This window comes from Ruegeria sp. ABV3_008, assembly GCF_056161185.1.
Genome location: NZ_JBSWYP010000007.1, coordinates 166,706 through 222,973 on the forward strand (window position 1 = coordinate 166,706; position 56,268 = coordinate 222,973).

Annotated in this window: 54 protein-coding genes (2 of these 54 only partly in view); 22 read left to right on the forward strand and 32 right to left on the reverse strand. The window is 60.3% G+C overall.

The window, feature by feature from the left end; translation table 11 throughout:
• From ACXAH8_RS13925 to ACXAH8_RS13940, 4 genes are all read left to right on the forward strand, one after another.
• On the forward strand, positions 1-91 hold the 3' end of the coding sequence (locus ACXAH8_RS13925) for a helix-turn-helix transcriptional regulator (protein ID WP_475219325.1). It extends 629 nt beyond the left edge of the window; the window shows 91 of its 720 coding nt (coding positions 630-720); its start codon lies off the left edge, out of view; the stop codon is at positions 89-91.
• An 83-nt stretch (positions 92-174) separates the two neighbouring features.
• Positions 175-813, forward strand: a complete 639-nt coding sequence (locus ACXAH8_RS13930; RefSeq protein ID WP_475219327.1) for an acyl-homoserine-lactone synthase — start codon at positions 175-177, stop codon at positions 811-813.
• A gap of 60 nt (positions 814-873) precedes the next feature.
• Positions 874-2,406 (forward strand): ATP-dependent DNA helicase, encoded by a 1,533-nt coding sequence (locus tag ACXAH8_RS13935; RefSeq protein ID WP_475219329.1) that lies wholly within the window; start codon positions 874-876, stop codon positions 2,404-2,406.
• A complete protein-coding gene (locus ACXAH8_RS13940) occupies positions 2,403-3,131 on the forward strand; it encodes an SDR family oxidoreductase (protein WP_475219331.1) in 729 nt (242 codons plus the stop codon). The genes ACXAH8_RS13935 and ACXAH8_RS13940 overlap by 4 nt, the downstream gene beginning before the upstream one ends.
• Positions 3,132-3,134: 3 nt before the next feature.
• On the opposite strand, the gene ACXAH8_RS13945 is transcribed toward ACXAH8_RS13940, so the two are convergent.
• The 13 genes from ACXAH8_RS13945 to trpS all read right to left on the reverse strand — a co-directional run bounded on the left by ACXAH8_RS13945 (position 3,135) and on the right by trpS (position 14,608).
• Positions 3,135-3,902: a TIGR02186 family protein gene (locus ACXAH8_RS13945; protein ID WP_170378931.1), complete on the reverse strand. Its 768-nt coding sequence runs from the start codon at positions 3,900-3,902 to the stop codon at positions 3,135-3,137.
• A 2-nt stretch (positions 3,903-3,904) separates the two neighbouring features.
• A complete protein-coding gene (locus ACXAH8_RS13950; protein WP_170378929.1) occupies positions 3,905-4,825 on the reverse strand; it encodes a sulfite exporter TauE/SafE family protein in 921 nt (306 codons plus the stop codon).
• A gap of 257 nt (positions 4,826-5,082) precedes the next feature.
• Complete coding sequence (locus ACXAH8_RS13955; protein ID WP_170462689.1) at positions 5,083-6,051, reverse strand: ABC transporter permease; 969 nt, start codon at positions 6,049-6,051, stop codon at positions 5,083-5,085.
• Positions 6,051-7,145, reverse strand: a complete 1,095-nt coding sequence (locus tag ACXAH8_RS13960) for an ABC transporter permease (protein WP_170378926.1) — start codon at positions 7,143-7,145, stop codon at positions 6,051-6,053. The genes ACXAH8_RS13955 and ACXAH8_RS13960 overlap by 1 nt, the downstream gene beginning before the upstream one ends.
• 1 nt (position 7,146) lies before the next feature.
• The gene (locus ACXAH8_RS13965; protein ID WP_475219336.1) at positions 7,147-8,676 is read right to left on the reverse strand and encodes an ABC transporter ATP-binding protein; all 1,530 of its coding nucleotides are present in this window, start codon (positions 8,674-8,676) and stop codon (positions 7,147-7,149) included.
• Between the two features lie 84 nt (positions 8,677-8,760).
• The gene (locus ACXAH8_RS13970) at positions 8,761-9,759 is read right to left on the reverse strand and encodes a BMP family lipoprotein (protein ID WP_170553494.1); all 999 of its coding nucleotides are present in this window, start codon (positions 9,757-9,759) and stop codon (positions 8,761-8,763) included.
• A gap of 157 nt (positions 9,760-9,916) precedes the next feature.
• A complete protein-coding gene (locus tag ACXAH8_RS13975; protein ID WP_170468880.1) occupies positions 9,917-10,330 on the reverse strand; it encodes a GNAT family N-acetyltransferase in 414 nt (137 codons plus the stop codon).
• Positions 10,327-10,914, reverse strand: coding sequence for a tRNA (adenosine(37)-N6)-threonylcarbamoyltransferase complex dimerization subunit type 1 TsaB (gene tsaB / locus ACXAH8_RS13980; RefSeq protein WP_475219339.1), 588 nt, complete (start codon positions 10,912-10,914; stop codon positions 10,327-10,329). Before tsaB ends, ACXAH8_RS13975 begins: the two co-directional genes overlap by 4 nt.
• Entirely contained in the window at positions 10,904-11,467 is a 564-nt protein-coding gene (locus ACXAH8_RS13985) for a NifU family protein (protein WP_170462695.1), read from the reverse strand. Before ACXAH8_RS13985 ends, tsaB begins: the two co-directional genes overlap by 11 nt.
• Positions 11,468-11,536: 69 nt before the next feature.
• Entirely contained in the window at positions 11,537-12,130 is a 594-nt protein-coding gene (locus ACXAH8_RS13990; protein ID WP_475219341.1) for a DsbA family protein, read from the reverse strand.
• 5 nt (positions 12,131-12,135) lie between these two features.
• A complete protein-coding gene (locus ACXAH8_RS13995; protein WP_170378913.1) occupies positions 12,136-12,591 on the reverse strand; it encodes a universal stress protein in 456 nt (151 codons plus the stop codon).
• A gap of 65 nt (positions 12,592-12,656) precedes the next feature.
• Positions 12,657-13,520: a branched-chain amino acid aminotransferase gene (locus ACXAH8_RS14000; RefSeq protein WP_425084283.1), complete on the reverse strand. Its 864-nt coding sequence runs from the start codon at positions 13,518-13,520 to the stop codon at positions 12,657-12,659.
• A 59-nt stretch (positions 13,521-13,579) separates the two neighbouring features.
• Positions 13,580-14,608 carry a tryptophan--tRNA ligase gene (gene trpS, locus ACXAH8_RS14005; RefSeq protein ID WP_475219344.1) on the reverse strand — a complete coding sequence of 343 codons (1,029 nt, stop codon included), beginning with the start codon at positions 14,606-14,608 and terminating at the stop codon, positions 13,580-13,582.
• Between the two features lie 86 nt (positions 14,609-14,694).
• Here trpS and ACXAH8_RS14010 point away from each other — a divergent pair, with 86 nt between their 5' ends.
• The gene (locus tag ACXAH8_RS14010) at positions 14,695-15,381 is read left to right on the forward strand and encodes a rhomboid family intramembrane serine protease (protein WP_475219346.1); all 687 of its coding nucleotides are present in this window, start codon (positions 14,695-14,697) and stop codon (positions 15,379-15,381) included.
• On the opposite strand, the gene murJ is transcribed toward ACXAH8_RS14010, so the two are convergent.
• Genes murJ through ACXAH8_RS14025 form a run of 3 tightly spaced genes read right to left on the reverse strand, consistent with a single transcriptional unit; the run spans position 15,382 to position 20,871 of the window.
• Positions 15,382-16,923, reverse strand: coding sequence for a murein biosynthesis integral membrane protein MurJ (gene murJ / locus ACXAH8_RS14015; protein ID WP_475219348.1), 1,542 nt, complete (start codon positions 16,921-16,923; stop codon positions 15,382-15,384).
• Positions 16,920-19,739, reverse strand: a complete 2,820-nt coding sequence (locus ACXAH8_RS14020) for a [protein-PII] uridylyltransferase (protein ID WP_475219350.1) — start codon at positions 19,737-19,739, stop codon at positions 16,920-16,922. The genes murJ and ACXAH8_RS14020 overlap by 4 nt, the downstream gene beginning before the upstream one ends.
• Complete coding sequence (locus ACXAH8_RS14025) at positions 19,699-20,871, reverse strand: penicillin-binding protein activator (protein WP_170678787.1); 1,173 nt, start codon at positions 20,869-20,871, stop codon at positions 19,699-19,701. The genes ACXAH8_RS14020 and ACXAH8_RS14025 overlap by 41 nt, the downstream gene beginning before the upstream one ends.
• Before the next feature lie 88 nt (positions 20,872-20,959).
• Here ACXAH8_RS14025 and rsmI point away from each other — a divergent pair, with 88 nt between their 5' ends.
• From rsmI to gshB, 3 genes are all read left to right on the forward strand, one after another.
• The gene (rsmI, locus tag ACXAH8_RS14030; RefSeq protein WP_475219353.1) at positions 20,960-21,817 is read left to right on the forward strand and encodes a 16S rRNA (cytidine(1402)-2'-O)-methyltransferase; all 858 of its coding nucleotides are present in this window, start codon (positions 20,960-20,962) and stop codon (positions 21,815-21,817) included.
• Between the two features lie 4 nt (positions 21,818-21,821).
• Positions 21,822-22,190 (forward strand): YraN family protein, encoded by a 369-nt coding sequence (locus tag ACXAH8_RS14035; RefSeq protein ID WP_475219468.1) that lies wholly within the window; start codon positions 21,822-21,824, stop codon positions 22,188-22,190.
• Positions 22,191-22,251: 61 nt separating this feature from the next.
• Entirely contained in the window at positions 22,252-23,184 is a 933-nt protein-coding gene (gene gshB / locus ACXAH8_RS14040) for a glutathione synthase (RefSeq protein WP_170468849.1), read from the forward strand.
• A gap of 198 nt (positions 23,185-23,382) precedes the next feature.
• Here gshB and ACXAH8_RS14045 read toward each other — a convergent pair whose 3' ends face one another.
• Genes ACXAH8_RS14045 through cobU form a run of 4 tightly spaced genes read right to left on the reverse strand, consistent with a single transcriptional unit; the run spans position 23,383 to position 26,984 of the window.
• Positions 23,383-24,897, reverse strand: a complete 1,515-nt coding sequence (locus ACXAH8_RS14045; protein WP_475219355.1) for a YifB family Mg chelatase-like AAA ATPase — start codon at positions 24,895-24,897, stop codon at positions 23,383-23,385.
• A gap of 47 nt (positions 24,898-24,944) precedes the next feature.
• The gene (locus tag ACXAH8_RS14050; protein ID WP_475219357.1) at positions 24,945-25,829 is read right to left on the reverse strand and encodes a glutathione S-transferase; all 885 of its coding nucleotides are present in this window, start codon (positions 25,827-25,829) and stop codon (positions 24,945-24,947) included.
• Positions 25,830-25,887: 58 nt separating this feature from the next.
• On the reverse strand, positions 25,888-26,466 hold the full coding sequence (locus tag ACXAH8_RS14055; RefSeq protein ID WP_475219359.1) for a histidine phosphatase family protein: 579 nt from the start codon (positions 26,464-26,466) through the stop codon (positions 25,888-25,890).
• The gene (gene cobU, locus ACXAH8_RS14060) at positions 26,463-26,984 is read right to left on the reverse strand and encodes a bifunctional adenosylcobinamide kinase/adenosylcobinamide-phosphate guanylyltransferase (protein ID WP_475219361.1); all 522 of its coding nucleotides are present in this window, start codon (positions 26,982-26,984) and stop codon (positions 26,463-26,465) included. The genes ACXAH8_RS14055 and cobU overlap by 4 nt, the downstream gene beginning before the upstream one ends.
• Before the next feature lie 99 nt (positions 26,985-27,083).
• Between cobU and ACXAH8_RS14065 the strand changes: the two genes are divergently transcribed.
• From ACXAH8_RS14065 to ACXAH8_RS14090, 6 genes are all read left to right on the forward strand, one after another.
• Positions 27,084-27,962, forward strand: a complete 879-nt coding sequence (locus ACXAH8_RS14065; protein WP_170378887.1) for an RNA polymerase factor sigma-32 — start codon at positions 27,084-27,086, stop codon at positions 27,960-27,962.
• A complete protein-coding gene (locus tag ACXAH8_RS14070; RefSeq protein WP_475219364.1) occupies positions 27,959-28,783 on the forward strand; it encodes a ChaN family lipoprotein in 825 nt (274 codons plus the stop codon). Before ACXAH8_RS14065 ends, ACXAH8_RS14070 begins: the two co-directional genes overlap by 4 nt.
• Before the next feature lie 63 nt (positions 28,784-28,846).
• Entirely contained in the window at positions 28,847-30,043 is a 1,197-nt protein-coding gene (gene coaBC, locus ACXAH8_RS14075) for a bifunctional phosphopantothenoylcysteine decarboxylase/phosphopantothenate--cysteine ligase CoaBC (protein ID WP_475219366.1), read from the forward strand.
• 16 nt (positions 30,044-30,059) lie between these two features.
• A complete protein-coding gene (gene dut, locus ACXAH8_RS14080) occupies positions 30,060-30,515 on the forward strand; it encodes a dUTP diphosphatase (protein WP_475219368.1) in 456 nt (151 codons plus the stop codon).
• Entirely contained in the window at positions 30,515-31,564 is a 1,050-nt protein-coding gene (locus ACXAH8_RS14085; RefSeq protein ID WP_475219370.1) for a HesA/MoeB/ThiF family protein, read from the forward strand. Before dut ends, ACXAH8_RS14085 begins: the two co-directional genes overlap by 1 nt.
• Positions 31,565-31,626: 62 nt before the next feature.
• Positions 31,627-33,642, forward strand: a complete 2,016-nt coding sequence (locus ACXAH8_RS14090) for a M3 family metallopeptidase (protein WP_475219374.1) — start codon at positions 31,627-31,629, stop codon at positions 33,640-33,642.
• A 25-nt stretch (positions 33,643-33,667) separates the two neighbouring features.
• On the opposite strand, the gene ACXAH8_RS14095 is transcribed toward ACXAH8_RS14090, so the two are convergent.
• Genes ACXAH8_RS14095 through ACXAH8_RS14120 form a run of 6 tightly spaced genes read right to left on the reverse strand, consistent with a single transcriptional unit; the run spans position 33,668 to position 40,235 of the window.
• Positions 33,668-34,600, reverse strand: coding sequence for a 2-hydroxyacid dehydrogenase (locus ACXAH8_RS14095; protein ID WP_475219376.1), 933 nt, complete (start codon positions 34,598-34,600; stop codon positions 33,668-33,670).
• Positions 34,601-34,615: 15 nt separating this feature from the next.
• The gene (gene rodA, locus ACXAH8_RS14100) at positions 34,616-35,755 is read right to left on the reverse strand and encodes a rod shape-determining protein RodA (protein ID WP_170462716.1); all 1,140 of its coding nucleotides are present in this window, start codon (positions 35,753-35,755) and stop codon (positions 34,616-34,618) included.
• The gene (mrdA, locus tag ACXAH8_RS14105; protein WP_475219378.1) at positions 35,752-37,701 is read right to left on the reverse strand and encodes a penicillin-binding protein 2; all 1,950 of its coding nucleotides are present in this window, start codon (positions 37,699-37,701) and stop codon (positions 35,752-35,754) included. Before mrdA ends, rodA begins: the two co-directional genes overlap by 4 nt.
• On the reverse strand, positions 37,698-38,234 hold the full coding sequence (locus ACXAH8_RS14110) for a rod shape-determining protein MreD (protein ID WP_475219380.1): 537 nt from the start codon (positions 38,232-38,234) through the stop codon (positions 37,698-37,700). The genes mrdA and ACXAH8_RS14110 overlap by 4 nt, the downstream gene beginning before the upstream one ends.
• Positions 38,227-39,129, reverse strand: a complete 903-nt coding sequence (mreC, locus tag ACXAH8_RS14115; RefSeq protein ID WP_170480731.1) for a rod shape-determining protein MreC — start codon at positions 39,127-39,129, stop codon at positions 38,227-38,229. Before mreC ends, ACXAH8_RS14110 begins: the two co-directional genes overlap by 8 nt.
• A 59-nt stretch (positions 39,130-39,188) precedes the next feature.
• On the reverse strand, positions 39,189-40,235 hold the full coding sequence (locus tag ACXAH8_RS14120; protein WP_039523195.1) for a rod shape-determining protein: 1,047 nt from the start codon (positions 40,233-40,235) through the stop codon (positions 39,189-39,191).
• A gap of 155 nt (positions 40,236-40,390) precedes the next feature.
• On the opposite strand from ACXAH8_RS14120, the gene ACXAH8_RS14125 reads away from it, so the two are divergent.
• Complete coding sequence (locus tag ACXAH8_RS14125; protein WP_475219382.1) at positions 40,391-41,176, forward strand: 23S rRNA (adenine(2030)-N(6))-methyltransferase RlmJ; 786 nt, start codon at positions 40,391-40,393, stop codon at positions 41,174-41,176.
• A 168-nt stretch (positions 41,177-41,344) separates the two neighbouring features.
• Here ACXAH8_RS14125 and ACXAH8_RS14130 read toward each other — a convergent pair whose 3' ends face one another.
• A complete protein-coding gene (locus tag ACXAH8_RS14130; protein WP_170553395.1) occupies positions 41,345-42,913 on the reverse strand; it encodes a 2-isopropylmalate synthase in 1,569 nt (522 codons plus the stop codon).
• Positions 42,914-43,204: 291 nt separating this feature from the next.
• On the opposite strand from ACXAH8_RS14130, the gene ACXAH8_RS14135 reads away from it, so the two are divergent.
• On the forward strand, positions 43,205-43,870 hold the full coding sequence (locus tag ACXAH8_RS14135) for an SDR family NAD(P)-dependent oxidoreductase (RefSeq protein WP_475219385.1): 666 nt from the start codon (positions 43,205-43,207) through the stop codon (positions 43,868-43,870).
• A 4-nt stretch (positions 43,871-43,874) separates the two neighbouring features.
• Here the strand turns inward: ACXAH8_RS14135 and ACXAH8_RS14140 are convergent, their stop codons facing one another.
• The gene (locus ACXAH8_RS14140; protein ID WP_475219471.1) at positions 43,875-45,383 is read right to left on the reverse strand and encodes an MORN repeat-containing protein; all 1,509 of its coding nucleotides are present in this window, start codon (positions 45,381-45,383) and stop codon (positions 43,875-43,877) included.
• Between the two features lie 130 nt (positions 45,384-45,513).
• On the opposite strand from ACXAH8_RS14140, the gene ACXAH8_RS14145 reads away from it, so the two are divergent.
• From ACXAH8_RS14145 to ACXAH8_RS14155, 3 genes are all read left to right on the forward strand, one after another.
• A complete protein-coding gene (locus ACXAH8_RS14145) occupies positions 45,514-47,172 on the forward strand; it encodes an NAD+ synthase (RefSeq protein ID WP_475219387.1) in 1,659 nt (552 codons plus the stop codon).
• Positions 47,173-47,496: 324 nt separating this feature from the next.
• On the forward strand, positions 47,497-47,718 hold the full coding sequence (locus ACXAH8_RS14150; RefSeq protein WP_475219389.1) for a hypothetical protein: 222 nt from the start codon (positions 47,497-47,499) through the stop codon (positions 47,716-47,718).
• A 160-nt stretch (positions 47,719-47,878) separates the two neighbouring features.
• Positions 47,879-49,210 carry an NAD(P)/FAD-dependent oxidoreductase gene (locus ACXAH8_RS14155; RefSeq protein WP_475219473.1) on the forward strand — a complete coding sequence of 444 codons (1,332 nt, stop codon included), beginning with the start codon at positions 47,879-47,881 and terminating at the stop codon, positions 49,208-49,210.
• Between the two features lie 4 nt (positions 49,211-49,214).
• Here the strand turns inward: ACXAH8_RS14155 and ACXAH8_RS14160 are convergent, their stop codons facing one another.
• Positions 49,215-50,147 carry an MBL fold metallo-hydrolase gene (locus ACXAH8_RS14160; RefSeq protein WP_170691424.1) on the reverse strand — a complete coding sequence of 311 codons (933 nt, stop codon included), beginning with the start codon at positions 50,145-50,147 and terminating at the stop codon, positions 49,215-49,217.
• 320 nt (positions 50,148-50,467) lie between these two features.
• Between ACXAH8_RS14160 and gltX the strand changes: the two genes are divergently transcribed.
• Positions 50,468-51,793 (forward strand): glutamate--tRNA ligase, encoded by a 1,326-nt coding sequence (gene gltX, locus ACXAH8_RS14165; protein WP_475219391.1) that lies wholly within the window; start codon positions 50,468-50,470, stop codon positions 51,791-51,793.
• 10 nt (positions 51,794-51,803) lie between these two features.
• Here gltX and ACXAH8_RS14170 read toward each other — a convergent pair whose 3' ends face one another.
• The gene (locus ACXAH8_RS14170; protein WP_475219393.1) at positions 51,804-52,415 is read right to left on the reverse strand and encodes a gamma-glutamylcyclotransferase family protein; all 612 of its coding nucleotides are present in this window, start codon (positions 52,413-52,415) and stop codon (positions 51,804-51,806) included.
• Positions 52,416-52,510: 95 nt separating this feature from the next.
• On the opposite strand from ACXAH8_RS14170, the gene ACXAH8_RS14175 reads away from it, so the two are divergent.
• Positions 52,511-52,957: an RrF2 family transcriptional regulator gene (locus ACXAH8_RS14175; RefSeq protein ID WP_475219395.1), complete on the forward strand. Its 447-nt coding sequence runs from the start codon at positions 52,511-52,513 to the stop codon at positions 52,955-52,957.
• A 4-nt stretch (positions 52,958-52,961) separates the two neighbouring features.
• Here ACXAH8_RS14175 and ACXAH8_RS14180 read toward each other — a convergent pair whose 3' ends face one another.
• Both ACXAH8_RS14180 and ACXAH8_RS14185 read right to left on the reverse strand, forming a co-directional pair.
• The gene (locus tag ACXAH8_RS14180) at positions 52,962-55,490 is read right to left on the reverse strand and encodes an ABC transporter permease (RefSeq protein ID WP_475219398.1); all 2,529 of its coding nucleotides are present in this window, start codon (positions 55,488-55,490) and stop codon (positions 52,962-52,964) included.
• A complete protein-coding gene (locus tag ACXAH8_RS14185) occupies positions 55,487-56,182 on the reverse strand; it encodes an ABC transporter ATP-binding protein (RefSeq protein ID WP_475219400.1) in 696 nt (231 codons plus the stop codon). Before ACXAH8_RS14185 ends, ACXAH8_RS14180 begins: the two co-directional genes overlap by 4 nt.
• A gap of 26 nt (positions 56,183-56,208) precedes the next feature.
• Between ACXAH8_RS14185 and ACXAH8_RS14190 the strand changes: the two genes are divergently transcribed.
• Positions 56,209-56,268 carry the start of an arylesterase gene (locus ACXAH8_RS14190; RefSeq protein ID WP_475219402.1) on the forward strand. It continues 606 nt past the right edge of the window, so 60 of the gene's 666 nt are visible here — the first part of the coding sequence; the start codon lies at positions 56,209-56,211; its stop codon lies beyond the right edge, outside the window.

Below are 56,268 nucleotides of genomic sequence, written 5' to 3' on the forward strand. Positions count from 1 at the left end.
CTATATTGAAAGCGCGCGCTCGAAACTGGGCGCGCAAAACACGACGCACGCGATCGCGACCGCGCTCAGCCGTGGGTTAATAGTCGTTTAAGCAACGTACGGTCCTAGAACAGTAAATTAACCACGACTTCGTACCCCTTTCGTTCCTGCACAGGACGACAAGGGGAATTAGTCATGTTGCGTTATTTGTATGCTGATGAGCTGCATAAATTTCCAGCTTTGGCCGACGGGATGTTTCGCGATCGCGCGGATCAGTTCAAAACCCGGCTGGGATGGGACGTTTACGTCAATGAAAAAGGGGAAGAGCGGGATCAATACGATGACCTCAACCCGCTTTATGTGATTTGGGAGGAGTCGGACGGCAGCCATGGCGGCTCAATGCGGGTTCTGCCGACCACTGGCCCGGTCATGGTGAACGAGGTGTTCGGTCATCTCAACGAGGGCGAGCCAATTTGCAGCCCTTTGATCTGGGAGGTCACGCGCTTTTGCCTGTCGCGAACGGCCAGCCCCCATACGGCCGGGGCTATCATGCTGAGCGGCGGCGAAATGATGGAGGGCTTCGGTCTGACCCATATCGCCGGCGTCTTTGATGCGCGGATGATCCGGATCTACCGCCTGATTGGGTCGTCCCCAATTGTATTGGGGTCCGAGGGGAAAGGGCGCGATCAAATCTCGGTCGGTCTTTGGCCCTATTCCGCGGATGATTGCAACCGCGTGGCCGAGCGGGCAGGCATTCCGCGTGAGCTTTCGCGCCTGTGGTTCAGAACCGCGTTCGGCCCGGCCAAACAGCACCGGTTTGCGCTGTCGGCCTAGGGTCTTGAAAACCCAAATCCGTATCTGGTGAAGGGTGGCGCGGCCCTGTAGGGTCGCGCCATGTCTTTGCCCAATGTGACCTTCTCAGAAGATCAGGCTGCCGCCTATGACAGCATCGCCGAGATGCTGCGCTCTGCCGGGGTGGACCTTGAAGATGACGCACTGCTGAAACTGCCGGGACACGGTGAATCGGGTGTTATGGCCGTGATCGGCAAGGCCGGTTCGGGCAAGACCCTTTTGCTGGCGGAACTGTATAAGGCGCTGGCCGAAACAGGCGTTCACATCGTTTCAGGCGACTATGAAAGCCGAAAATCCCGCGACAAACGCAGTCTGGCGATTCTGGCCCCCACCAACAAGGCCGCAAGCGTTTTGCGCCTGCGCGGGGTGCCCGCGACGACCATCCACCGCATTCTCTATACGCCCGTCTATGACCCGGAATATGAACGCATCGCCGAATGGCTTGAGGGCAATGACGAACGGCCCGAAATCGAAGGCCTGACGGATGAGGCGTTGGACCGGGCGGCTGCCTTCTATCAGAACAACAAGTCGATCCCCGGTGCTCTGGCCGCTGCCGGTCTGCGTGGGTCGGATTTCATCACCGGCTGGAAGCGCCGGGAAGAGCCGCTGGATATCGGCTTTGTCGACGAAGCCTCGATGCTGGATGATCGCCAGTTTGACGATCTGAAGGAGATCTTCCCAACGTTGCTGCTGTTTGGCGATCCAGCACAGCTAGCACCGGTCAACCAATCCGGCAGCATGGTATTCGAAACCCTGCCCGAGCCGCGCAAACTGACCCTGCATCGCATCCACCGTCAGGATGCCGACAATCCCATCCTCGATCTGGCTCATGCGCTTGCTGACCCTGCCATGGGGTTTGAGGATTTCGAGCGTCTGGTCGAAGACACCGCCCGTCGCGATGACCGTGTGGTTTGGGGACAGCGGGTCGAGGTTGACCTGATGGCCCGCAGCCCGGTTCTGGTCTGGCGCAACGCAACGCGCATCCGTCTGATCCAGGCCTTCCGGCAGGTCCATGGCGCCCCCGAGACGGAATTGCTGGAAGGTGAGCCGCTAATCTGCGACGGGATAGAGCTGCCTCTGAAACACCGTAAGAAACGGCTGGATCTTGAGGCGCGCGGCCTGATCAAGGGTGCTCAGGTGGTCTATCTGGGGCCGGGGCGAAAACCCGGTTTCTCGCGCCTGCATGTCATGGGGGCCGAGGACCCTCAGGTCAGTGCGGCGTCGATTGTGCAGATCGAAAAGCCGGATGAAGAGGAACCGTTTATCCCCTATGCCGCGCGCATGGGCGCGACCTTTCTGCATGGGGCGGCGGTGACCATCCACAAGGCGCAGGGTTCGCAATGGGATACGGTGCAGGTCTTTGCGCCGGACATCTACGCCGCTGCCCGCATGGGCCGGACCGAGGCCGGACAACCCTTGTGGAAACGACTGGCCTATGTTGCCATCACCCGCGCGCAGGAACGCTTGATCTGGGTGGTGCGTAATCGATTGTCCAAACCCACCCATCCTCTGCGCGTCGATGATCTGCGTGCCGTTCCGGCGCCGACCCTGACACTGGAGGCTGAAGAGACATGAAATCCATTCTCATAACTGGCGCAAGTTCCGGAATCGGAAAAGCTACGGCCGAGCTGTTTTTGGCCGAGGGCTGGACTGTTGGTCTGCTGGCCTGCAGCGAAGACAAACTGGTGGAAATGGCCGAAGGGCATCGCAACGCGATCCCTCTGGTTGCGGATGTGACGGATCCGGTGGCGGTTGCGCGCGCCTTTCGGTCGTTCTCGAACAGGGCCGAGCGGCTGGACGTTCTGTTCAACAACGCTGGCATCTTCGCGCCCGGCGGCACGATTGATGAAATCGCGCTGGAGGATTGGTACCAGAGCGTCAACGTCAACCTCAACGGTATGTTCCTGAGCGCGCGTGAGGCGTTTCGGATCATGCGTCACCAAACACCGCAAGGCGGGCGTATCATCAACAACGGCTCAATCGCGGCGTATGTGCCACGCCCGAACTCGGTGCATTATTCTGCAACGAAACACGCCGTCACCGGGCTGACGCGCAGCCTGTCGCTGGACGGGCGTGATTTTGGCATTGCCTGCGGCCAGATCGATATCGGGAACGCCCGTACCCAGATGGTGCAGGGGCTGGTTGATGCTGCGATTGCCGATAGTACGACGCCCGATCCGACCATGGATGTGGCAGACGCTGCCAAATCGGTGCTGCACATGGCCAATCTGCCGCCCGAGGCCAATGTGCAGTTCATGACCGTGATGGCCACGACCATGCCCTATATCGGCCGGGGCTGAGCGCTACTTTTCGCGGAGCAGACGGAAAGCTGTCGAGGCCCCCCAACCAGCGGCAATTGCGATGACCAGTGACATCAGCCCGTACCAAACGGGCTGCTCGCGGGACATGTTGTAGAGAAACCGCTCCAGCCCCACTTTGCGCACGTCGATTGTGGTTTCGTATTGCGACACCACATTGCCGCCCCGCGTCAGGAAAATGCGCGCGGCATAGTCGCCTTCGGTCAGGTCGGCGGGCATGTCGATGGAAGTACGGAACAGGGTTTGTTCATCCACGGCAACCGTGTTTTCGCGGATCGAATACAGGCTCTCGCTTTCGCGAATGCGTATCACTGCATCGGCAAAGTCCTGAGCGGCCTCGATATGCATGGCCGCCCCAACCGAGCGGATGGCCCGTTCGATGGAAACCCGATAGCGCAGATCCTCGGTATTGGTGAGGATTTCTTTGAATGGCCCGCTGGTGGCAACAGCATAGAAGCTGGGGGCCAGATCGACCTCGACGCTGTCGGAGTTCACCCAGATTCCCAGTTTACGTTCTTTGCGGCGCACGGTCAGAGGCTCGGATGGGCCCGCGACGGTGACGATCACCTCAAGCGGAGGGCCTTCGGGGATCGGGGCTTCGCGTTTGATGGCCCCGAAGATCAGAATCTCGGACCCGTCGAACGTTGCGGTAATAGCAACCCGGTCCTGGCTGAGGCCCAGGACCACCTGCTCTTCCGCGGCAGCCGCGGGCAGGCAGAACAGGCACAGGGCGGCGATCAATGAGCGGACCATAGTCAGTGCCCTCCGCTGGCGCCAAGCGAATACAGCTCGGACGGTTCCAGAAGCAGATCAAGCGCCAGCTTGCCGCAAACGACCAACACAAGCGCGGCAAGCAAAACCCGCAATTGCTCGGCTGGCATCCGGGCCCCGATCACGGTTCCGATCTGAGCCCCAATAACGCCGCCGACCAAAAGAAGCACGGCCAGAACCACGTCCACGGTGTAGTTCGTGGTGGCGTGCAGCATTGTCGTGAAGGCGGTGACGAAGATGATCTGGAACAGGGATGTCCCGACCACAACCTTGGTGGGCATGCCCAGCAGATAGATCATGGCAGGCACCATGATGAAGCCGCCGCCAACGCCCATGATCGCGGACAGAACGCCTACGCAGAGGCCGACCAGAACCGGTGGGATGACCGAGATATACAGGCCCGAGGTGCGAAAGCGCATCTTGAAGGGCATCGCATGGACCCAGCCGCGTTGACGGCGCTTAGCAGGTGCCGCCCCGCCTTTTTTGGCCTTGCGCAAGGCGCGCAGGCTTTCGATGAACATCAGGCTGCCGATCACGCCAAGGAAGACGACGTAGCAAAGTGTCACCAGCAAATCGACCTGACCCAGGCTCTTGAGGTAGTTGAACACGACAACGCCAAGCGCGGCCCCGATGAGGCCGCCGATCAAAAGCACCGTGCCCATCCTGAAATCGACCGTCCTTCGCCTGAAATGCGCCAGAACGCCCGAGAAGGATGAGGCGACGATCTGGTTGGCTTCGGTCGCGACGGCAACCGCCGGAGGGATGCCGATAAAGAACAGTAGCGGCGTCATAAGGAAGCCACCGCCGACCCCGAACATGCCCGACAGAATGCCGACCATGCCTCCGAGCCCTAGCAATAGAAAGGCGTTTACGGAGACTTCGGCAATCGGAAGGTAAATTTGCATGGCATGCTCTAGTCGTATTGAGTTCGGCTGTGCAAAGCGGTGGACCCGCCGGCATCGGAAATGCGTGCAGCCTGAATATCGGGCGCTGCGGTCACAGGCCTACCACCCGTCTTTGGCAAATACGAGAGGAGGTTTGCACTCTTTTCTATCAGAGGAAACACGCACATACCCTCTTAGAGCGGTTGCGGCATGCAAAATCAACTCTGCATGCCGCTCTGCAGCGAACAGGACCCAGAATTGGCCCTGAACTGGACTTATCAGCGTTCTTTCACGTAGGGCTCGCCGCCGGCGCGGGGCGGAACCGCCTTGCCGACGAAGCCCGCAAGAATCACCACGGTCAGGATATAGGGCAGGGCGTCCATCACCTGCACAGGGATCACGATGCCGCCCAGGTCGATATTCTGGAACCGCAGCGCAATAGCCTGTAGCAGGCCAAACAGCAAACAGGCCCACATCGCGTGCCAGGGACGCCATTTCGCAAAGATCAGCGCCGCTAGTGCAATGAACCCGCGACCGGCGGTCATTTCCTTGACGAACCCGGCCTGCAGCGCAGTTGCAAGATAGGCACCGGCGATACCGCAGAGCACGCCGCATATGGCGACAGCTGCAAAGCGCAGACCGACGACCGAGACACCGGCCGTGTCCACGGCGGCCGGGTTTTCACCCACCGCGCGCAACCTCAACCCGAACCGGGTGCGATAGAGGATCCACCACGTCGCAGGCACCATCAGGAAAGCGATGTAGACAAGGATCGAATGGCCGGACAGCAGTTCGGAATAGATCGGGCCGATGAAGGGCACGTCGCTCAGCGCTTCGGCGAAAGGGAAGTTGATCGGCTCAAACCGGCCTTGGCCGAACAGCGACGGGGTCCGGCCGCCCTGCTGGAACCAGCTTTGCGCGATCAGAACCGTCAGGCCTGAGGCCAGGAAGTTGATCGCCACACCAGAGATCAGCTGATTGCCTCGGAACGTGATCGACGCTACGCCGTGTAGTGCTGACAAAACCAGAGACGACGCGATACCCGCGAGCAATCCCAACCAGACCGAGCCGGTCACCGCCGCCACAGCCGCCGAGAAGAAGGCCGAGATTAGCATTTTGCCCTCAAGCCCGATGTCGAAAATCCCGGCACGTTCGGAATAGAGACCTGCCAGACAGGCCAGCAGCAAAGGCGTCGCCAGACGGACGGTGGAATCAAGGACCTGGATCAGTGTTACGAACGAATCCATCACTGAGGCTCCTTCCGCAGGGCAAGGAACAGCTTTTCAAGCGGCATCCGCACCATGTTGTCCAACGCCCCGGTAAACAGGATCACCAGCGCCTGAATGACAACAATCAGTTCGCGCGGGATGGATGTCCACAAGGCCAGTTCGGCACCGCCTTGATAGAGGAAGCCGAACAGAAGCGCCGCGAGGAACACGCCGAACGGGTGCGAACGGCCCATCAGTGCCACGGCGATCCCAATAAAACCCGCGCCTTCGGTCGAGTTCAGAACCAGCCGCTCGGCTTCACCCATCACGTTGTTGATGGCCATCAAGCCAGCCAGCCCTCCCGAGATCAGCATGGCGATGATTGTGATGCGAACCGGCGAGATCCCCGCGTAGACGGCACCGGTTTCCGAATGACCATAGGCCCGAATTTCATAGCCTAACCGAGTGCGCCAGATCAGAGCCCAGACCACGAAACAGGCGATGATTGCCACGAAGAACGAAATATTGGCCGGTGCGCCACGGAACATCACGTTTTCGGCGGTTGAGAACATGGATTGGAAGGTCGGCAGGTGAACCGCCTCGGGGAAGCGCGCAGTTGCCGGGTCCTGCGAGCCTTGCGGGCGCATGACATTGACCAGCATGTAGTTCAGGAAGGCAGCCGCGATAAAGTTGAACATGATCGTGGTGATCACGATGTGGCTGCCACGTTTGGCCTGCAGGTAAGCCGGGATTGCGGCCCATGCTGCGCCAAATACAGCGGCCCCCAGTCCTGCAGCGATCAGAGCGATGCTCCAATGCGGCCAAGGGATGTAGAGACACACCATGGCAACGCCAAGACCACCCAGCATCGCCTGACCTTCGCCACCGATGTTAAACAGCCGCGCATGAAAGGCTACGGCCACCGCAAGCCCGGTGAACATGAAGTTGGTCGCGTAGTAGAGCGTATAGCCCCAGCCATAGGTCGACCCAAGCGCGCCTGTGACCATTAGGTTCACGGCCTCAACCGGGTTCTCTCCGATGGCGAGGATCACCAACGCCGACAGGATCGTGGCCAACACCAGGCTGATGATGGGGATCAGCACGACGTCGGCCCATTTGGGCATTTTTTCCATCTTACGCGGCCTCTCCCGCAACACCGGCCATCAGCAGGCCCAGTTCTTTTTCATCTGTCTCATGGGGCAGACGCTCTCCCATGATATGTCCGTCAAACATCACGGCGATCCGGTCCGAGAGCGAGAAGATCTCCTCCAGCTCGACCGAGACCAGCAGGATCGCTTTGCCTTGGTCGCGCAGGGCCACGATTTGTTTGTGAATGAATTCGATCGCGCCAATGTCTACGCCGCGGGTCGGTTGGCCAACCAGCAACAGGTCTGGGTTCCGCTCAATCTCGCGCGCGACGACGATTTTCTGCTGGTTGCCTCCGGAAAAGCTTTTGGCGGTCAGCCAGCCGTTTGGGGGACGCACATCGAATTTCTCGATCTTTGCTTCGGTGTCCGCGCGAAGGGCGGCGTTGTCCATGAACAGGCCGCGCTTGTAGGCCGGGTCACGGTGATAGCCGAAGGCAACGTTTTCCCAAGCATGGAAATCCATGATCAGACCTTCGCGCTGACGGTCTTCCGGTACATGCGCGATGTGCTGCGCGCGACGCGCCTGACCATCAGACCCGGCCCCGCTGAGGGGCAAGGGCGTACCGTTCAGCTTGATCGAGCCCTGACCGGGGCGCATCCCACCCAGAACTTCCAACAATTCCGACTGGCCGTTGCCCGCGACGCCTGCGATGCCGACGATCTCACCGGCGCGGACGGTCAGGTCGATGCCTTTGACACGTTCAACACCTGTGGCATCGAACACGCGCAGGTCTTGGACCTCAAGAATGGGTTTTCCGGGCTGCGCGGGCACCTTGTCGACCTGTAGCAGGACCTTGCGGCCCACCATCAGTTCGGCCAGATGCTCCGGGCTGGTTTCGGAGGTTTTGACCGTGGCCGTCATCTCTCCGCGCCGCATGACCGAAACGGTATCGGTGTTCTCCATGATCTCGCGCAGCTTATGCGTGATCACGATGATCGTCTTCCCTTCGGCCCGAAGACGGTCGAGGATGCGGAACAGCTGGTCGGCCTCGGCCGGGGTCAAAACGCCGGTGGGCTCATCAAGGATCAGGATCTCGGCCTTGCGATACAGCGCCTTGAGGATCTCGACCCGTTGCTGCATGCCCACGCCGATCTCATCGATGCGCTTGTCGGGATCGACGAACAGCTCGTACTCTTCTTCCAGCGCTTTCAGCTCTTTCCGGGCTTTGGCCAGAGACGGGGCCAGCAGCCCGCCATCCTCGGCGCCCAGAACAATGTTTTCAAGAACGGTGAAGTTTTCGACCAGCTTGAAGTGCTGGAACACCATCCCGATACCCGAGGCGATGGCCGCCTGACTGTCTGGAATGTCGGTCTTGGTGCCGTTGATCCAAATCTCACCTCTATCGGCTTTGTAGAAGCCGTAGAGAATGCTCATCAGCGTGGATTTGCCCGCACCGTTTTCACCGATGATCCCATGGATCGTGCCGGGGGCGACGCTGATGGAAATGTCTTTATTGGCCTGAACCGGCCCAAAGGCTTTGGAAATCCCTTTGAGCTCAATGGCGGGGACTGTCATGTCTTGTCCTTGGGTTGCCGAAGGGCCGCGCGGTTCGCGGCAGAGTGGGACCGAGGCGGAGGTCACCCCCCGCCCCGTGCGATATCAGAACTGCAGCGCCGGGCAGCTGTCGTTCTCGTAGTAGCTGACAACGGAGATGTCGCCGTTGATGATCGCTTTGCGTGCTTCGTCCACGGCGTCGTTCATACGAACCGAGACAAGTTCTTTGTTGTTCTCGTCCATGGCAACACCAACGCCGTCCTCGGCCAGGCCCATGGCGAATACGCCGGTTTCCAGATCTTCACCTGCTTTCATCGCGTCATAGACTGCCACGTCCACGCGCTTGAGCATCGAGGTTAGAACCTTGCCCGGGTGCAGGTGGTTCTGGTTGCTGTCCACGCCGATCGACAGGATGCCTTCATCCGCTGCGGTCTGCAGAACACCAACACCGGTGCCACCCGCGGCCGCATAGATCACGTCAGCGCCTTGGCTGATCTGCGCTTTGGTCAGCTCGGACCCTTTGACTGGGTCGTTCCATGCGGCAGGTGTTGTGCCGGTCATGTTGGCAACAACGTTGATGTCGGGGTTCACAGCCTTGGCGCCTTGCGCATAACCGCAACCAAAGTGGCGGATTAGCGGGATATCCATGCCGCCGATGAAGCCGACAGTGCCCGACTCCGACGCCATTGCAGCCATCATACCAACAAGGTACGAGCCTTCGTGCTCGGCAAAGCCGATCTGACGGATGTTCGGTGCGTCCAGCCAAGTGACGTCAACCGCAACGAACTTGGTGTCAGGATAGTCGCCGGCAACGGCGGAAAGAGGATCGGCCATGGCAAAGCCCATGGTGATGACCGGGTTCGCGCCAGCCTCGGCGAAACGGCGCAGGGCCTGTTCACGCTGTGCTTCGGACTGAAGCTCGATCTCGCGATAGGTGCCGCCGGTTTCATTGGCCCAACGCTGTGCGCCGTTATGCGCGGCTTCGTTGAACGACTTGTCGAACTTGCCACCCAAGTCAAAGATCAGGGCCGGTTCGGCCAGTGCGGCACCAGCGGTCAGAGCGACGGCGGCGGCAGCGCCCATCAAGGATTTCATCAGGGTCATTTGGTACTCCCGTTGTTTTTGTCGTTTCGAGGTTAAACTAGCCTCGTTTACCCACCTATAGCGAGCATAACCGTTGTGATGACGGGAATTAAGGCCGTATGCAACAGGCAGGGTCAACTGATTTTTGACCACTTGGTCTAAAAAGTGGGGTGTGGGGCTACGGTAGGGGGCGTTCCATCACGATCGCGTCGCAATTTGAGGCAGAATCGCGTGTATAATAGCCTTTTCGCCGCCCGCAGGGGCGGTAACCGAAGCGCTCATAGAGCGCGATAGCCGCCTCATTGTCTGCCGCCACGTCAAGAATCGCGCGCGTTGCACCGAGGTTAGCAGCAACTGCGTGCCAGTTTTTCATGCAGGCTGCAGCCAAGCCCAGACGCTGATGCAGGGGGTGAGTCGCGATGGTCAGCAACTCGGCCTCGCCCGCGATGACCTGAAACAGGGCAAAGGAGTTGGGGTCTCCGACAACGCGGGTGAAGCGGTTTTGCAGCAGGTCTTCGAACTCGACAGCCGTCCACGGGCGCGCCTGTGTGAAGGCCGCAGCGTGGGTCAGGGCCATGTCTTCCGGAGTCATTCGTCCAGCAGCACAGGAGGGAGGTCGCGAGAAGGCGCCGCATCCGCGGGGCGAATGTAAAGCGGAGCGGGTGGGTCCCTTTCCGTGCCGAACCTGCGCGCCGCGACATGGGCGATGGCCTGAACATGCGCGTTTGGGTCCGTGGCAGTGAAGAGGGGGCCAAGCCCCTCGGCCTCGGCTCGAGGCATCAGGCGTGGGCCTTCGGAGGTCTGCACATAGACCTGATCGCGCGGGGCAGAGATCGCGGGTAGGTGACCGTCGGGCATAATCTCCGCCAAGGCGTCAAAACCTGACACGCCGACGGTCGGGATGTTCAGACCCAATGCAAGCCCACGCGCCGCTGAAACCGAGATTCGAATGCCGGTGAACTTTCCTGGGCCGATGCCAACACCGATGGCGTCCAGGTCTTTCCAACCAAGACCGGCCTCAGACAGAACCTCCTCCAGCAGAGGCATCAGGCGTTCGGCCTGCCCGCGTGACATGACTTCTGCTCGCGTGACGACAATATCAGAGCCACGCAACAAAGCGGCCGCGCAATGCGCGGCCGATGTGTCAAATGCCAGAAGGGTCTGTTCAGACGGCAACGGGGCGAACCTCGGTCACTTCGGGGATGTAGTGGCGCAGCAGGTTCTCGATCCCCATTTTCAGGGTCAGGGTCGAAGACGGGCAGCCCGCGCAGGCCCCTTGCATGTGTAGGTAGACCACGCCGCGGTCAAAGCCGTGGAAGGTGATGTCGCCACCGTCCTGAGCCACCGCAGGGCGCACACGGCTGTCCAGCAGATCCTTGATCTGATCGACGATTTCCGAATCCTCGCCGGTATGTTCGGCATGGCCGGATGCGGGCGCCGCCTCGGCCCCCATGACGGGCTGGCCGGATTGGTAATGCTCCATCACCGCGCCGAGGATGCTTGGCTTGATGTGGTCCCAATCGACGTCATCCGCTTTGGTGACGGTGACGAAGTCATTGCCAAAGAACACGCCGGTCACGCCGCTGACCGCAAAGATGCGCTGGGCGAGGGGTGATTTTTCGGCCGCTTCTGCGGATGGGAAGTCGGCTGTGCCTGCCTCAAGCACCGTCTGGCCGGGCAGGAACTTCAAGGTCGCCGGGTTCGGGGTGGATTCGGTCTGAATGAACATGAGGCAGCTCCGTTTTCGTTGCTTCTGATATGCGGGCAGCCGCCGTGGAAGTCAAGATTTGGAACTGTTCTAAATTGCGAGAGCGTGGTTTATCGCGTCAACCAACCGGTCATCACCCCAAAAAACCTCATCCCCGACGACAAAACTGGGTGCGCCGAACAAGTTGAGTTCTTTGGCGCGGCTGGATTGTTCGAAGAGCGCTGCTTTGACCTGCGGGTCTTGTGCGCTCTCTATGAAATCGGTGGGCAGACCTGCGGCTGCAAGACAATCGGTCAATGTTGATGCGGCCGAGATATCGCGGCCCTCGCCGAACTCAGCCATGTAGACGGCACGGGTAAACGCGGCCCGCTGTTCTTGTGAACCGATGGCGACAGCCAAACGCGCAGCAGTCAGGGAATTCTGCGGAAACGGATCGGGGTGTTGAAATGGCAATGCGCGCGCGGCGCATAAACGCTCCATATCGCGCCACATGTAGCGGCCCTTGGCGGGGTAGATCGTGAACGGAGAGGTGTTCCAGCCCTGTTCGGCAAAGATGGGCCCCAAAAGAAAGGGCTGCCAGTCAATTGAAACGCCTTTGTCATCGGCCATCTGCTCGATTCGCATCGCGCTAAGATAGGAATAGGTTGAGGCGAATTCGAACCAGAACTGAACGGGTGCTGCCATAGTCGTCAGGTAATCTCTTCCAGTTTTTCCTTGCTCAGATCACCCGGCACGATGGTGATCGGGATCGGCATGCTGCCCGAGTTTTTAGTCAGCTGTGTCACCAGCGGACCCGGCCCTTTCTTGTCCGTGCCAGCGCCCAGAACCAGAACACCAATTTCGGGGTCGGACTGTACGTGTTCGATGATCTGCGCCACTGGATCGCCTTCGCGAATGGCTAGCTCAGGTTCGACGCTCTGCTTGTCGCGCATCCATTTGGCGAAGACTTCGAAATGGGCGTGGATACGTTCGCGGGCCTCTTCGCGCATGGTTTCAGCCACACCGATCCAGTGATTGAATTCATCCGGCGGGATGACGGACAGGATTGTCACGCCACCGCCGGTATGCGCGGCCCGCATCGCGGCAAAACGCATGGCGTTCAGGCATTCGCGGCTGTCATCCAGAATGACGAGAAACTTGCGCATTTGGGTCCTCTTGGTTTTCTCGGATCATGCCCGACCGATAGCGTGCTGGCAACTCGGGTAAATCCCTAGCGCTCGCTGGCTGCCCAATCCCAGTAGAGCGCGCGGGCGCGACGGGCGATAGGGCCAACCTGATATTGCGTGTCGTCCAGAGCGGTCACGGGCGTCACCTTGTTCATGTTGCCGGACATGAACACCTCATCCGCCGCATGGAAATCATCAAAGCTGAGGACTGACTCATGTACATTAAAACCATCGGCGCGCAGGTTCTTGATGTGCCGTGCGCGCGTGATCCCGGCCAGAAAGGTGCCGTTGGGCATGGGGGTAAAGACCTCACCGTCTTTGGCCATGAAGATATTGGCGGTGGCGGTCTCGGCCACATTGCCCATCGCGTCGGCGACCAGCGCGTTCGAGAACCCTTTGGAGCGCGCCTCAGTCAGCATCCGGGCGTTGTTCGGGTAGAGACACCCGGCCTTGGCATTCACCACGGCGGATTCCAGTACCGGACGGCGGAACCGGGTGGTCGTCAACGTGACCGAGGCCGTCTCGGGCGCCATTGGGATCTCTTCAAGACAGATGGCGAAACCGGTGCTGTCTTTCTGGGGCACGATGGCCGTGACGTCTCCGTGGATGCCCCAATACATCGGACGGATATAGACAGCCTGATCCGGGCCATAGGATTGCAGCCCTTCGCGCACCAGATCGACCATTTGTTCCGGCGTTACGGTCGGGGTCAGCATCAGCGCCTCGGCGGATCGGTTCACGCGGGCGCAATGGGCCAGCAGGTCAGGGGCCATGCCGTCAAAGTAGCGCGCGCCATCAAAAACCGAGGACCCTAGCCACGACCCATGATCCGCCGCCCGCATGATCGGTGCGTCCCCTTCATGCCATTGGCCTTCGAAATAGGTGCGGATATTCTTGCCGACTGCCATAGCGCCCTCCCTCAGCTTTCGGCAAACCTAGGAGGGCGTTAGGTGAAGGTCCAGTGCAATCAGCGCGAGGCTGCGCCGACCATGCCCACAATCTCGTAGGTTTGTTTCAGGATCGGGGCGGCAATCGCACGCGCCTTTTCCGCACCACGGGCCAGGATCTGGTCAATCTCGGACTGCTCGCCCATCAGGCGGGCCATCTCGGACGAGATCGGAGACAGTTTTTCGACCGCCAGTTCGGCAAGCATCGGCTTGAACTCACCGAATTGTTTGCCGCCAACCTCGGCCAAAACTTGCGCGGCCGAGCTGTCGCTGAGCGCGGCGTAGATATTGACCAGATTGCGCGCCTCAGGGCGATCTTCCAAACCGTCGACTTCTGATGGCAGGGCGTCCGGGTCTGTTTTGGCCTTGCGGATTTTCTTGGCGATCGTGTCGGCATCGTCGGTCATGTTGATGCGGCTCATGTCTGACGGATCAGACTTAGACATCTTCTTTAAGCCGTCACGAAGGCTCATGACCCGCGTGGCCGCCCCTTCGATCACAGGTTCGGTGACCGGGAAGAAATCGACGCCGAAATCGTTGTTGAACTTGATCGCGATGTCGCGCGTCAGCTCCAGATGCTGTTTCTGATCTTCCCCAACCGGCACATGGGTCGCGTGATAGATTAGAATGTCCGCGGCCATCAGCGCCGGATAGGCAAAAAGACCCAGCGAGGCATTTTGCGTGTTCTTGCCCGCCTTGTCCTTCCACTGGGTCATGCGCTGCATCCAGCCCATCCGAGCGACGCAGTTGAAGATCCACGCCAGTTGCGCATGTTCGGGCACCTGGCTTTGGTTGAACAGGATGGATTGTTTCGGGTCGATGCCCGCCGCGATATAGCCCGCGCACAGTTCGCGCGTGTTGTGCGACAAGGCGGCGGGGTCCTGCCAGACGGTGATCGCATGCAGGTCGACCATGCAATAGATGGTTTCGAACTCTGGCCCCTGCATATCCACAAAGCGCTTCATCGCGCCCAGATAGTTGCCCAAGGTCAGCCCGCCCGAAGGCTGGATGCCGGAAAACACGCGCGGCGTGAATTGGGTCTGGGTCATCGAAGGGAACTCCCGTCTGGAAAAATCAGCCCTCGTCGCTTACCCATGAGGCCAAGGGACGTCAACAGCCGCGAAAGGCCAGCCCAATGAGCAGTGAGCATTATACACCCGCCGTGAACCCTCTGCCGCCCGTCGTGGTGGCCTTGGTTCTGTTCATCATGGGGATCGAACTGGCGTTTACGCTGGGCGCTCGGGGTCTGGTCGGAGGGCCGGGCGCGGTCGGGTGGAGGCTGGATGCGCTGCAGAGCTACGCGTTCTCGGCCGATATCTTCGATTGGATGGTGCAAAACGGGCGCTGGCCGTTCGAGCATGTCATCCGTTTTGTGACTTATCCGTTCGTTTCGGGCAGTTTTACGCAGGCGGTGTTTGTCTGCGTTTTCGTGCTGGCCATGGGCAAGATGGTGGGTGAGGTCTTTGGCGGCTTTCCGATGCTGCTGATCTTCGTTCTGTCGGGTGTCGGTGGCGCGCTCGCCTATGCGCTGTTTCTGGACCCGTCTTATCCGCTGGTCGGAGGGTTCCCTCCGGTCTATGGGCTGATCGGGGCGTTTACTTGGCTGCTTTGGCGCAAGCTCTCGTTGGTTGGGGCCAATCAGGCGCGGGCGTTTCAGTTGATCGCCGTGCTGATGGGCATTCAGCTGCTGTTTGGCCTGCTCTTTGGAGGCACAGGTGATTGGGTGGCCGATCTGGGCGGTTTTGCCACCGGGTTCGGCCTTTCCTTCTTTTTGGCGCCGGGTGGTTGGGCGCGGATCAAGGGCCGCATCCGGCGCGAGTGATCAAGACCGGCGCAGGGCCGTTTTGAACTCGGACAGTCTAAATGCCCCCAACAGGTGGCCGAATGCGAAGTAGCTGACCGCTGCAACCATGATCAGCGCAAGCAGAGCCAAATAGCGCCACCCGGGCACATCAAGCGTCCAGCCGAACAGTTGAATAGCGGCAAACAACACCACGCCCATCCCGACCGATGCCAAGAGGATCCGCCCCGCGCGCCGCCGGAAGCGGTCGTCGAACCGCGTCTCATCGCCCATATTCCGCGCGCCAAAGGCCAGTAGGCCAACCATGGCCCAGCCAGCGGTAGAGGCCGCAATGGCAGGGGCAATCCATCCGAAAATCGGGTAAAGGCCAAAGGCAAGCGCCGCGTTGATGATCATTGCCACCAAAGCATAGTGGAACGGAGACCGCGTATTCTCGCGCGCGAAATACAGCGGTTGCAGCAGCTTCTGCAGCATGAATGCGGGTAGGCCGATGCCATAGATCGCAACGGCTAGGGCTGTGGCGGCTGTATCCTCGGCGGTGAACTGGCCCCGCTGGAACAGGACTGAGACCAGCGGGTTCGGGATAATCAGGAACGCCACGGTCGAGGGCAGGGTGAGCAACAACATGAACTCTCCAGCCCGCGAAAACGCATTGCGCGCGCCTGCTTTGTCATCCGCGCGCAAGCGGCGAGACAGGTCGGGCAGCAGCACGATTCCGATGGCAATCCCGACAACACCCAGAGGCAGCTGATACAAGCGATCTGCCGCAAACAACCAGCTGACAGCTTTCTCGGTCTTTGAGGCCACAAGTTGCCCTACAACCAGATTGACCTGCGTCACCCCCATGGCCAAGGCGGCGGGTACAGCGATGCGGACCATATTCCGCATCTCGGGCGTCAGACGCGGCAACCCAAAACGTATGCGGATACCGGCGCGTTCGGTGGCAAACCAGACCAAAGCCAGTTGCGCCACACCTGCCAAAGGGATCACGGCGATGAGCCAGCGAATGACCTCGCCTCCGGATATCGCGCCAGCGATCAGTGCGGTGCAGGCGAAGATGTTCAGAAGAACCGGTGCTGCTGCGGCGGCTGCAAATCGCCCCGTCGCGTTCAGAACGCCCGAAAACAGCGCCGCCAGCGACATGAAAAGAATGTAGGGGAAGACGAAATAGCCATAGTCGACCGCCAGATCGAAGCGTTCATCGCCGTAAAACCCCTCGGCCGTCAGCCAGACGAGGCCGGGCATGAACACCATCGCCAGCCCGACCAGGGCCAATACTGCGGCGACCAACAGGTTGAAAGCATCTTGCGCGAACCCTTGCGCGTTCTCTCCGCCCTCTAACCGTTTGGAAAACATCGGCACGAAAGCTGCGTTGAATGCGCCTTCGGCAAAGAAGCGGCGGAACATATTGGGTAGACGGAAAGCCGCGACGAAGGCGTCCATCACCGGGCCGGGGCCGATGAACGCGGTCAGCAGGATCTCACGCAAAAAGCCCAGAACGCGGCTGGCCAACGTCCAGAAGCCGACCGTGAAAAAGCCGGAAAACAGCCGGATCTGCTTCATGACGCCGCGCGCTCGGCGCCCTCGGTGATGGCTTTGCGCAGTTTGGTCTCAAGCCCGCGCTGTTTGCTCTCCGAGTGGTATTTCAGCCCGAACATGTCCTTGACGTAGAATGTATCCACCACCTGCTCGCCATAGGTCGCGATCACTGCGTTGGCGATATAGACATTGGCCGCTGCGAGCGTGCGCGTCAGGTCATAAAGCAAGCCGGGGCGGTCGCGGGTATCGACCTCGATGATCGTGTAGATCTCGGACCCGTCATTGTCGAAGGTGATATGGGTCGGCACGTTGAAAGCGCGTTCGCGTTTCTTGATCTTGTCGCGCGATTTCAGCGCGTCGCGGGCCACGACCTCACCTTTCAGCGTTTTGTGAATCATCTGGGTCAGACGCGGCAGACGGCTGGCTTCGAACGGGTGGCCTTCGGCATCCTGTATCCAGAACGCATCCGTTACATAGCCATCCTTGGTCGTGTAGCTGCGGGCATCCACGACGTTAGCACCGACCAAGGCCAAGGCCCCGGCGATCCGCGCAAAGATACCGGGGTGATCACCCATGGCAAAGCAGGCGCGGGTGGCGTCGCGATCCTCGTCCGGGTGCAGGCGGATTTCCATCGCGCCGGGATCGCCGCTGTGTTCCAGCGCCCGTAGCATCTCGGCAAATTCCACATGGGTCGAGACGTTCAGGCCCTGCCAGTACGGAGCATAGTGCCGCCCGGTTTCCGTCTTCAAATCGGCCTTGGACCATTCGGCCAGTTCTGCGCGCAGCAGTTTCTTGGCCTCGGCCCCGCGATTGGCACGGTTCAGATCCTCCATGCCCGTTTCCAAGGCACGTTTGGTTTCCGCATGCAGCGCGCGCAGCAACGTAGCCTTCCAGTTGTTCCAGGTATTAGGCCCGACACCGCGAATGTCACAGACGGTCAGCACGGTCAGCAGATCCAGCCGTTTGACCGTTTGCACAGCCTTGGCAAAATCCCGCACGGTTCGAGGGTCCGAGATATCGCGTTTTTGCGCCATATCCGACATCAACAGATGATAGCGCACGAGCCATTCGACCGTTTCAGCATCGGATTTGTTCAGCCCCAGCCTGGGTGCCACTTTCCGTGCGATTTGTGCCCCGAGGATTGAGTGATCTTCGAGCCGTCCCTTAGCGATGTCGTGCAACAGCAGCGCAACATAGAGGACCTTGCGGTTTACGCCCCCTTCAAGGATCGAGGACGCCAGCGGCAGCGATTCAACCAGCTCTCCGCGTTCGATCTGGGCGAGGTTGACGATGCACTGGATGATATGCTCGTCCACCGTGTAGCTGTGATACATATTGAACTGCATCATCGCTACGATGGGTTCGAACTCGGGTATGAAGGCTGATAGCACCCCAAGTTCGTTCATCCGACGCAGGGCGCGTTCCGGATTGCCGTGCTTCAGCATCAGATCAAGGAAGATACGCTGGGCTTCCTTGTCGTTGCGCATATCGTCGTCGATCAGGTGCAGATTGGCCGTGACCAGCCGCATTGCGTCAGGGTGAATCAGCATGCCCGTACGCAGGCCTTCCTCGAACAGGCGCAACATGTTCAGCTTGTCGGTCAGGAATGTATCCGGATCGGCAATGTCCAGACGACCATGAACCATGCTGTACCCGGCTTTGACCCGAGGGCGGCGGCGGAAAATCCGCTCCAGCAGCGGGGCGCCTTTCATATGCAGGGCTTCCAGCTTGGTCAGGAAGATCCGCGTCAACTCCCCAACGCTGGTAGCATGGCGGAAATAACGCTGCATGAACACTTCGACCGCGCGCCGCCCGGCCCGATCTTCATAGCCCATGCGCGCCGCAACCTCGACCTGCAAGTCGAAGGTCAGCTGTTCGGTCGCGCGACCTGTGACCAGATGCAGGTGTGAGCGCACGGCCCAAAGGAAATTCTCGGCCTCGGCAAAGGTCTTGAATTCATCGGGCGTGAACAGGCCCAGCGGGACCAGCTCGGCCACGTCTTGCACGCCGTAGATGTATTTCGCGATCCAGTAGAGCGACTGCAGATCGCGCAGCCCGCCTTTGCCCTCTTTCACATTGGGTTCGACCACGTAGCGTTGACCCTGTTTCAGATGGCGTTCGTCGCGTTCCTGAAGCTTGGCCTCGATGAACTCTCGCTCAGTCCCCTTGAACAGATCGGCCTTGAGGCGTTGGTCCAGCTCCCAGGCCAAACGCGTGTCTCCTGCCAAATAGCGCTGTTCCAGCATCGCGGTCCGGATGGTGAAGTCTTCGGTCCCGAGACGCAGGCAATCCTTGATCGTGCGCGAGGAATGGCCGACCTTCAGGCGCAGATCCCATAGGATATAGAGCATGGATTCAATCACGCTCTCGGCCCAGGCGGTGATCTTATAGGGCGTCAGAAACAGCAGATCGACATCCGAGGCGGGTGCCATCTCACCGCGCCCATAGCCGCCGACCGCCAGAACAGCGATGCGTTCCCCCTGTGTCGGGGTGGCCAAAGGGTGCAGATGCTCATTGGCGACGCGCATCGCAGTGCCGACCAGACAATCCGTGAGGTAAGTATAGGACCGAGTCAGAGGGCGCGCGTCGAATGGGCGGGCGGCAAACGCCTCGGCAATGGCGGCGCGCCCGGCCTTTTGCGCCTCACGCAGAATGCGCACCGTTTCAGCACGCAGCGTGGAGTTGTCAGTGCCTGCCTCGAACGCTGCAGCAAGCTGAGCGTCAACGTGGGCGCCGTCGAAAATATCCTCAGGCGGGCAGATAAGTGAGTTTTCAGGCACTGCGGTCAGGTGAGGCTGGTCAGAAACCGGCCCCTGAGAAGCTTTGAGGGGCAGGGTCAATCACAACAACCTGTTTGTTCTGGATCGTGGCAACCGCCAGACCCCGTTCATTGGTACCATCAGAGCGCAGACGGAAGATGCCGCCAACGCCCTGAAAACCGGCGCTCTGGGTCAGCGCAGCCCCGGTCAGAGCATTCGATTTGCCCTGGCTTACAAGCGCTCCGATGGCGGCGATCCCGTCATAGGCCAGTCCGCTGATCGGATGAGGCGCTTCGCCATAGGTCGCATTGTAGCGCTGACGATAGGCCTGCGCTTTTGCAGGATCAGGTAGGGCAAACCAACCGCCCTGAACGCCGGGCAGTTCAAGAGTTTGGGCGGGAATGTCCCACCGTGTCAGACCGATATACTGGGAGGTTGACGGCGAAACCCCCGCTTCGGGCAGAAGCTGCGAGAACAAGGGCAGCGCGCCTGCGGTGGTTGCAGTCAGGAAGACCGAGTCCGCCCCAGTAGAATCCATGGCGGATTTGATGTTGGGCACCGCGTTGATCACACCCTGCTGCGACCGGTCATAGCCGACACTTCCGGCGTTGTTCATACTGCTGCTGGCCAGTGCATTGGCAATGGCTGAGCGGCCAGCCTCTCCGGCTGCGTCATTGCTGTGTACGATGATTGCTCCTGTCTTGCCCTGTCTTCCGCCATAATTGGCCAGTCGATTGGCCGTGTTCTGGAATGTCGGCCCCAGCACAAAGACATTTCCACCCGCGATACTGGTGTTGTTCGAGAAGGACAGGACGTTCACGTTGTTGTTCAGCACCGCAAGGCCGGCCGCGTTGGCGGCTTGCGCATAAACCGGTCCGATGATGATCTTGGCACCGTCCGCCACAGCCTGTTGCGCCACGCCTGAGGCCGTGCCGGCATTACCCGCCGTATCATAGACACGCAGGTCAATCTGGACGTTCGGCAGGTCCGACATCGCCAGACGTGCTGCATTTTCAAGGCTTTGCGCCAGCGCCGCGTCGCCAGACTGGCCTGATCCGCGCGGAACCAGAAGCGCAACGGGCACCGGTTCCGAGGTGTTGATCGAGGGGCCTCCGCCGACGCCCGTGGTTTCACATGCGGCCAGAAAAACGGCGGTGGTCAGGGCGATCGTGGTTTTGGCCAACTTGCTAACGGACTTGCAAACGGTAAACATCTAAAAGAAAACTCCCTGATCCGGCGGCTTGCGACGCTGCTGTTCTATCGAGCCGCGATAATAAACGTCACGCTGTGAGGGTCCAGCTTTGAATTTCCAAAACATAAGTTTGGCTGCTGGCCTGTATTTTGTTGCCACTCCGATCGGTACGGCGCGCGATATTACGCTCAGAGCGTTGGATGTGCTGGCCTCGGCCGACATGATCGCGGCAGAAGACACCCGCAGCCTGCGCCGGTTGATGGAAATCCACGGTATCCCTTTGGGCGGACGTCGCATTCAGGCCTATCACGACCACAGCGGAGCAGGCGCACGCGGCAAGATCATGGATGCTTTGGCCGCAGGGCAATCCGTTGCCTATGCGTCCGAGGCCGGTATGCCGCTGATCGCCGATCCAGGTTACGATTTAGGGCGGCAGGCGGCCGAGGCCGGGCACACCGTCACTTGCGCACCTGGCCCGTCCGCCGCGCTGACGGCGCTGACGCTGGCGGGTCTGCCAACGGATGCGTTCTTTTTTGCGGGCTTTTTGCCCAATGCGTCTGGCGCTCGTCGCAACCGAATCGAGGCGCTGCGGGATATCCCCGGAACGCTGGTTTTCTACGAATCACCCAAGCGCGTGGCTGGATGCTTGTCCGATCTGTCCGATATCCTCGGCTCCGACCGGCAGGCGGCTTTGTGCCGCGAGCTGACGAAGAAGTTCGAGGAAGTCCGACGTGGCTCTTTGCAAGACCTGGCAGAGGCCTTCCAAGACCAAACCCCCAAGGGTGAGGTGGTTCTGCTCGTGGATCGCAGCCATTCGCCAAGCGTTAACGAATCTGACGTAGAAGAGGCTTTGAAACAGGCCTTGCAAACCCATTCGGTTCGGGATGCGGCGGATTTGGTGTCAAAGATGTATGATCTTCCCCGACGCCCCATTTACCAGCAGGCCCTCAAACTGGGAAAGGGATGACATGATGCAGCGTGCGGTGCGGGGGTCGGTATCTTATCATGCGGGGCAATCTGCGGAATTGCGGGTTGCAGCCAACTACGAACGCCGCGGATTCTCGATCACTCACAGACGCTGGCGCGGTGCCGGGGGTGAGATTGACCTGATTGCGCGGGGTGACGAAGGTCTAGTTTTTATCGAGGTCAAGAAAAGCACCAGTTTCGACAGGGCTGCGGCTCGGATCACCCCACGGCAGACCCAGCGTATCTGCGCATCAGCGGCGCAGTTTCTTGAAAATGAACCGGACGGGCAACTGACGAATGTTCGGTTCGACGCGGCGCTGGTCGATGGCACGGGCGCTGTTCAAATCATCGAAAACGCCTTCGGACCGGCCTAAGCCCCATTGAACCCCTCGGCCTGCTGCGCCATGTATCTGGCGTGAAGTTGAGGGACATGCCATGAAAATCGCCTTTCAAATGGACCCGATCGGGGCCGTGGATATCAACGCCGACAGCTCTTTCCGCCTTGCGGAAGAGGCGCAGACCCGCGGGCATGAGCTGTTCTTCTACGGGCCGGATCAATTGGCCTATCAGGAGGGGCGGATCACCGCGCGAGGACAAGACATGCAGGTTCAGCGCGTTGCCGGAGACCCCGCGGTCCTCGGTCCCGAGCGTGAAGTTGATCTGGCTGAGTTTGACGTGGTGTGGCTACGTCAGGACCCGCCGTTCGACATGCATTACATCACCTCGACGCATCTGCTGGATCGGTTGAAGGGGCAAACTTTGGTGGTCAATGACCCGTTTTGGGTACGCAATTACCCCGAGAAACTACTGGTTCTGGATTTCCCCGAATTGACTCCTCCGACCACGATTGCGCGGGACATGCAGACCATCAAGGCCTTCAAGGACAAGCATCAGGACATCATCCTTAAACCTCTTTATGGAAATGGAGGGGCTGGGGTGTTCCGGTTGGATGCCAATGACCGCAACCTGACCTCGCTGTATGAGCTGTTCACCGGATTCTCGCGCGAGCCGTTGATTGTTCAGAAATTCCTGCCGGATGTGAAGAACGGCGACAAACGTGTGATTCTCGTGGACGGAGAGCCGGTGGGTGCCATCAACCGCGTCCCGGCCGAAGGTGAGACGCGTTCCAATATGCATGTCGGAGGGCGACCCGAAAAGATCGGTTTGACAGAGCGGGATCTCGAAATCTGCGCGGCCATTGGGCCTCTGCTAAAAGAAAAAGGTCAGATCTTTGTCGGGATCGACGTGATCGGAGACTACCTGACCGAGATCAACGTCACCTCCCCCACCGGCATTCAAGAGCTTGAGCGCTTCAACGGTGAGAACATCGCCGAAAAGATCTGGCAGGCGATTGAGGCTAAAGTCTAAGCGCTACAGGCGTTGGGCGGCGATTAGGTTTTCGATGCGGTCCGTTCATTGGAATGCACGGTTGCACTGAAGGTCGAGTTCTTCGCTTGAACATGGCGCAAGCGGTAAGCTACCGGACTTGTCTAGGACAACGGGCAATGATTAGTTCCGCCGTAATTTGTACCCCAAACAGCCTCGCATCAAACTGAGTGCGAACATTTAAGCCATGGCCCGTGCGCTGATCCGAAGACTTAGCGCTTCGGCCACGTGCGGTCGCCGGATATCAGCGGAGCTATCCAGGTCGGCTATGGTTCGCGCGACCCGTAGGATGCGGTGAAAGGCGCGCGCTGACAGGCCGAACCGGTCGGCGGCCTTGAGCAGCAGCTCTTTGCCCTCAGCATCTGGGGCGGCGACCTCTTCCAGTAATTTACCCTCGATATCAGCGTTTTGACGTACGCCCTTGTGACCTTCAAACCGAGCAGCCTGAACGGCGCGGGCCTGCTCCACACGCTCGGCCACGGTGGCCGAACTGTCGCCAGACGGCGGCAGATCAAGGTCGGTGAACGCTACCGGAGGCACTTCGATGCGCATATCGAACCTGTCCATCAAAGGGCCGGAGATGCGGTTCAGGTAGTCTTCGCCACAGCCCGGTGCGCGGGAACAAGCGCGGGACGGGTCGGTCATGTACCCGCATTTGCACGGGTTGGCTGCCGCGACCAGCATGAAACGGCAGGGGTACTTCACATGGGCGTTGGCGCGGGCGACCATGACCTCTCCGGTTTCGATCGGTTGGCGCAGGGTTTCCAAAACGGTGCGAGGGAATTCGGGGAACTCGTCCATGAACAACACCCCGTTATGGGCCAGAGAGATTTCTCCGGGTTTTGCACCGCGTCCGCCGCCGACAATCGCCGCCATCGAGGCGGTGTGATGCGGTTCGCGAAAGGGCCGCGTCCGGTTGATGCCGCCTTCGTCCAATAACCCACAGAGGGATTGGATCATCGACGTTTCCAGCGCCTCGACCGGGGTCAAAGGCGGCAGGATGCCGGGCAGGCGCGCGGCGAGCATGGATTTGCCCGAGCCCGGCGTGCCGATCATGGTCAGGTGGTGCCGTCCCGCCGCAGCGATCTCAAGCGCACGTTTGGCGCGTTCCTGTCCTTTGACGTCTCGCAGATCGCGGGTATTGGAGGACAGGCTGACTTCGCCCGGTGTGGCCGCTGCCAATGGGGCCTGACCCGAAAAATGGCGCACCACGTCACCCAGCGAACCGGCTCCGATGACCTGAGTGGCGTCCACCCATGCAGCCTCGGCGCTTGAGGCGCGGGGGCAGAGCAGGGCGCGATCCTCGGCCGCCGCTGTCATCGCGGCGGGCAAAGCGCCTACGACCGGAACCAGCGACCCGTCCAAGGATAATTCGCCCAAAGCTACAGTGCCCTCGGCCGCGTCTGCAGGGATGATCTCCAAAGCGGACAGGAGGGCGACGGCGATGGGAAGGTCGAAATGGCTGCCCTCTTTGGGCAGGTCGGCTGGGGACAGGTTGATGGTGATCCGCTTTGACGGCAAGGCGATGGCCATGGCGCCAAGCGCGCTGCGCACCCGATCTCGCGCCTCGGACACTGCCTTATCCGGCAGACCGACGATGGAAAAGGCAGGTAGGCCCGGAGAGACGGCGCATTGCACCTCGACCGGGCGGGCATCAACCCCTTGAAACGCAACCGTATGAGCGCGGGCAACCATGGCAATCCTGTTCTTGGTTAACAGGACGTTGCTGCCATGGCGGCGGTTTAGGAATGGTTAACGGCTGCGCGCATCGCAGTAAATTTGGGCCAGGCGTCCGGATCTGCGACTGTTTTGTCGCGGCAGAACGTGTTGCAGAACCCCCAGCGCTGGCCGTCGAGGTCGAGGAAATCGGTGACCGGGTCGCCGGAATATGGGCAGTGCGCGTTGACTGAGGGGCCTTCGTTGGCGGGTCGTGCCGCGGACGGTTCTCCAACAGGCCAAAGAGCCGAGGGTGAATATTCCGGGTAGGGGTACGGATCGTATTGCACGGTCAGCCCCATCGCGCGCCATTGTCGGACCGATGTATCCGACAGCAAGCTTAGGCAATAGTCGCGACTTTCGGCTGAGACCGGCAGATCATACCCAATGATCCGAGCCGCGACTGGGGTGTAGAAGACATCGGCCAGCGAGTAGGCTCCGAAAAACGGACCCTTCGACGCGCCCGAGATCGCCCGAGCATGCGCCCAAAGCGTCTCAATCCGGGCGAGGTCATTCAAAGTGTCCGCTGACGGTTGGAACCCTTTCCAAACATGCGCCAACTGCATCGGGCATTCCCCACGTAGTGCGGTAAAACCCGCGACCATTTCGGCGCACAGCCAACGGGCCGTTGCGCGCGCGGCTGGGTCTGACGGCCAAAGGCCAGCTTCGGGGTGCCGTTCAGCCAATGTCTCGGCCATCGCGAGGCTTTCGCCCACAACCGTACCATCGGGCAGACGCAGGGCGGGAACCAGACGGGCTGGGGCAAGGGATTCCATATCCGCGGCCATGGTGCCGGAATAGAGGCCAACCAAGTGGCTGCGATAGGGCAGGCCGAACTTCTCGAGCATCAACCAGCCGCGCATGGACCAGCTGGAAAACAGGCGGTCACCGATAAAGAGATCATAGGTCATGATCAAAGGATGACGGAGCCGGAAGCGCTCGTAAATCAGTGATTTGTGACCTGCCGGATCACGGAAGATGATTGATGGCACCGACGGACCATTCGCCCGCGTTATAGGCGATCTGGGTAACCGACAGGTTGTCGATCCGGTGCGAAAACGCTTGTTGCGCCTCAATATTCAAAGCGCGCTGTACTTGCGTCAGGATCACTCCGAAATGGGCAACAATGACCAGATCCGCGCCCGCATGTGTGGCCATCAGCGCATCGACGGTTTTGTCGACCCGCGCACGGACGTCGTTCCAGCTTTCTCCGTTTGGAGGGCGCACTTCGCCGGGATTGTCCCAATATGCAAAGGCAAGCTCGGGGTCTTCGGCTTCGATCTCGGCGAAACCGCGCAGTTCCCATGTGCCGAAGTTGATCTCGCGCAGGTCAGGATGGTGGGGCAGGCGCAGGCGCTGGCCTTGGATCGCCGTTGCCGTATCCGCCGCGCGCGACAGGTCGGATGAGACAACAACCGCGCCCGCAGGGATGTGATCATGCAATCGCTGCAGTGCGGCCTGATCGCTCAGATCGGCGGGGAGATCGGACCATCCGACCATCGTTTTAGCGTGGGTGGGACCGTGACGGACCAGGTGCAGACGCGTCATGGCAAGTGTCCCTTCAAGACCATCGGCAGCCCCGCGGTGACCTGAACCACCTGGTCGGCCTGTGCTGCTAGCGCGATGTTCAGCCGGCCCTGTGCCTCACGGAACCGGCGGGCGAGAGCGTTTTCGGGCACGATGCCGTGACCAACCTCATTCGAGACGATAACAAGCTGCGCCGGGCAGCTGCGCAGGGCGCTCAGCAGTTGGGCTTGGGCCTGATCCAGATTGTTCTCGGCCAGCAGGTGATTGGTCAGCCACATCGTGGCGCAATCAATCAGGCAGGCTTGGTCAGGACTCAGTTCCGCCAAAACTGGGGTAAGGTCCATCGGTTCCTCGATGGTTTCCCAGCCGGACCCGCGTTGTTCAATGTGGTGATCGACCTTTTGCTGCATCTCGCCATCAAACACTTGTGATGTCGCAAGATAGATCCGGTTTTTCCCAGAGGATACAACCAGTTGTTCGGCATAGGCCGACTTACCTGATGCGGCTCCTCCCAGCACAAAGGTTAAATTGGCGGTCACAATTCTTACCTTTCTGGTGATCCACTTGGTGATGATCTGCGTATCGACCCTAAGTCGGCAAGGCAAGCCCGGCTGATGCCTGCAAAAAGGGAGAGTTTCATGGCACTGGACAACGCATCCGATTTCTCGATGTCCCGCAAAGCGATGAAGGCCGAACTGCTGGACGCGGAAACCGAATTGCAACTGGCCTATGCGTGGCGTGACAACCGCGACGAACAAGCACTGCACCGACTGATCACCGCCTACATGCGCCTAGCTATTTCGATGGCGGCCAAGTTCAAGCGCTACGGCGCTCCGATGAACGACCTGATCCAAGAGGCCGGTCTTGGACTAATGAAAGCCGCAGACAAGTTTGATCCTGATCGCGGTGTTCGGTTCTCGACCTATGCGGTGTGGTGGATCAAAGCCAGCATCCAGGATTACGTGATGCGTAACTGGTCGATGGTGCGGACCGGTTCGACCTCATCCCAGAAATCTCTGTTCTTCAACATGCGCCGCGTTCAGGCACGGTTGGAACGTGAAGCCGCCACCGAGGGGCAGGAGTTGGATCGGCATCAGCTGCACCAGATGATTGCCACGGAAATCGGTGTGCCCTTGCGCGATGTCGAGATGATGGAAGGGCGTCTGTCCGGCTCGGATTTTTCGCTCAACGCGGTGCAGTCAGCGGATGAAGATGGGCGTGAGTGGATTGATGCGCTGGAAGATGATCGTGAGCAGGCCGCCGAGGCGGTCGAACATCGCCACGACACCGAGCAGCTGCGCGAATGGTTGCTAATGGCGATGCAATCCCTCAATGACCGCGAAAGATTTATCGTGCGTGAACGTAAGCTGCGCGAACCGGCCCGGACCCTTGAAAGCTTGGGGAATGAGCTGGGTCTATCGAAGGAACGTGTACGGCAGCTTGAGGCCGCAGCCTTCACCAAGATGCGCAAGAACCTTGAAGCCCAATCGCGTGAGGTGCAACACTTCATCGCATGATAAGATTTGCGATTCTGTTGTGTGTGCTGGCGTTTACAGCCAGCGCCGTGCGCCCGGTCCAAGCCGGTGATTTGATCCCCGAGGATGTCCTGACAGCCATGCAGGACGCAGACGTGGTGATCCTTGGTGAAATACACGACAACCCGCGCCATCACCTTGTGCAGACTGAGGCGTTGGGCGCGATCTCTCCGTCGGCGGTGGTGTGGGAAATGGTCACCGAAGAAGGCGCGCAGCGTCTGGCGCAGACCGCCGCCTCCAACCCTGAGGAATTGTCTCGCATCTTGCGCTGGGCGGAATCGGGTTGGCCCCCTCTGAGTATGTATTACCCGGTCTTTCAAGCCTCGGACGCACCGGTCTATGGCGCCATGGTTCCGCGCACGGCCGCGCGCGCCGCGATGGAGAAGGGCGCGGCCACGGCCCTTGGGGCAGACGCTGCACGCTATGGTCTGACCGTTCCGCTGTCGCCAGAAGATCAAGCCGCGCGCGAGGCGGATCAACTGGCCGCACATTGCGATGCCCTGCCCGTTGAGATGTTGCCTCAGATGGTCTCGATCCAACGTCTGCGTGACGCGGTGCTGACCCGAGCAATCCTGCGCGCGGACGAGGAAACCGGTGGCCCGATTGCCGTGATCACTGGCAATGGCCATGCTAGGACCGACCGGGGTATCCCGACCTTTCTGGCGCGCCTGAAGCCGGGGCTGAAGGTCTTTGTGCTAGGCCAGTCCGAAGGGGGAGTGATCGACGGAAGTTTTGATGCGGTGATCGATAGCCCGGAAATCGAGCGCGAAGACCCTTGCAAAGCGTTTGAGACGCAGAATTAACCGCTGGAACTACCCGGTGGCCTTGCCTAATGTCAGGACCGACCGGGACGGGAAGGGCTGAACATGCTGGCATCCAAACGCATTCTGCTGATCATCGGAGGTGGCATTGCGGCCTATAAGTCGCTCGATCTGATCCGACGGCTGCAAGAGCGCGGTGCGCAAGTCACTCCCGTTTTGACCCACGCCGCCGAGGAGTTCGTGACGCCACTGTCAGTCTCCGCACTTGCAGGCCAGAAAGCCTATCGCGACCTCTTCGACCTGACGGACGAAGCCGAGATGGGGCATATTCAACTGTCGCGCTCGGCTGACCTGATCGTGGTTGCCCCAGCTACCGCAGATATGATGGGCAAGATGGCGACAGGGTTGGCCAACGATCTGGCCTCGACCCTGCTGATGGCCACGGACACGCCGGTTCTGTGCGCGCCCGCCATGAATGTGCGTATGTGGGACCACCCCGCGACCCAGCGAAATCTGAAACAATTGCAGCAGGACGGCATCCGCTTTGTAGGACCCAACGAGGGCGACATGGCATGTGGCGAATATGGTCCGGGCCGGATGTCCGAACCGCTAGAAATCGTTGCTGCCGTTGAGGCGCAACTGGCCGACGGACCGTTGAAGGGTAAACGCATCCTTGTGACCTCCGGCCCGACACATGAACCGATTGATCCGGTGCGCTACATCGCCAACCGCTCATCCGGGGCGCAGGGAACTGCCGTTGCCCGCGCCTTGGCGGCGCTCGGGGCCGAGGTGGTTTTTGTCACTGGCCCTGCCGACGTTCAACCGCCCCAAGGCGTGCAGGTCGTGCAGGTTGAGACAGCACAGCAGATGTCTGACGCGGTGGATGCGGCCCTCCCTGTGAATGCAGGTGTGTTTGTCGCCGCAGTCGCCGACTGGAAAGTGGCCACCGCCTCGGATCGGAAACTAAAGAAAAGCCGTGATGGTCTGCCCTCGCTGGAGTTCGCCGAGAATCCCGACATCCTGAAACGCGTTTCGCAGATGGGTGCGGGTCGTCCTGATCTGGTGGTGGGTTTTGCAGCGGAAACCGATGATGTGATCGACAACGCAACTGCAAAGCGTGCCCGCAAGGGATGCGATTGGATCGTGGCAAACGACGTCAGCCCGGCAACCGGCATCATGGGTGGTTCGGAAAATGCAGTCGTCCTGATCTCGGATCAGGGGGCCGAGAGCTGGCCGCGCATGGGCAAAGACATGGTCGCCGCGCGTCTGGCACAAAAGATCGCCGACGCGCTGGCCGGATAAGACAGAAGGAATTCAGATGGTAGCTATCCGCGTGATCCGGGAAGAGGGGGCAGACGCCTCTGTTCCTCTGCCTTCATATGAGACCTCAGGCGCGGCCGGGGCTGATGTGCGCGCCAACATTCCCGGAGGTGCGTCGATTTTCCTGGATCCGGGGCAGCGCGCCCTTGTCCCCACCGGCCTGCGAATCGAAATCCCTGCGGGGTATGAGGTGCAGGTCCGCCCGCGCTCCGGGCTGGCATTGAAGCACGGCATCACCCTGCCCAATACGCCGGGGACCATCGACAGCGACTATCGCGGCCCGCTGGGTGTGATCGTCATGAACGCAGGGCAGGACCGGTTCGAGGTCACCCACGGAGAACGCATCGCGCAGCTTATCGTTGCGCCTGTCGTGCAGGCCACGTTCGAACTGACCGAAAACCTCGGCGAGACCGAGCGTGGGTCGGGCGGGTTCGGCTCAACCGGGCGCGGCTGATGTTGCTGGTTCTGGTCCTTGCCGCAGGTCTTTGGGGCGTCGGCTATATAGCGGGCGTGTCCCGGACGGCGCGTGTGACCTCGGTCAGTGTGCTTATGGCCGGGGTGATCCTGTCGCATCTGGTTTTGCCGAGCGGTCACCCCCTGCGCGAAGCAACCGGTGGATCGGCGGCGTTGTGGCTGATGTTGGCCGGAGCGGCTGCTCTGGTCATGGTCTATGGCAAGGGGCTGAAAGCGCTGCGAAATCGGGCGCAGCCCGAAGCGGATAAGGCCGAGGTCAAACCCTCGGACCGGTTCACTGAAACAGAGCTGGACCGCTATGCCCGCCATATCGTTTTGCGCGAACTGGGCGGGCCGGGGCAGAAACGGTTGAAAATGGCGCGCGTGCTGGTGATTGGGGCCGGGGGTCTCGGCGCACCAGCCTTGCAGTATCTGGCTGCAGCGGGTGTGGGCACGATCGGAGTGATCGACGACGACGTGGTCGAAAACGCCAATCTCCAGCGTCAGGTCATTCACCGCGACGCCGATATCGGAATGCCCAAAGTGTTCTCGGCCCAACAAGCGATGGAGGCGCAGAACCCCAACGTCACCGTCCTGCCCTACAATCGGCGTCTGAGCGAAGAGATTGCGCCGGAGTTGTTGGGCGACTTCGACCTGATCTTGGATGGTACCGACAATTTCGAAACCCGCTATTTGGCAAATCGCACGGCGGTTGCGTTGGGCAAACCGCTGATCTCGGGCGCACTGTCGCAATGGGAAGGGCAGCTGAGCGTCTTCGACCCGGCCAATGATGCCCCCTGCTACCAGTGTATTTTCCCCGAAGCCCCCGCAGCTGGTCTGGCCCCGTCCTGTTCCGAGGCAGGCGTGATCGGCCCCTTGCCAGGCGTGGTTGGCTCCATGATGGCGGTTGAGGCGATCAAGGTCATCACCGGTGCCGGCCAAGCGCTGCGCGGCGAAATGCTGATTTATGACGCGCTTTATGGTGAAAGCCGCAAGATCACCCTCTCCAAGCGCTCTGACTGCCCGATTTGCGGCGGGGGTGGTGAATAAACGCCGTGTTGCTCTGGATCATCTTACCGGCCCTTCCTAGGTTGTGGTCAAAGGAGATCTGAATGACCAACCCGATCCTGTCCGACTGGACCACTCCGTTCGAACTCGCCCCTTTTGCCAAGATTTCGGACGACGATTTCGCCCCCGCTTTGGATGAGGCGCTGCAGGCGCATAACGCGCAGATCGACGCGATCGCCGCAAACACTGAGGCCCCGAGTTTCGCCAACACGATCGAAGCGCTCGAGGCCGCGGGTGAGCAGCTGGACAAAGTGCTGTCGGTTTTCTTCACAGTAGCGGGCGCGGACAGCAATCCGAAACGAGAAGAGCTGCAGCGGGAATTCTCGCCAAAGCTGGCGGCGCATTTCTCGGGGATATCCTCGAACAAGGCGCTGTTCAAGCGTGTGGCGGACCTGTGGGCGCGGCGCGATGATTTGGGCCTGAGCGACGAACAGGCCCGCGTGTTGATGCTGTCTCATCGCGGTTTCGTCCTGGCTGGAGCTGCGTTGGAAGGCGAGCAGGACGCCCGGATGCAAGAGATCAAGGCGCGGCTGGCGTCACTTGGAACATCCTTCACCCAAAATCTGCTGGCGGATGAGCGCGAGTGGTTCATGGACCTGTCCGAGGATGACCTGCAGGGCCTGCCGGATTTCGTCGTGGATGCCGCGCGCGCGGCGGGTCAGGAAAAAGGCGCCGCTGGTCCCGTAGTTACCCTCTCGCGGTCGATCATTGTGCCGTTCCTTCAGTTCTCACCCCGTCGCGACCTGCGGGAAAAAGCTTATCGCGCTTGGACCGCGCGCGGGGCGAATGGTGGTGAGACCGACAACCGCGACATTGCCGCTGAGATCCTAAGCCTACGGGAAGAACGCGCCAAGCTGTTGGGCTATGACAGCTTTGCTGACTACAAGCTTGAGACCGAAATGGCCCGCTCGCCTGACCGCGTCCGCGACCTGCTGATGCAAGTGTGGGAGCCTGCGAAGGCGCGCGCCGATGCAGATGCCGAGGTTCTGACCACGATGATGCAAGAGGATGGCGTCAACGGCCCTCTGGCGGCATGGGACTGGCGCTACTACGCTGAGAAACGCCGCAAGGCCGAGCACGATCTGGATGAGGCCGCGCTGAAACCCTACCTGCAACTGGACCGGATGATCGAGGCCTCGTTCGCCTGCGCCAACCGTCTGTTCGGGTTGGAGTTCAAACCGCTGGACGTTCCGCTTTACCACCCTGATTGCCGGGCGTGGGAGGTGACGCGCGACGGCAAGCATATCGCGGTCTTCATCGGTGACTATTTCGCACGCGGGTCCAAACGGTCGGGCGCGTGGTGCAGTGCAATGCGGGGGCAGGCGAAATTCCCCAAAAAACAGGCTCCGGTCGTGATCAACGTGTGCAACTTCGCCAAAGGCGATCCGGCGCTGTTGTCCTATGACGACGCGCGCACGTTGTTCCACGAGTTCGGGCATGCCCTGCATCAAATGCTGTCGAACGTGACCTATGAAAGCATTTCGGGCACGTCCGTGGCGCGCGACTTTGTCGAACTGCCAAGCCAGCTTTACGAACATTGGCTGGAGGTCCCCGAGGTTCTGGCCGAGTTCGCCACCCACGCGGAGACCGGCGAGGCAATGCCGCAAGAAATGCTTGAGAAAGTACTGAAAGCCGCGAATTTTGATCAGGGGTTCCAGACGGTGGAATATGTCGCCTCGGCTTTGGTTGATCTGGCGTTCCATGAAGGCGCGGCCCCGGCGGACCCGATGGCGAAACAGGCCGAGGTTCTGGACGGCATCGGAATGCCCGCAGCCATCGGCATGCGCCACGCGACCCCGCATTTCGCGCATGTCTTCGCGGGTGATGGCTATAGCTCAGGCTATTACAGCTACATGTGGTCCGAAGTGATGGATGCCGACGCGTTCGAGGCCTTTGAGGAGGCCGGAGGGGCCTTTGATCCAGAACGTGCCAAAGCTCTGGAAGACAACATCCTGTCCACCGGCGGCTCGCGCGAGGCTGAGGAGCTGTATCTGGCCTTCCGGGGCCGGATGCCGGGTGTCGAGGCTTTGCTGAAAGGGCGCGGCCTGATCGCGGCGTAACCCTTCTCCCCCGGTCCTAGGGGGATCAATATCCCAGCTGGCGATCCACAAGATGCACAAACGGCTCGCCAGCTTCCCCGCGCCGGATATTCTCGACAATCACCTGCGCCGCCGTCACGGGCCGCGTTTCCGAGGCGATATGCGGCGTCACCGTCACGTTCGGATGCGCCCAATAGGGGTGATCGGCGGGCAGAGGCTCAACCCGAAACACATCCAGCGTGGCATGTCCGATCTGGCCGGTGTTCAACGCCTGCAATAGCGCGTCATCGTCAATCAGAGGCCCACGCCCCGGATTGATGATCCGCGCGCCTTTGGGCATCAGCGAAAGGGTTTCGGCGTTCAGAGTGTTCTCGGTCGCCGGTGTATCGGGCAGCAAGAGGACGGCGATCTCGGCCTTTGACAGCGCCTCTTTCAATCCGTCTTCGCCGCTCAGGCAGGTTACTCCGGGGACGTTTTTGGAGGTGCGACTCCAACCGGTGACGTTGAAATTCAACGTAGCCAGCGCTTGGGCTGCCTCCTGCCCCAAAGCGCCAAGGCCCAGAATGCAGACCTGACGTTCGTTCGCCAATGGCGGCGCGTCAGGTGTCCACACACCATCTTGCACTTTGATGTACTGGTCCATCCCCAGATGATAGCGCAGCACGTGCCCCACGACCCATTCGGTCATGCCTTGGGTCAGCCCGTGATCCACCATCCGCGCCAGTGGCACGGTCAGCGTCTTGTTCCCTGCGATTTTCTCGACCCCGGCCCAGAGGCTAAGAACCGCTTTCAGCCTTGTATAGGGCATGAAATCCAGCAGCCCGCCGCTTGGGGCGTAGACGATGTACTCCACCTCATCCTCGGGGAATTCGGTTGCAAGATTGAACGCGACGCCTGCCTTTTGCAGCCCCTCGGTCAGAAGCGGCTGGTACACCGGCCAAAGCTCAGGACGTGCGGAGAACAGGATATTGACAGGCATCGAGGGGCTTTCCGATCAGCGGGGGCGGTGGATATGGGCGCTTTGCACGACGCCGAAGGCGGCCATCAGGACCAGCATGGCCGACCCACCATAGCTGACCATGGGCAGAGGCACCCCAACAACCGGAGCCAGCCCCATCACCATCGACATGTTGACCGCAAAGAACAGGAAGAAGTTCAGCGCGATCCCCATGGTGACCAGCGATGAGAACCTGTCTTTGGTCGACAGCGCCGTGACCATGCAGAAGATCAGGATGAGCGCGTAAAGCAGCAATAGGGTGATGCCACCGACAAAGCCGAACTCTTCGGCCAATGTGGTGAAGATGAAATCGGTGTGTTTTTCAGGCAGGAAGTTCAGTCGTGATTGCGTGCCCTGCATGAAGCCGCGCCCATTCCATCCACCCGATCCCAGGGCGATCTTGGACTGGGTGATGTGATAGCCCGCGCCCAGCGGGTCGGTAGACGGGTCAAGAAACGTGTCAATCCGGCGGAACTGGTAGTCTTTCAGCAACTGCCACTCGGTCCCTCGGCTGTTGAAAACAGCTGCAATCAAGCCGACCACGGCTGCGATCACGGCCGCGAAATAGGCCCAGTGGACACCGGCCAGAAACATCAACCCTCCACCCGCGGCCAACAGCAGGATCGAAGTTCCAAGATCCGGTTGGCGCAGTACCATGAAGGTAGGGATCAGGATCAAAACGACCGGGATCAGAACCCAAAGCGGGCGTGAGGTTTTGTGCGAGGGCAGCCAATCGTAATAGGCCGCCAGCAGCATGACCAGCGCGACCTTCATCACCTCGGACGGCTGAAGGCGCATGAACCCAAGGTCGATCCAGCGCTGTGCGCCCATGCCGATGGTTCCGAAAAGCTCCACAAACACCAACAGCGCGATCGAAGCTAGATAGGCCAGTACCGACATGTTGCGCCAGAACCAGATTGGCACCAGTGCGACGATGAACATCACCGTCAGGCCCAGCCCGAAACGTTCGATCTGAGGCTCGGCCCACGGCATCCACGAGCCACCCGCCACCGAGTATAGCATCAGGAACCCAGCACTGGCCGTGCTGATCAGCAACAGCGTCAGTGGCCAGTTCATATACAGGAATTTACGGAACCCCGATGGCGTGGATTTGACCGCATATTCAAGATAGCTCATGCGCGGTCCTTCTCGCTGGGGCGCGCTTTGGGGCGGCGGTCGCCCTCGAGCCGTTTTTGTTGTTCCTTAATGCGCTCTCGATCTCCGGCCGGGTAGGCCTCAAGCGGGGGCGTGCCGTTGTAAAGCGCCTGAAGCATGATGTCGCGCGCGACCGGGGCCGCCGCCTTGGAACCGCCGCCGCCATGCTCGACGACCACCGCGATTGCGTATTTGGGCTTGTCGTAAGGCGCGAAGCTGACGAACAGCGCATGGTCGCGCCGTTCCCATGGCAGGTCCTCGTTGCGGATCACACCTGCGGCACGTTCCGCTTTGGTGATATTGCGCACCTGACTGGTGCCGGTCTTGCCCGCCATGCGCAGGTCATCGGCGATAATCCGGCTGCGATAGGCCGTGCCGCGCCGGTCGTTTGAGACCGACCACATCGCCTCGCGGATGTAGTTCAGATTGGCCGGGCTGATCTCAAGCGGTTCGCCCGCGCCCGTTGGCTGTTCGACCCCATCAATCGAGCGGACCAGTCGCGGCTTCACGGCTCGACCGGTGGCGATCCGCGCGGTCATCACGGCCAGCTGCATTGGCGAAGCCAGCATGAATCCTTGCCCGATCGAGGCGTTGGCCGTATCGCCGCTCAACCATTCCTCACCATGGGTTTTCAGCTTCCACTCCTGATTAGGAGCCAAACCTGCCCGAACGGCGGACATGGGGATGTCATGCTTGATGCCGAGCCCAAGGGTTCGCGACATTTCTGAGATTTTGTCGATGCCAACCTTCAGCGCAACGTCGTAGTAATAAACGTCGCAACTGCGCTTGAGCGAAGTATTGAGATCGACCGTGCCGTGACCTCCGCGCTTCCAGCAGTGGAAGCGACGACTACCGACCTTTAGATGGCCGGGGCAATAAACAGTGCTGCCGGGGCCAACGACACCGGCCTCAAGCGCGGCCAAGGCGGTGACCATCTTGAAGGTCGATCCGGGCGGATATGTGCCCTGAACCGTCTTGTTGGCAAGCGGGCGGTATTTATCCTGCGTCAGGATCTGATAGTCCGCGACCGAGATGCCACGCACAAACAGGTTGGGATCGAAGCTGGGGGCCGAGGCCATCGCCCGCAGATCGCCGGTTTCGCAATCAATGACAACGGCGGCGGCGCTTTCTCCGGCAAGCCGTGCCTGAGCGTATTGCTGCAGGTCCGCGTCGACCGAGAGCTGCAGATCAGCACCCGGTTGGCCTTCCTGCCGGTCCAGCTCGCGCATGACGCGGCCGGTGGCGTTCACCTCAACCCGCTTGGAGCCTGCTTTGCCGCGCAGGTCGATCTCTTGCTTTGCCTCAAGGCCGACCTTGCCGATCTGGAACCGGGGGATGCGCAGCACCGGCTCGGGGTCTTCGATCTGGCTGAGGTCATAGTCGCTGACCGGGCCGACATAGCCGACGATATGGGCGAAATCCTCATAGCGCGGGTATTGTCGGGTCTGCCCGACCTCGGGCGTGACCCCTGGTAGGGCCGGGGCGTTCACCGCGACTTTCGAGATATCTTCCCACGTCACCTGATCGACCAATGTGACCGGCAGGAACGGGGCCGAGCGGCGCATTTCCGTGCGTGCGCGCTCAATCTCATCCTCGTTCAGCGGGATCAGGTCCGAGAGTTTGGCGATCACCTTGTCGATGTCACCGGCATCCTCGCGCACAATTACGATGCGGTAGGAGGGTGAGTTCTGCCCTATGACCTGCCCGTTGCGGTCATAGATGCGCCCCCGCGTCGGCGGGATCAGGCGGATGTTGATGCGGTTTTCTTCGGCCAAAAGGCGATATTCATCCGCTTGATCGACTTGCATATACCGCATGCGCGCGGCCAGCCCGCCAATGAAAACCGCCTGCAGACCGCCCAGCAGCAGGGCCCGCCGGGGAAGACGTTTATAGGCGACACCTTCGCTTTTGATCTTGCGTTGTTTCATGCACGCGCCCCCGCAGCGCTGGCATCCGCGGCCGAGACGCGGCGCACGCCGAATACACTCTGAGACAGCAGAACAATGACCGGATAGGCAAGAATTGTCAGCACAAGCTGGATCATAACCGGTAACAAAGCCGCCTGATCAACAGACAGGATCGCAAGGATGACCCGATTGCCGAGAAAGACGGCAGCAACGACGGCACTGACCGACATCCATTCCGCCACAAAGCCCGCATCTCGCATCCCCGGTGCCGCAGACCGTAAGTAGGCCGCGCCCAGCACCACCAGCGCGGCCAACAGGCCCGGCGGGCGTTGCAGCAGCAAATCGGCCAGCAACATGACCAGAGCGACCAAAACGGTTGGCACATAATCCGGCTGCCGAAGCACCCATGCAAAGGTCAGGACGATCAGAAAGTCCGGAAAAGGCCAGCGGTCCGGCTGTGTATCCAGCGGCAGCAGGTGCAGGAACAGAACGAACACCGCGAGCGCCCCGTAAAGACCGCGCATAGCCCATTTGTGAGAGGCCGGTTTATCCATCTCCAGCTTCCTCCGGTGACAACGAAGCGGCGGGGCGTGAGGGGCCAACGATCTGCCCCGGATCGCGGATTGTGGGGGCTGAGTTGTAGCGAAGAACGCGCAGGAACTCCAACCGTTCGAAATCGGCAGAGAGGCGCACGCGCAGGCGGCCTCCGGGGTCGGCGGCGATCTGGCCGATCAGCAGGCCGGCGGGAAACACGCCGCCATCGCCCGAGGTCACGACCCGGTCGCCGGGGCGCACAAGCTCACGGTTTTCCAGAAACTCGACGGATGGGGCAGGGGTATTGTCGCCCGTGATCAAAGCGGTCTGGCCTGAAGGTTGGATGGTGGCGGGAATGACGCTTGAGGCGTCGGTCATCAGAATAACGCGCGCTGTATCCGGCCCAACGCCCGAGATACGGCCAACCAGACCGATCCCGTCCATCGTGGCCCAGCCATCAACGATCCCGTCCCGCTCCCCCACATTCAATAGCACCGACTGCCGGAAGGGCGAGCCGCTATCGGCCATCACAACGCCGGTGACATAGGTCAGGCGAGGATCAAGCCGCACATTGTTCAAATCCAGAAGCCGCGCGTTTTCCTGTTCCAGCTGCAACGCGGCCTCTTTCCAGGCGCGCATCAGCCGCAGTTCCGAGCGCAGCTCGCGGTTCTGCTCGCTCAGGCTTTGATAGCTTTGGAAATCACGGAACAGGTTGACGGTCGCGGTGACCGGAACCATGGCCCAATCCATCGAGGGCACAACAGCATCCACAACCTGCGCGCGGAACCGTTCAACCCGAGGGCTGTCGATCCGCCAGACGATGAAGATGCCCAGCAGGCACAGCACAACGATCCCCAGCAGCAGACGCCGCAGTGGGGCTGTGTAGTCATCGCGCTGTGATCGGTCTTTTGCCACAGGTTACCTTCCCGTGCTGCTCGGGCCGAGTTTACCCTATTTTCTAAAGGGTGCGCGCCTTAGCTTTCGTAGTCAATCGCGTGGCGCAGCTGTTTTTCGTATTCTAGCGCCTTGCCGGTGCCCAAAGCCACACAATTCAGGCTTTCATCGGCAATCGACACGGCCAGACCGGTCTGTTCGCGCAGAGCAAGATCCAGATCCCCCAGAAGCGCTCCGCCACCGGTGAGCATCACGCCGCGATCCACGATATCTGCGGCCAGATCGGGGGGCGTGGTCTCCAGCGCGGTCATCACAGCCTCACAAATCTGCTGGACGGGTTCCGACAGCGCCTCGGCGACCTGAGCCTGGCTGATCTCGATTTCTTTTGGCACTCCGTTCAGCAGGTCGCGACCGCGGATATGCATCGACTGGCCACGGCCGTCGTCGGGCATGCGGGCGGTGCCGATGGTGGTCTTGATGCGTTCAGCGGTGGATTCGCCGACCAGAAGGTTCTGCTGACGACGCAGGTATGAGATGATCGCCTCGTCCATACGGTCTCCACCCACGCGGACTGAGCGGGCGTACACGATATCCCCCAGCGACAGAACCGCGACCTCGGTGGTGCCGCCGCCGATGTCGACAACCATGTTGCCGGTCGGATCGGTGATTGGCATGCCTGCCCCAATCGCCGCTGCAATCGGTTCGGCAATCAGACCCGCGCGGCGCGCTCCTGCGGACAGAACCGACTGACGGATCGCGCGTTTTTCAACCGGGGTCGCGCCATGCGGGACGCAGACGATGATCTTCGGCTTCGAGAAGGTCGAACGCTTATGCACTTTGCGGATGAAATGCTTGATCATTTCCTCGGCGGTGTCGAAGTCCGCAATGACACCTTCGCGCATTGGGCGAATGGCCTCAATCGAACCCGGTGTTCGGCCCAGCATCAGCTTGGCGTCTTCGCCAACCGCCAGAACCTTTTTAACGCCATCCTTGACGTGATAGGCCACAACCGAGGGTTCAGACAGGATCACACCGCGCCCCTTGACGTAGACCAGCGTGTTTGCCGTTCCAAGGTCGATAGCCATGTCCGCTGTGAACAGGCCGCCCAGATTGCCAAAGATCCCCATGATTCCCCTGATCCTGTATGTCGGTTTTTCTACTGCCCGCGACTCGACGGTTCCGGGACGGATGACTTATAGGGTGCCAACTCGCCCGGTAAAAGGGCTGATTCCGCGGCAATCAGCACCTTTTCGCCTCATTTGCAGGGACTGTAGAAGGCAATATGCTCTCATATCAACATATTTACCACGCCGGGAATCTGGCTGATGTGCAAAAGCACGCTTTATTGGCATGGACGCTGTCCTATCTGACCCAAAAGGACAAACCGCTGACCTATGTCGAAACCCAATCGGGGCGTGGGGTTTATCGGCTGGATTCAGACGAGGCCCGCAAGACCGGAGAAGCAGCCGCCGGGATTGAGCGGGTGCAGCGTAGTGCATGGTTTGGCGATGATCATCCGCTGGCGCAGGCGATCGAGTTGACCCGCGCGCGTTTTGGAGAGGCCAGCTACCCCGGATCGCCCCTGATTGCAGCTAGCCTGCTGAGGTCACAGGACAGTCTGCACCTCGCTGAATTGCATCCGCAGGAATATGCGGCATTGTCTCTGGCAGTTCCGGGGGGCAATACGCGCGTCTACAAGCAGGACGGGTATGAGCTGGCGCAGTCCCTGCTGCCGCCGACGCCCAGACGGGGTATGCTGTTGATTGACCCCAGCTACGAGGTGAAGGCGGAATACGACCGCCTGCCGGGGATCATCGCCAAACTGCATCGCAAGTGGAACGTCGGTGTGATCGCCTTGTGGTATCCGATCCTGAAAGATGGCCGTCAAAAGCCGATGGTGGATGCGCTGACGTCTCAAGATTTCCCGAAGGTGTTGAAACACGAAGTGACATTCCCCGCAGCACGCAAAGGGCATGGGATGGTCGGGTCTGGAATGTTTGTGATCAACGCGCCCTTCGATTTGGATCAGGAAACCCGCAGATTGTCCGGGTTGTTCAAACAACTCTGAAGATGCGTTGAGGAGCAAGCAAAGCTCCCGCCCCGTTTTGCCTGCATCAAAGATGCCGTCAAACGTTTTGGGCCCGACAGCGCGCTGCAGGCGCGCTTTCGGGCCCAAAACCCAAGGTGGGTCTCGGCGAAGCCGGACCGCCGCGGGTGCGGGAGCCCTTTGCCGTTTCTAGGTCAGGTCTTTGTAGCTGATCTCACGCGTGTCTGCTCCGGGGCCGGTTTTCTCGCGACGAACGATCAGGCGGTTCAGCGCATGGATATAGGCCTTGGCTGACGCAACAACCGTGTCTGTGTTGGCCGATTGGCCGGTTGCGATCATGCCGTCTTCGCTCAGGCGGACCGAGACGGTGGCTTGCGCGTCGGTACCTTCGGTCACTGCGTGAACCTGATACAGCTGCAACCGGGCGGTGTTGGGATAGATCGCGCGGATTGCTTTGAACGTAGCATCCACAGGCCCGTCACCATGCTCGGTGGCGATGATGTCCTTGCCGTCCATCTCAAGCTCAACGGTTGCTTCGGCCTGACCGCCGGTGCCGCAAGTCACTTTCATTGAAACAAGCTGCAGGTAGTCGTCATGCTCGTCCATGGTCATCAACGCGATGAGGTCATCGTCGAACACCTCTTTCTTGCGGTCGGCCAGATCTTTGAACCGAACGAAGATGTCCTTGAGCTGGTTGTCACCGACGTCAAAACCCAACGTTTCGAGCTTGTCGCGCAGCGCGGCGCGGCCTGAGTGTTTGCCCAAAGGCAGAGAGGTACCGGACAGGCCGATATCCTCTGGGCGCATGATCTCGAAGTTTTCGCGGTTCTTCAGCATGCCATCCTGATGGATGCCGCTTTCATGCGCGAAAGCGTTCTTGCCGACGATGGCCTTGTTGAACTGAACGTTGAAGCCCGACACGGTCGCCACGCGGCGCGAGATATGCATGATCTTGGTCGTGTCGATGCCCGTGTGCCATGGCATGATATCGTTGCGAGTGCGCAGCGCCATCACGACCTCTTCCAAAGCCGTGTTGCCCGCGCGTTCGCCCAGACCGTTGATGGTGCATTCGATCTGACGCGCCCCGCCTGCTACAGCGGCCAGAGAGTTCGCGGTCGCCATGCCAAGGTCGTTGTGACAGTGGGTGGCAAAGATCACCTCATCCGCTCCCGGTACGGTCTCGATCAGACGCTTGATCAGGTCGGCCGACTCCACTGGGGCGGTGTAGCCCACCGTGTCAGGGATGTTGATCGTGGTTGCGCCCGCTTTGATCGCAATCTCGATCACACGGCAGAGGTAGTCCCACTCGGTCCGCGTCGCATCCATCGGTGACCACTGAACGTTTTCGCACAGGTTGCGCGCGTGGCTGACGGTTTCGTGGATCTTCTCGGCCATCTCGTCCATCGTCAGGTTCGGAATGGCGCGGTGCAGGGGGGAGGTGCCGATGAAGGTGTGAATACGGTTCTTCTCGGCGTGTTTTACAGCCTCCCAGCAGCGGTCGATATCGGCGAAGTTCGCACGGGCCAGACCGCAGATACGGCTGTTTTTCGACCGTTGCGCGATCTCGGATACGGCCTTGAAGTCGCCCTCGGATGCGATGGGGAAACCGGCTTCGATAATGTCGACGCCCATCTCGTCCAGCAGCTCGGCAATCTCGAGCTTTTCGTCATGGGTCATAGTTGCGCCGGGGCTCTGCTCGCCGTCGCGCAAAGTGGTATCGAAGATCAAGACGCGGTCTTGGTCGGTCACGTTGGTCATGGGGTTCTCTTTCTTCTTCTGTCCTAAAGCCTCTTGGCGCGCTGGCGTCCTCCTCTGAGCGGGCGCGCCGGATGGCACGCTCAGAGGCGGATTAGGATCAGTAGGCCACGCAGCGACGCACCGCGAAGGGCGGTGTCGGCAACAAGGATATCTGCGCGGTTGATCATGAGGATGAGGTTATACCGAGCTTGCGCGGAATGAAAAGAACCAAAATGAGGGCGTGGTCCTTTCTGCGCGGATTCTTAGAGACCTGTCATTGATCCAGCCATTACCGCCGCTAGGTCGTTAGGCATGAAAACGGCTTTGATCATAGGCGCCTCTGGCGGAATTGGATCGGCGCTTTGCACGCGTCTTGAGGAGTACGGCATCCATGTCACAAGCCTGTCCCGGTCTGTTGACGGATTTGACCTGACTCAACCGGACCAGGCTTTGCAGATGTTGGATGACCTGCCTGACCCGTTCGATCTGGTTCTGGTCGTCTCCGGCGCGTTGGAGATCAACGGGGCGGAGCCGGAAAAGACGATCCGCGCTGTATCGGCACAGGCAATGATGGATCAGTTTGCGTTGAATTCGGTTGGCCCGGCGCTGGTCCTCAGCCGTGCGCACAGATTGCTACCACGCGACAGGCGATCTGTTTTTAGTGTCCTGTCGGCGCGTGTGGGGTCGATCGGAGACAACCGGATCGGTGGTTGGATCAGCTACCGGGCTGCGAAAGCTGCGGTGAATCAGATCGTCCACACCTCGGCGATCGAACTTTCGCGCACGCACAAACTGGCGATCTGCGTGTCTTTGCATCCCGGCACCGTCAAAACTGCCTTCACGCAGAAATATCTTGGGCGGCATCCGGCGGTTGAGCCTGAAGAGGCCGCTCAGAATTTGCTAAACGTGGTCAACGGTCTGACGACCGATGACACGGGCGGGTTCTTCGACTGGGCCGGAAAACCCGTTCCGTGGTAGTGGGTTAACCGTCGGAGGGTTCAGCCTCGGTTGGTTCCTCAGCGTTTTCCGCCTGAGAGGGTTCATCCTCTTGCGCGGGCGCTTCTTCTGCTGCGCTTTGCGCGGGCAGAGCGTCATTGTCCCACACGCCAGACTCCTCTTGCCCGTTGGCATAGCGCATGGTGCCTTCGCCGTGGCGTTTGTTGTCGAGGAAGCCGCCTTCGTAAACGTCGCCTGTGCTGTAGGTCGCAACACCCACTCCGCTGATTTTGCCGTCAACCCAATCGCCGGTGTAGGTGAACGTGCTGGGCGTTGTGATCGTGCCTTTGCCGTGACGCTTGCCGTTCAGGAAATCTCCGTCATAAATCGTGCCGTCCGCGTAGCTGGCTTTGCCTTTGCCCTGCCGCGCACCGTCGACCCATTCGCCCTCATAACGATAGCCATTGGCAAAGGTGACGACGCCGGTGCCGTGGCTGACCGCATTCCGGAACTCGCCGGTATAGACGACGCCGTTTGGATATGTGGCCGTGCCCCGACCTTCGAACACACCCGCAACCCACTCACCATCATAGATGGTGCCGTCAGGATATGTGTTCTGGCCCTTGCCATGCGGCAGGTCCGCACTGAGTTCACCGATATAGGTTGAGCCGTCCGGATAGGTGATCTCGCCAAAGCCCTCGATCTGACCACGGGACCAGTCGCCTGTGTAGCTGTAGCCATCTGTTCCGGTGAAGGTGCCTTTGCCGTGGCGCTGATCGTCTTCGTAGTCGCCCTCATAGACGTTGCCGTTGGCATAGGTTTCCTTGCCTTTGCCCTGACGGCGCCCGTCCAGCAATGCGCCCTCGTAGACATCCCCGTTGGCCAGCGTCAGCCGCCCGGTGCCTGTCATCACGTTGTTCTGCCATTGGCCGTCATATTCAACGCCGTCCGACTGAACCAGACGACCCTGACCATGGCGCTGACCCTGTTCGATCTCACCTTCGTAAACCGAGCCATCGGCCGAGGTGATCTTGCCCATGCCCTGCTTTTCACCGTCAACCCAGTCGCCTTCGTAGGAATAGCCGTTGGGGTCTGACAGGGTACCCTTGCCATGATGGCGCGCGTCTTTGAACGCGCCTTCATATCGCAGGCCATTGGCATATTGGGCCACGCCGGTTCCGTTGATGGCCCCGTTGGACCACGTCCCTTCATAGGTGCCACCATCTGGATAGGTGATCTTGCCTTGGCCGTCCGGCTGGCCATCGGCGAATGTGCCCTCATAGATCGCGCCATTGGCAAAACGCGCCGTGCCTAGCCCCTGAATCTTGCCCTCGATCCATTCGCCCGAATACTCGAACCCGTTGGGCAGCCGATACGATCCGGTCCCGTGTCGCAAGCCATTCAAGAAGGTGCCTTCATAGACGCCTCCGACCTCGTCATCCTTGACGATGACGGTTCCGTCCTGCGCAAAGGCTGCCGCTGCGATCAGGGTCATGGCCCCTGCAGCAATCGAATTGCGGATCACATCCATTGTTGTTCCTGCCTGCCCGATCATCATTGCTTGCTTTCTTCGGCGCAAAACTAAGGGACCGTCACGGGCAGAGCAACGGCTTTTGCCGCATGGCCCTTTCACTCGCGCGGTGATCTGCTAAATGCAAATGGACTGACGAAGGCAAGAGGGCAGCATGGCCGACCGTTTCCGCATCACTCTGGCGCAGCTTAACCCCACCGTGGGGGATATTTCCGGCAATGCCGCCAAAGCACACGCAGCGTGGAAGGAGGCCCGTGAGGCCGGGGCTGACATGGTGGCCTTCCCTGAGATGTTCGTCACCGGCTACAACACGCAGGACCTTGTGATGAAGCCCGTGTTTCATCGCGCTGCCATGGCCGCGATCGAGGCTCTAGCTGTGGATTGTGCGGAGGGTCCTGCCATTGCCGTCGGCGGACCGTGGGTCGAAGATGAAAGCCTCTACAATGCTTATCTGATCCTGAATGGTGGCCGAATCACCAGCAAGTCCCTGAAACACCATCTCCCGAACGAAACGGTCTTTGATGAGGTGCGCTTGTATGATTCCGGCCCGCTGGGTGGGCCGTACTCGGTCGGCAATTTCCGCATCGGTAGCCCAATCTGTGAAGATGGCTGGCACCCGGACGTGGCTGAGACGCTGGAGGAAACCGGGGCCGAGTTTCTACTGATCCCCAACGGCTCGCCCTATTTTCGTGATAAATACGATGTGCGCCTGAACCACATGGTGGCCCGCGTGGTCGAGACCGGCCTGCCGCTGATCTATCTGAACATGGTTGGCGGGCAGGATGATCAGGTTTTTGACGGAGCAACCTTCGGCCTGAACCCGGGTGGTGAGCTTGCCTTCCGGATGCCCGTATTCGACGAAGCGATACGCCATGTAGATCTTGAGCGTGGTGATGACGGCTGGCGCATCGCCCCGGCCGAGATCGTCCCCCAACCGGATGTGTGGGAGCAGGACTACCGTGCCATGGTCCAATCCTTGCGTGACTACATGGGCAAGACCGGTTTCAAAAAGGCGGTTCTCGGGCTTTCAGGCGGGGTCGACTCAGCCCTGGTTGCGGCCATTGCCGTTGACGCGATTGGCGCTGACAACGTGCGCTGCGTGATGCTGCCATCGGAATACACCAGCCAGGTCTCACTGGACGATGCCGAGGCGGTCGCCAAGGCTCTGGGTGTTCATTATGACTATGTGCCGATCTCGGAAAGCCGCGCTGCGGTGACCGAAACTCTGGCCCCTCTATTCGCCGGTCGCGATGCCGATCTGACCGAAGAGAACATCCAGTCCCGCCTGCGCGGCGTGTTGCTGATGGCAATCTCGAACAAGTTTGGAGAGATGCTTTTGACCACCGGCAACAAATCCGAGGTCGCTGTTGGTTATGCCACCATCTATGGCGACATGAACGGGGGCTATAATCCGATCAAGGACCTCTACAAAACCCGCGTGTTCGAGACCTGCCGCTGGCGCAACGCCAATCATCGCGACTGGATGATGGGGCCTGAAGGCGAGGTGATCCGACCGTCGGTCATCGACAAACCCCCAAGCGCCGAGCTGCGCGAAGATCAGAAAGACAGCGACAGCCTGCCGGACTATCCGGTTCTGGATGGCATCTTAGAAATCCTGGTCGATCAGGATGGCTCGATTGCTGATTGTGTTTCGGCCGGTTTCGATGAGGCCGATGCTAAACGGGTCGAGCATCTGATTTACATCAGCGAGTATAAACGGTTCCAATCCGCCCCCGGCACGCGCCTGACCAGCCGGGCCTTCTGGTTGGATCGTCGCTATCCGATCGTGAATCGTTGGCGTGATCAGGGGTAAATAAGGCGCATTGTTTCCCGTTTGTGGTTTAGTGCTGCACTGAACTCCTGCATTGTTTCCGATAGAGCGCGTGCCCCGTTCATTTTCCGGGATGATCCGCAGGCTGCCCTTGTTTTTGCGACATTTTTCCGCCACATTTATGCTTGGATATTGCCTCATGTGAGGCGGGTGTGACGTATTGCTGCGAGGGGTGCAAGGTCATGGCAAACTGTTTTTTTAGCCTGACGACGCCACATCCGGGTGGGATGTCTGAGTGAACAGTGTGGTGTTACGATGAATGAGCAATATGATAAATCGCTTCACGCGCCGCGGGCGCTGAATACGATGGAATCTCCTCCCCAAGAGTTGGACGAGGAGAAACTGGATGCGGCCATTGCGGACATGCTGAGGGAAGATGCAGGTCAGCAGAATGTCGCGCCGATGAAGCGGCCTGAATTCCCTGATGTCTTCCCTCAGGAAGAGGTCCGGACCGGGTCAAAGCCCAAGTCGAGCGGGTTTTCGGTCAATCTGCGTCAGAAATGGGCTGAGCTTTCAGGCGTGGCGTAAATTGCTAGGCTAAAGTCTTAGAAGGTGCGGCGTATTTCGCGGCACCTTTGGCGTGCGCGCCACAGGTCTGCACAATCCTATGTGATCCTCAAAAAACCGGTTGCCAGTGGCGCAGTGGTCGGTCTCCATGGCGGTCCATGCGATTGTCCATGAGCTTTTGATGCCCGGTCCCAAGCCTACTGTCTTCGACTCCGATCTCTCATTGCCGAAACAAACTGATGTCGTCGTGATCGGCGGCGGTATTGTCGGTGTGTCGACAGCCTTGGAGCTGGCCGAGCGGGGCGTTTCGGTCTTCCTATGTGAAAAGGGTCAGATCGCGGGCGAGCAGAGCTCTCGCAATTGGGGATGGGTGCGTCTTGGGATGCGCGACCCGAGGGAGATCCCTCTGATGCAAGAGTCGCTGCGCCTTTGGCGAGGGATGGATGACCGGATCGGACGTCAGACCGGCTATACGCAGTCAGGGATTCTGTTTGGGGCCTCAGGCCAGCTGGATGCGCGCAATCTTGAACGTTGGACGCGCCATGTCGACGGGTTGGACACCGGCGCACGGATCGTCGCCGGGGCCGAACTGGCCGAGCTTATGCCCGCGGCGCAATCGGATATATCAAGCGGTCTCTACATGCCGCAAGACGGTCGGGCCGAGCCGCAATGGGCCGCCCCCGCCATCGCCGAGGCCGCGCGTGATCGCGGAGCGATCGTCATGACCAATTGCGCCGTGCGTAGCGTCGATATTCAAGAGGGTCGCGTTGCCGGAGTATTCACCGAACGGGGCCGCGTGGGGTGTGAACGGGTGGTTTTGGCCGGTGGGGCTTGGTCGCGATTGTTTGCGGGAAATGCAGGGATCGACCTGCCTCAACTGAAGGTGCTGAACACGGTCATGCGCGTGTCGCCGGTGGCCGAGGGGCCCGAGGTCGCGCTGTGGTCGGATGGGTTTGCAATCCGAAAGCGGGCGGATGGTGGTTATACCATCGCCTCGGGTCATGAAAACACGGTGGATATCGTGCCCGACAGTTTTCGGCTGGCCCTCAAGTTCCTGCCAGCCTTCGCGCAGGAATGGAGATCGCTGCGCTTTCGCCTGTCAGGCCGATGGACGACCGAGGCGAGAGAGGACCGGCGCTGGCTGCCCACCGATGTGACTCCGTTCGAACATTGCCGCGTGCTGGATCCGGAGCCGTCGCAAAAGGTCATCCGCGGCGCGTGGGCAAATGCGCGCAAGAGTTATCCGGCGCTGGAACAGGCCGAGATTGTCCAGAGCTGGGCGGGGATGATTGACGTGACCCCGGACGCAATCCCGGTGATCTCGGCGGTCGATGAACTGCCGGGCCTGTTCATTGCCACCGGGTTTTCTGGCCACGGTTTCGGCATCGGCCCCGGCGCGGGCTTGCTTATGGCAGATCTGGTCATGCACAGAACGCCCTGTGTGGATCCGGCCGCGTTTCGCCTGTCTCGTTTCACCGATGGCTCAAAGGTCCGGCCGGACCCTGGGTATTGAAGGCTTAGCCCATCATTTGATAGCTGACGGGCACAAAGCGGAAGCCGTCGCCTCGGGTCTCGACATAGCCAGCGCCTGGGAAGGGCATGTGATAGCCGATCATGGGCACCTTGTCGGCGGCCAGAAGGCCCAAAATCTTGCGGCGTGATTCCGTTGCCGCAGCTTTGTCCATGTCGAACCGAACTTCCCATTCAGGGTGCGCAAAGGACCAGACATAGTGATTGGCAAGGTCCGCAGTCAGAATAAGACGCTGGCCGTTGCTTTCCAGGTGATAGACCATGTGACCGGGGGTATGCCCAAAGGTCGCCATCGCCGTCACGCCCGAGGCCACGTCTCCGCCATCCTCAATAAAGGTCATCTTCTCGGCCAGGGGGGTGACCTTGGCAGCAACCAGATCGCCGACCCGGTTCCCGGCTTCCTGAGCGGACCAGAAATCATATTCGGGTGCCGCAGTGACATAGCGGGCATTGGGGAATGTCGGCGCATCATTCGTGGTCATTCCACCGATATGGTCCGGGTGCATGTGGGTCAGCACGACCACGTTAATCTGATCGGGCGTGACACCTGCATCTGCCAAAGCGGCCTGAATGCCGCCCTGACCAAGCCCGGTGTCGAACAGGATCAGTTCCGAGCCTGTGTTCACCAGAGTCGGCGTGAAAAAGAATTGTGCCACGTCAGGCGAGATGAAGTTTTCGGCCGATACTTTGGCGAATTCCTCATCCGAGGCGCCGCCACCGAAGATTTCCTGCGCTCCGTCGCGCGGCAGGCTGCCATCCAGCAGGGTTGTGACCGTGAAGTCGCCCAGCTGGAATGATCTTGCGATGGTCGAGTTCGCCTTTGTCTCGGCTCCGGCCGCCAAAAGAGGGGTCGCTGCGGATGCAAATGGAAGGGCTGCTGCGGCGCCCAGGGCCGCTCTGCGTGTCAAATTGATGGCCATTTCTTAGTCTCCCTGTGAGATCGCCAGCGAAAAAGGTAGTTCGCTTCGGGTCGCGTGCCACCTTATACACCGGTACTTAGTCTGCGTGGATGAACATTGCGTGTTAATATTTGTTCATCTTGCAATCTGGGGTGCCTGCGGAACCTACAGCGTTTCGGGCTAAACCTGAGACACGAATACCCTGCCACGCTTTCAGAGTTCTCGGGACATTGGTGTCACCTGATGCATTAGGTGAAACCGAAACGCCTTAGGCAATCCGAAACGCCCGGCTGGACAAAAACGCGCCTTTGTGACAAGAGCCGCGCCAACAGGAGACACCCATGACAACCACCCGTTTCGCCCCGTCGCCCACCGGCTATATCCATGTGGGCAACCTGCGCACCGCTCTGATGAACTACCTGATCGCCCGCAAAGCAGGCGGTACCTTCATCCTGCGCATCGACGATACCGATCCCGAGCGCTCGAAAGAAGAGTATGTCGACGCGATCAAACAGGATCTGCAGTGGCTGGGTCTGCACTGGGATCGGGTCGAGCGTCAGTCCGAACGTCTGGACCGCTACGCCGAAGCCGCTGACAAGCTGCGCGAGATGGGCCGGTTTTACGAAGCATTCGAGACGCCGATCGAGCTGGACCTCAAGCGCAAGAAGCAGCTGAACATGGGCAAGCCACCGGTCTACGACCGTGCCGCGCTGTACCTGAGTGATGCCGAGAAAGACGCGCTGCGTGCTGAGCGTGGCAATGGCGTCTGGCGGTTCAAACTGGATCACGAGCGTATTGAATGGAATGACGGCATTCTGGGCGACATCTCGATTGATGCGGCCTCGGTTTCCGATCCGGTGCTGATACGCGGCGACGGGCAGGTTCTATACACGATTGCGTCTGTCGTAGACGACACCGAGATGGGCGTGACCGATGTGGTGCGTGGCTCGGACCACGTCACCAACACCGCAACGCAAATCCAAATCATCGAGGCGCTGGGCGGCGCTTGCCCCCGTTTTGCGCACCATTCGTTGCTGACCGGCCCTCAGGGCGAGGCGCTGTCGAAACGTCTGGGCACGCTGGCGCTGCGTGATCTGCGTGAACAGGGCGTGCAGCCGATGGCTCTGCTGAGCTTGATGGCGCGTCTGGGCTCTTCTGATCCGGTCGAGCTGCGTTCCGAGATGGCCGAGCTGATCGATGGGTTCGATATCAACCGTTTTGGCGCGGCGCCGACCAAGTTCGATGTGCAGGACCTGTTCCCGCTGACCGCGAAGCACCTGCAATCGCTGCCGCTAGAGGATGTTGCAGACGCCGTTGCCGACGCTGGCGTTCCTGCCGATTTGGCCGAGCCGTTTTGGTCCATGGCGCGTGAGAACATCACCACTCTGGCCGATCTCAAGGGCTGGTGGGAGCTGTGCCGGGATGGCGCTGAACCTCTGATCGCCGATGAGGATCGTGACTTCATCGCCGAGGCGATTGCGCTATTGCCGGAAGGTCCGTTTGATGGCGAAACCTGGGGCACTTGGACCAAGGCCGTCAAAGAGGCCACGGGCCGCAAGGGCAAGGGCCTGTTCATGCCGCTGCGCAAGGCACTGACCGGGATGGAGCGCGGGCCTGAGATGGCAGCACTTTTGCCTTTGCTGCAAGTGATCCGCGCGCGAGGCTGATTGCCGGACCTTAGAACTTGAAAGAGGCAGGCAGTTCGTCTGCCTCTTTTTGTTGGTGCGGTTGGATGACCCGCACCGACGCCCGGCGCAAGCGATCGTCAACAAAGTCTGTCTCGTCCGGTTTGAGCTGTTGATGACGTGGGTATCTTGGCTCGGCCCTGTCATTCAAGACGGGCGCGTCCCAGCCATCCGTTGTTGCGAAGAACCGATCGGCCCCGTCCGGTCCAAAAATACGCAGATACCCTTGCACGACGACGTCGATGTAGCTCAGCAGCAGCGGATGATGATCTGTCGGCGCATTGTGCCGGTCCTTCGGCACCGCATAAACAGCGATTTCCACATCCTGCTTAAGAGGGTGCGCGACCGACTGCGTGGCGGGAATTCGGTTATAGGCCCACTCACGCTCATCCAGCGCGGCCCAGTCGTTTTTGGGCACATGGGCGATCATGCCTTCGATCTCGGAGTCAGGATCAGGGACTGCCGTCAGGAACGCGACCGTACGCAAGTCGGTATGCTTCCATGCCCGCCGCCAACCTTTGAGCTTTGCTGGCCGGGGATCGGGAAAGTCATGTGTGGCCAGGTTCACGAGGCTGCCATAGCCAAAGAAATAGGGGTCTGCCATCAGCGCGGGATGTCCTTTGGGTCGATTGATGTATGTCAAACCGCTTTTTTGCCGGACATGCAATAAGATCACATCATAGATTTAGGGAGGCCCTTATGCGGATTACCAAACGGACGAATATCGCCGTGCGCCTGTTGATGTATTGCGCGGCGCATCCCGACAGGCTGGTGACCAAGGCCGAGATCGCCGAGGTCTGCAACATTTCCGAGAACCATCTGGCCCAGGTGATCAACCAGTTGAGCCAGTTGAACTATCTGAGCACCCAACGGGGCCGCAATGGGGGCATGTCGCTGGCGCGCTCGGCTGATGAGATCCGGGTTGGGGCGGTATTCCGGGATGTGGAAGGCGCATTGCCGATTGCCGAGTGTTTTGCGGATGCCGACAACACCTGCCCTCTGACCGAAGCGTGTCGATTGAAGCTGGCGCTGAAAGACGCGGCTGAGGTGTTTTACGCCTCGCTGGACGATATCACGCTGGATGCGTTGGTTTGTGACAACGATCCTTTGTTGAAAATCCTGCAACCCGTCACTTGCGCGCGCTAAGCCGTCAATCGCTGGCGCGCAGGATGCGGGCTGGTCGTACGGATAGCGGACGTAGGGCAAAGGCAAGCCCTGCACACAGTGTCACGACCATTCCGGCCAACACGATGCCAACCGCGGAGGGCCATATAACCGTATAGCCGGTGTCGAAAATATAGGTGGCGACGGCCCAGCCCCCCAGAATTCCGACCAAAAGGGCGACGCCGCCAGCGGCTGCTCCCAACAAGACAGCACGCAGAGCAAAGCTTTGCAGGATGCGCTGCCGGTTCGCCCCGAGTGTTTTCAGAACCGCAGCCTCGTAGCGTCGCGCCGGCTCTCCGGCAGCTGCTGCGCCGATTAGGACCAAAAATCCTGTCAAAAGCGAGACGCCTGCCCCGTAGGAGGTTGCCGCCGCCAGCCCGGCCAGCAGGCCCGACACCCGGTCAATCGCGTCCCGCACCCGGATCGCGGTGATGTTGGGGTATTGGTCGGCCAGATCGCGCAGGATCGCGGTTTCGGCCTGTTCCTCGGCATAGACGGTGGCGATGAAACTGTGTGGTGCCCCGGCAAGCGCCGAGGGGTTCATGGACATGATGAAGCCCATACCTGCCGTCGAAAAGTCGACCTCGCGCAATGAGGTCAGGCGCGCCGTGATATTTCGGCCCAAGATGTTAACCGTCAGTTCATCTCCAAGGGTCAGGCCCATCTCCGCGGCCTCTTCTGCGGCGAAGCTGACCTGCGGTTCTCCGGAATAGTCTTCGGCCCACCAATTGCCTGCTGTGACACGGGCGTTTTCGGGCGGGCGGGTCGAGTATGTGATACCTCGGTCGCCTTCCAGAACCCAATGGTCCCCGGCAACGTCGCGCGCGGGGCGTCCGTTGATCTGTGTGATTATGCCGCGCAGCATCGGCGCGCTTTCGATGCGGCTGACGGATGGGTCGGATTCCAGACGCTCGGTGAAGCCCGGCATCTGGTCCTTTTGGATATCGACAAAGAAATAAGACGGCGCGACGTCAGGCAAGTTGCCTGAGATCGCGTTGCGCAAGGTTCCATCAATCTGTCCAACGGCGGCCAGAACAGACAGGCCGAGACCTAGGGACAGGACCACCGATGCCGCGCCCTCACGCGGGTCAGAAATAGCCGAGAGCGCCCATCGCAGGGCGGGACGACCACGCGCGGCGGGTTTGCCTGCGCGGGCGATGCGGCCGATGGCGATGGCCGATAGGGACAGCAGGATGAGCGCGCCCACCAAGCCGGCACTGGTCCAGAGCGTCAGTCGGGCCGAGCCGCTGAACCACGTTGCGATTGCAATCAGCAGGATCAGCCCGAATCCGGTGGCCATGACATAGATGGGTCGGGGGAGGGCGCGGGCCGTGGTCAGCGCATCACGGAACAGGGTGGCGGCGCGCACTTCCTCAGTTCGGGCCAACGGCCAGAGGGTAAATAGGAAAGCGGTCAAAATGCCGTAGATCGCAGCCTCGGCCAGAGCTTGCGGGTAAAGGGCGAAAACCGCCGGGATTGGCAGCAGGCTTTCGATCATTGGAGCCAAGGCAAGCGGTAGGACCCCGCCCAATGTTACGCCGATGGCTATTCCGATGCCCGACAAGAGCCCGATCTGGATCATATAGGTCTGGAAGATCGTCGCGCGGTCGGCCCCCAAGGTGCGCAAGGTGGCGATGGTTTCGGTTTTCTGCGACAGGTAGGCGCGGACGGCTGCGGATACGCCTATGCCACCGACTGCCAACCCTGAAAGGCCGACCAGAACCAGAAACGCGCTGAGGCGGTTGACGAATTCAGTGATACCTGGTGCCCCGTTGCGGGCATCGGTCCAGCGCATGCCGGTGCCGTCGAACTCTTCCTTGGCTTGCTGAGAGAGGCCTGCAAGATCAGTGCCTCTGGGCAGATCGAGGCGGTATTTGGTCGAAAACAGCGTGCCAGGCGCTAATAGGCCGGAGGAGTGCAAGTCTTCGGTCCGGACCAGTGTTCTTGGCCCAAGGGCGAATCCGTCTGCTGCACCGTCCGGCTCATGACGCAGGGCCGCCATCAGGACAAACTCCTGCGTGCCCAAGGCGAAGCGATCGCCGACCGCCAGTCCCATCCGGTCGATCAATGCGGGGGCCATGACGGCGCCAGGCAGGCCGTTTGCGCCTGCAAAAGCGTTGTCCAGAGGCATCTCCGGGACCAAAGTAACCGCCCCCACCAAAGGGTAAGCGCCATCTACCGCTTTGACTTGTGTCAGGGCGCGCGCAGTTCCGGTGTCTTGCGCGGCGACAGCCATCGACCGGAAATCGACAACCTCGGACACTTGTTGCGCGGTTTCGTCCATCCAGCGCCGTTCTTCGTCGCTGGCAAAGCGATAGGTGAACTCAAGCTGCGCGTCTCCGCCCAGCAAGGCGGCCCCTTCCTGCGTCAACCCTGTCTGGATGGCCGAGCGGACCGAGCCGACCGCAGCGATGGCGGCAACCCCAAGGGCGAGACAGGCGAGGAAGATGCGAAAGCCGCGCAGGCCTCCGCGCAGTTCACGACGTGCCAGCCGTCCGGCCAGTCGCAGGCTCATTCCGCGGCCTCTTGCTTGGTCTCATCTGAGATGCGGCCGTCGCGCAAGCGCACAACGCGGTCGCAGCGCGCCGCCAGCGAGGGGCTGTGCGTGACCAATACCAAGGTCGCGCCGTGCTTGTCCCGCAGATCGAACAGTAGATCGACGATTGCAGCACCGTTGGTTTCATCAAGGTTTCCCGTAGGCTCATCCGCCAGAAGGATCTGAGGGCGCGGGGCCGAGGCGCGGGCCAGGGCAACCCGCTGCTGCTCACCCCCGGACAATTGCGCTGGATAATGGTCGCGCCGATGGGACAGGCCGACGGAGTCGAGTTCTGCTTCGGCGCGGGTTAATGCGTCCTTGTGGCCAGCCAGCTCCAGTGGAGTGGCGACGTTTTCCAGTGCGGTCATGGTGGGTATCAGATGGAAGTTCTGGAACACGATACCCATCGTGTCGCGTCGAAAGCGGGCCAGTGTATCTTCATCCATTGTCGTCAGATCCTGACCCAAAGCCGAGACACTACCGCCCGTGGCCTGTTCCAACCCGCCCATCAGCATCAGCAGCGAAGATTTGCCCGACCCGGATGGCCCGATCAGCCCCAAACTCTCACCCTTCATCACGGACAGAGAGATTTCATGCAGGATATCGACCCGCCCGGCATTGCCATCCAGCGACAAAGAGGCATTTTGGAGCGTAAGAACAGCTGAAGTCATTGGTCTTTCCATCGGAGGGCAGTCAATTGGGATATGGAGCGTTTGTAGCTCTGCGCAAGGTTCTGGTTTCAGGGCTGTTTGTCAGT

Coding starts and splice junctions, on each gene's coding strand:
- trpS (WP_475219344.1), bottom strand. CDS start 14,608: ATGACCCAGACCCAATTCACGCCGCGCGTGTTTTCCGGCATCCAGCCT.
- coaBC (WP_475219366.1), top strand. CDS start 28,847: ATGCTGGCATCCAAACGCATTCTGCTGATCATCGGAGGTGGCATTGCG.
- ACXAH8_RS13970 (WP_170553494.1), bottom strand. CDS start 9,759: ATGACCCTGATGAAATCCTTGATGGGCGCTGCCGCCGCCGTCGCTCTG.
- ACXAH8_RS14000 (WP_425084283.1), bottom strand. CDS start 13,520: ATGGCAGTCGGCAAGAATATCCGCACCTATTTCGAAGGCCAATGGCAT.
- ACXAH8_RS14085 (WP_475219370.1), top strand. CDS start 30,515: ATGTTGCTGGTTCTGGTCCTTGCCGCAGGTCTTTGGGGCGTCGGCTAT.
- ACXAH8_RS13950 (WP_170378929.1), bottom strand. CDS start 4,825: ATGCAAATTTACCTTCCGATTGCCGAAGTCTCCGTAAACGCCTTTCTA.
- ACXAH8_RS14160 (WP_170691424.1), bottom strand. CDS start 50,147: ATGGCCATCAATTTGACACGCAGAGCGGCCCTGGGCGCCGCAGCAGCC.
- murJ (WP_475219348.1), bottom strand. CDS start 16,923: ATGAAGCAGATCCGGCTGTTTTCCGGCTTTTTCACGGTCGGCTTCTGG.
- ACXAH8_RS14045 (WP_475219355.1), bottom strand. CDS start 24,897: ATGGTTGCCCGCGCTCATACGGTTGCGTTTCAAGGGGTTGATGCCCGC.
- ACXAH8_RS13935 (WP_475219329.1), top strand. CDS start 874: ATGTCTTTGCCCAATGTGACCTTCTCAGAAGATCAGGCTGCCGCCTAT.
- ACXAH8_RS14150 (WP_475219389.1), top strand. CDS start 47,497: ATGGAATCTCCTCCCCAAGAGTTGGACGAGGAGAAACTGGATGCGGCC.
- ACXAH8_RS14010 (WP_475219346.1), top strand. CDS start 14,695: ATGAGCAGTGAGCATTATACACCCGCCGTGAACCCTCTGCCGCCCGTC.
- ACXAH8_RS13975 (WP_170468880.1), bottom strand. CDS start 10,330: ATGACTCCGGAAGACATGGCCCTGACCCACGCTGCGGCCTTCACACAG.
- ACXAH8_RS14145 (WP_475219387.1), top strand. CDS start 45,514: ATGGCCGACCGTTTCCGCATCACTCTGGCGCAGCTTAACCCCACCGTG.
- ACXAH8_RS14130 (WP_170553395.1), bottom strand. CDS start 42,913: ATGACCAACGTGACCGACCAAGACCGCGTCTTGATCTTCGATACCACT.
- ACXAH8_RS13960 (WP_170378926.1), bottom strand. CDS start 7,145: ATGGAAAAAATGCCCAAATGGGCCGACGTCGTGCTGATCCCCATCATC.
- ACXAH8_RS13990 (WP_475219341.1), bottom strand. CDS start 12,130: ATGGCAGCACCCGTTCAGTTCTGGTTCGAATTCGCCTCAACCTATTCC.
- ACXAH8_RS13940 (WP_475219331.1), top strand. CDS start 2,403: ATGAAATCCATTCTCATAACTGGCGCAAGTTCCGGAATCGGAAAAGCT.
- ACXAH8_RS13995 (WP_170378913.1), bottom strand. CDS start 12,591: ATGCGCAAGTTTCTCGTCATTCTGGATGACAGCCGCGAATGCCTGAAC.
- ACXAH8_RS14025 (WP_170678787.1), bottom strand. CDS start 20,871: ATGTTTACCGTTTGCAAGTCCGTTAGCAAGTTGGCCAAAACCACGATC.
- ACXAH8_RS14185 (WP_475219400.1), bottom strand. CDS start 56,182: ATGACTTCAGCTGTTCTTACGCTCCAAAATGCCTCTTTGTCGCTGGAT.
- ACXAH8_RS14035 (WP_475219468.1), top strand. CDS start 21,822: ATGCAGCGTGCGGTGCGGGGGTCGGTATCTTATCATGCGGGGCAATCT.
- ACXAH8_RS14175 (WP_475219395.1), top strand. CDS start 52,511: ATGCGGATTACCAAACGGACGAATATCGCCGTGCGCCTGTTGATGTAT.
- mrdA (WP_475219378.1), bottom strand. CDS start 37,701: ATGAAACAACGCAAGATCAAAAGCGAAGGTGTCGCCTATAAACGTCTT.
- ACXAH8_RS14140 (WP_475219471.1), bottom strand. CDS start 45,383: ATGATCGGGCAGGCAGGAACAACAATGGATGTGATCCGCAATTCGATT.
- gshB (WP_170468849.1), top strand. CDS start 22,252: ATGAAAATCGCCTTTCAAATGGACCCGATCGGGGCCGTGGATATCAAC.
- ACXAH8_RS13945 (WP_170378931.1), bottom strand. CDS start 3,902: ATGGTCCGCTCATTGATCGCCGCCCTGTGCCTGTTCTGCCTGCCCGCG.
- ACXAH8_RS14055 (WP_475219359.1), bottom strand. CDS start 26,466: ATGACGCGTCTGCACCTGGTCCGTCACGGTCCCACCCACGCTAAAACG.
- ACXAH8_RS14110 (WP_475219380.1), bottom strand. CDS start 38,234: ATGGATAAACCGGCCTCTCACAAATGGGCTATGCGCGGTCTTTACGGG.
- dut (WP_475219368.1), top strand. CDS start 30,060: ATGGTAGCTATCCGCGTGATCCGGGAAGAGGGGGCAGACGCCTCTGTT.
- ACXAH8_RS13985 (WP_170462695.1), bottom strand. CDS start 11,467: ATGTTCATTCAGACCGAATCCACCCCGAACCCGGCGACCTTGAAGTTC.
- ACXAH8_RS14125 (WP_475219382.1), top strand. CDS start 40,391: ATGCTCTCATATCAACATATTTACCACGCCGGGAATCTGGCTGATGTG.
- ACXAH8_RS13930 (WP_475219327.1), top strand. CDS start 175: ATGTTGCGTTATTTGTATGCTGATGAGCTGCATAAATTTCCAGCTTTG.
- ACXAH8_RS14050 (WP_475219357.1), bottom strand. CDS start 25,829: ATGACCTATGATCTCTTTATCGGTGACCGCCTGTTTTCCAGCTGGTCC.
- ACXAH8_RS13965 (WP_475219336.1), bottom strand. CDS start 8,676: ATGACAGTCCCCGCCATTGAGCTCAAAGGGATTTCCAAAGCCTTTGGG.
- gltX (WP_475219391.1), top strand. CDS start 50,468: ATGACAACCACCCGTTTCGCCCCGTCGCCCACCGGCTATATCCATGTG.
- ACXAH8_RS14095 (WP_475219376.1), bottom strand. CDS start 34,600: ATGCCTGTCAATATCCTGTTCTCCGCACGTCCTGAGCTTTGGCCGGTG.
- ACXAH8_RS14135 (WP_475219385.1), top strand. CDS start 43,205: ATGAAAACGGCTTTGATCATAGGCGCCTCTGGCGGAATTGGATCGGCG.
- ACXAH8_RS14170 (WP_475219393.1), bottom strand. CDS start 52,415: ATGGCAGACCCCTATTTCTTTGGCTATGGCAGCCTCGTGAACCTGGCC.
- ACXAH8_RS14180 (WP_475219398.1), bottom strand. CDS start 55,490: ATGAGCCTGCGACTGGCCGGACGGCTGGCACGTCGTGAACTGCGCGGA.
- ACXAH8_RS14155 (WP_475219473.1), top strand. CDS start 47,879: ATGCCCGGTCCCAAGCCTACTGTCTTCGACTCCGATCTCTCATTGCCG.
- ACXAH8_RS14065 (WP_170378887.1), top strand. CDS start 27,084: ATGGCACTGGACAACGCATCCGATTTCTCGATGTCCCGCAAAGCGATG.
- rodA (WP_170462716.1), bottom strand. CDS start 35,755: ATGAGCTATCTTGAATATGCGGTCAAATCCACGCCATCGGGGTTCCGT.
- ACXAH8_RS14090 (WP_475219374.1), top strand. CDS start 31,627: ATGACCAACCCGATCCTGTCCGACTGGACCACTCCGTTCGAACTCGCC.
- ACXAH8_RS14120 (WP_039523195.1), bottom strand. CDS start 40,235: ATGGGGATCTTTGGCAATCTGGGCGGCCTGTTCACAGCGGACATGGCT.
- ACXAH8_RS14070 (WP_475219364.1), top strand. CDS start 27,959: ATGATAAGATTTGCGATTCTGTTGTGTGTGCTGGCGTTTACAGCCAGC.
- ACXAH8_RS13955 (WP_170462689.1), bottom strand. CDS start 6,051: ATGGATTCGTTCGTAACACTGATCCAGGTCCTTGATTCCACCGTCCGT.